Consider the following 57671-nt stretch of genomic DNA (forward strand, 5'->3'; position numbering starts at 1 on the left):
TAAGAGTAGGTGGAAAGTACAATGACAATTGGCATTTTAACCACTTCTGGAATCCACAAAGTATTTCTGCGGGTTCAATTATGCCAGGTTATAAATGGTTGTTTGATAATGAGCCAATGGACATTTCATTAACTCAAAAGAAAATGCAGGTAATGGTTACCCTTGGTGTTCCTTATACGGAATCTGAAGTTGCAAATGCTCAAAAAACATTAAGAGTTCAGGCTATCGCAATTGAAAAAAGCTTAGAAAATGATCCTGACTTTGTCAAAAGTTATGAGCAAAGTAAGAAAAAGGCAGCTGAAAAAGGCGAAAAATTCGTTCCAATGAACGAGAGAGAAATTGTTGCTTTGATTGCTTATATACAAAGACTTGGAACCGATATTAAAGTAAAAGAGACTTCTAAATAACAGCACTATGTTTGAACAAATAAAACACAATATGGAGACTATTTCGGGTATAGAGATTTACCCGATACTTTCTCTCCTGATATTCTTTTTCTTTTTTGTAGGATTAGGTTTTTGGGTATTCTCATATAAGAAAGAAAAAATACAGGAAATGAGTGAAATACCTTTAGATGAAGGATACAGTATAATTTCAAAAGATAATTTAAAATGAAAAAGTTTTTCCCAGCATATATAAGAGTACCGCTGATTTTCTTCATCGTTTTTGGTCTGATGGAGTATTGTATAGATTCAGGCGATAGGCCGGCATTTATAAAATACCCAATGGTATCTGTCTTTTTGTTTGTATTTCTGTTCATTTTAATTGCAATCGAAATTACATTAAGTGCCGTTAATCGAATTATGTACCAATTGATGTCACCGGAAGAAAAGGCAAAACTGGAATATGAAAATAGTTTGAGTTTAACAGAAAGTACTTGGTATAAAGATTTAATGCACAAGCTTACTAAAACGCAGCCTATCGAAAAAGAAGGTGACCTATTAATGGATCATGATTATGATGGCATTAAAGAGTTAGATAATAATTTACCGCCATGGTGGGTATATTTATTCTATATCTGTGTTATTTTTGGAGTTGTTTATTTTGCTCGTTATGAGGTTTTTGGAGGAGATGATCAGGAGATGGAGCTTAAAAAAGAAATGGCTCAGGCAAAAATTGATGTAGACGAATACCTTAAAACTGCGCCGGATTTAATGGATGAGAAAACAGTTGTTTTACTTACAGATCCAGAAAGTTTAGCAGCAGGTAAAGAAATATTTACAACGAACTGCGCCGCTTGTCACCGTGCTGACGCTGGTGGACAAATTGGACCTAACTTAACTGATGATCATTGGATTTTAGGCGGAGGAATAAAAAATCTCTTTCATACTATAACCAATGGAGGTCGTGACGGAAAAGGAATGATTGCCTGGAAAGGAACTTTGAAACCAAAGGAAATTCAAAAAGTAGCAAGTTATATTCTATCCTTACAAGGTAGTAATCCAAAAGATCCAAAAGAACCGGAAGGCGAGATTTGGGTAGATGAAAGTGCTCCAAAGAAAGATACCACAGCAAGTACAGCAGCAGATAGTACCCAAGTTAAAAAATAATTACAATAAATTATGTCAAATTTACCAGACGAAGCTTTTAGAGATACCATTGGAACTATTGATGAAGGAGGTAATCGAAAATTTATTTTTCCTAAAAAACCGTCTGGTAAGTTCTATGAGTATCGAAAAATAGTCAGCTATATTTTATTAGCCATTTTAATTGCCAATCCGTTTATAAAAGTAAACGGAAATCAATTCATGATGTTTAACGTGATGGAGCGGCGTTTTAATATTTTTGGATTTCCATTTTGGCCTCAGGATTTTTATCTCTTTGTGATATCAATGCTGGTTGGTATTGTTTTTATTATCTTGTTTACAGTTGTATTTGGAAGGATTTTTTGTGGATGGATTTGTCCCCAGACTATTTTTTTAGAAATGGTTTTTCGCCGAATCGAATATTGGATTGATGGCGATCGTGGTGCTCAGATGCGATTGGCAAGGCAAGAATGGAATACAGAAAAAATTAGAAAAAGACTGACTAAATGGATTGTCTTTTTTCTGATTTCATTTGGGATTGCTAATGTTTTTCTGGCTTATTTAGTAGGTAGTGATCAATTGTTCTTAATGGTCGAAGAAGGACCAATTAAGCAATCCAGTAACTTCATTGCGTTATTAATTTTTACAGGAGTTTTCTATTTTGTATTTGTATGGTTTCGCGAACAGGTTTGTATTATTGCCTGTCCGTACGGAAGACTGCAGGGAGTTCTTTTAGATAATAAATCTATAAATGTAGCCTATGATTTTGTACGCGGGGAAAAAGAAGCCGGTCGTGCAAAATTCAATAAAAAAGAAGACAGGGCAACAACAGGAAAAGGCGATTGTATTGATTGTCATCAGTGCGTGCATGTTTGCCCAATGGGAATTGATATAAGAAACGGAACACAGTTAGAATGTACTAATTGTACTGCTTGTATCGATGAATGCGACACTATTATGGATAGTGTTGGTTTGCCAAAAGGTCTTATTAGATATGCGTCTGAAGATGAAATCGTTAAGAAAGCACCTTTTAAATTTACAGGAAGAATGAAAGGCTATACAGCTGTTTTATTTATTCTGTTAAGTGTTTTTGTTGGAATGTTGTTTCTTAGAACAGACGTTCAAGCGGTTGTTTTACGTTTACCAGGACAGTTATTTCAGCATAAAGGAGATAAGATCAGTAATGTTTATACCTATAAAATTGTTAATAAAACAATGAAGGATTATCATGATATTCATTTTGAATTAATTGATCAAAAAGGAAGTATTGAAAATGTTGGAAAACAGCATTTCAAAGTTTTAAAAGAGGGTATTTCTCAAGGAACATTGTTTATAGAAATTGACGAAGCTCTTTTGGAAAGTGATAAAACCAAAGTGAAAATTGGAGTTTATAATGGCAAAGAATTGCTGGAAACAACAACAACAAATTTCTTAGGACCGCGAAGTTTTAATTAGTAAAAAAAAAGACCATGAAATCGCCACAAATAAAACTTTTTGAAATAAGAACAAATAAAAAGGCGATGCCATATTTGACCAATAACAAATAAAATTTACAAATATGAAAATCAATTGGGGAACCGGAATTGTCATTGCATTTGCATTGTTTATGACTTTTATATTATATTTTGTTTTTGAAGTACAATCTAATAGTAAATATGATAATGATTTAGTAGTTGAAGAATACTACAAACATGATTCGCATTTTCAGGATGAAATGGCCCGAATTCAAAATGCCCATGACTTGCAGTATAAACCTTCTATTTCTTACAGTGAAAATGGGGTAAAAATAGCTTTTCCTTCTACTTTTGAAAGCAATAAAGTAAAAGGAAATGTTTTGTTATACAGACCATCAAACAAGAAATTTGATTTTGACACACAAATTGCCTTGACCAATTCAGCGTTGCTTATTCCGCAAAAGAAGCTTATAAAAGGACGTTGGGATGTAAATATGGAATGGGAATATAACGGAACAAAATATTTAACTAAAGAAGTTATTTACGTAAACTAGATGAGAATACTTTAAAAGATATTTTCTACCACAGATTATCAAGATTTGAACTTTTGTTTAAAGAGATTTTCAAATCCTTTTGATCTTATTTATCTTTTGCAAAAAGAAAAAAACACATCAAATGTTGTACTCAGCTTTTATATTAGGTTTGATTAGCAGCCTGCACTGTATCGGAATGTGCGGTCCTATTGCTATGATGCTGCCCGTAGATCGCCAAAATGAGGCAAAAAAAGTAACGCAGATTATAACGTATCATTTAGGAAGATTAACTGCGTACGCAACAATTGGATTAATTTTTGGATTGCTGGGAAAAGGTTTTTATCTCGCAGGAGTACAAAAAAATATGTCTGTTTTTATAGGAGTAGCCATGATTCTTGTGGTTTTGATACCTGAAAAAGTTTTTTCTAAATACAATTTTTCAAAACCGGTTTATAGAATTATTTCAAAAATTAAATCAAGCCTGGGGAATCAGTTTAAAAAGAAAACCTACAAATCTCTCTTCACAATAGGATTATTAAACGGTTTTCTGCCCTGCGGAATGGTTTACGTTGCCTTATTTGGTGCAATTGCAATGCAAAGTGCCGGCTTTGGAGTTTTGTATATGATTTTATTCGGAGTAGGAACTGTGCCTCTAATGACGATCGTAGTTTATATAAATTCATTGATAAAACTGCCTTTTAGAAATAAGATCCAAAAGGCAATTCCATATGTAGCGGTACTAATAGGTGTTTTATTTATCCTTAGAGGACTATGTTTAGGAATTCCTTATATCTCTCCATCAAACATAAGTATGAATGTACAAGAAACTCCTAATTGTCATTAAACAGTCATCGAAAACAAGTTTGTTTCCGGTGATTTTCTTTTTAAATGTAAATCAAATGCCATACAAATATTGCGTACAAAAGGTCTTCCGGCTTCTGTAATTTTAATTTTGTTTTCTTCGATTACAATTAATTGATCTTTTTCGATTTCTCTTAGATTTTCCAAAACAGCATGGATTTCTTTAAAATACAATTCATTATCCCATGAAGTTTCAAATTTACATGTTAAGTTTAATATGTGTTTTCTAATGATTAAATCTTCATTGTTCAAAATATGACCTTTTACCACCGGTAGTTTGTTTTCTTCTAACAATTGATAATAGTCTTCTATACTTTTTGTGTTTTGGGTAAAACTATACCAGCTGTCACTAATAGATGAAACGCCCAAACCAATCATAAGTTGTGTTTTTGAAGCACTATAACCCATAAAATTTCTGTGTAATTCCTTATTCTCGGTTGCTTTATATAAACTATCAGATTTTAAGGCAAAATGATCCATTCCAATTTCATGATACCCGTTTTTAGAAAGCATTTGTTTTCCTGTTTCATACAGCATTCTTTTTTCAGCATCTTTAGGAAGATTCTCTTCATTGAATCCGCGTTGTCCGTTTCCTTTTATCCACGGCACATGAGCGTAGCTGTAAAAGGCCAGACGATCCGGTTTTAGAGAATTTGTTTTTTCGACAGTGTCGATTACGTTTTCAATCGTTTGAAATGGAAGTCCAAATATAATATCATGACCAATAGAAGTATAACCAATCTCTTTTGCCCAAAAAGTAACTTTTGCTACATTATGGAAGGGTTGAATTCTATGAATCGCTTTCTGAACCTTTTCGGCATAATCCTGAACACCAAAACTAACACGGCGAAAGCCTAAATCATATAATTTTTTAAGGTGTTCATAAGTGGTGTTATTAGGATGACCTTCAAAACTAAATTCATAGTCTTTTGCTTTATTTGCCTTAGAAAGAATACCGCCTATAAGTAATTCTAGATTTTTTGTAGAGAAAAAGGTTGGAGTTCCTCCGCCTAAATGAATTTCTTTAATAACTGGTTTTTCCTGCAGCAATTGGCAGTACAAATCCCATTCTTTTAAAATGGCTTCTATATACGTTTCTTCGACTGAATGGTTCTTGGTAATGCGTTTATTGCAACCGCAAAAGGTACACATGCTTTCGCAAAATGGTAAGTGTATGTATAAACTGATTCCGTTTTGAAAATTACTTTCTAAAAATGCTTTCTGAAAAGACGCTATCCATTTTTGATCTGTGAAATCACTTTCGTTCCAGTACGGAACTGTTGGATAACTTGTATATCTGGGACCTGGGACATTGTACTTTTGAGTCAGTGAGATTTTCATAAAGTCAGAATTTGTTTCAATCAAAATTAGAATTTATGCTCTGGATGAAAAATGACAAATATCATATAATTCCAAATAAAAAGAGGCTCACTAGGAGCCTCTTTTCTGAATTAAATAACTAACGTGAAATAGAATCTTGGATGATTTTAAGCCATTTTTTTGCAAACTGATGATCTTGATAAGCACTTATTTGTTTGATGCGGTCGTCATCAAAATCATAGAATGGTATTGTAATTTTTTTAGGAGAATCTTTGTCCTGAAATTCAAAGTCAATTTTGACAATTGTATCTGAAGGTCCTTCGGTTGTTAAAACTAATTTAGCAGAAGCAGCACTTTTTAAATCCAGATAGGTCGATTCTTGTTGATTTGGATTGAAATTCATCAGGATAAATCGTCTGTTTTTTTGATCTAACGTAAGCGTTTTATTGCTTTGAGATTCTGTTAAATCGAAATCTTCCGGATGTGTTGGATTGAATTTCTTTTTTATGCCTAAAATTTTTGATTTGTTAGCTGCAGTCGATCGTGCAGAATAATAAATAGGAACGGCTACTATGATCGCAATCACAATACCAATTATGGTTACACTTGTTTCCATTGTGTTTTAAAAATTTGGTAAATTACTATGAAATTTGGCACTATTTTCAAAAGAGAAAATAGCTCAGTTTGTTGGAAAACTACTGTTTTCCTGACGGGAACTTCATAAATTGTCTACCAGAAAAAATGGAAAGGATAGAGCATTAAAAGAACTTTTTTGCTCTGGGTTGCAAATTGATTCGCAAAATTTGATGTTGATTTTACTGCTTTATGCTGAGGAATCACTACCAATAAAGAATCAAACCATTTACCTAATATAGAAGGATTGGTCTTGATATTTGCTGTAAATTGATAACTTGCCTGTGGTTGTATAAATGCTAATGAATCAGAGTGATCTATAGAAAAATTAGTATCCGTTTTTTGACTTTCGGTAATTTGAATAGCAGATTCATTTGCCTGAACAGCAAAAAAAGCAATTATCAAAAGTGATAGAAAAATAACGGTTTTACGAATCCAATTCATGGTGGCGAATTTAACTCATAAAATACAATTAAAGAAATTTTAAAGAATTAATTAACTTTAAAGTTTGGTTATTATTTTATCCCCAACATTCCTGTAATTATTGCTGAGGATAGAATAAAATTATTTTTGCATTTTGAAATAATAATCAGCGGAATGTTTTCCACTTCCATAAAAAAGGAAGAGAATACAAGCTAGTAAAACAACTATTGCCAAAATTAAACTTTCAGAGTGCATATGTCCCATAAAGTTAATAAGGATTGCTCCAAAGAGTATTGGTAACTGAGCTGCAATTGCCCAACGCGTAAGTAGCCCGAAAACGATCATAATGCCACCAATCATGTGGGCTGGCGCAATATAATGTACAAGAAACATACCGCCGCCAAATTGATCAATTGGCGAAATTAAATCATGTAAATACTGAATGTTGGTTATGAACCAAACTCCCTTCATAAATAAAAAAACACCTAAAACAATACGTACTAAATCTACTGGTAAATAAGTGTGCGCATTTGCCCATTTATTTAAACTTTTTACATTTTCCATGATACTACGTGATTAGAAATTACATATAAAGTTACTAATTTTTAATGAAGTATTTGTTTTTAAAGGGTTAAAGATGAGTGATTTGGTAGTTTTTTAACGAATTTAATGTGTTTATGGAAATCAGACCTGAATTACACCCAGATTAAAAGCTTTTTGAATAGGAGCGTGGTTGGCAGCTTCGATACCCAGAGAAATCCAGGTACGAGTATCTAGAGGATCGATGATCGCGTCTGTCCATAATCTTGAAGCGGCATAATAAGGCGAAGTTTGTTCGTCGTAACGTGCTTTTATTTTATTAAATAATTCCGCTTCTTTGGCTTCGTCTACGATTTCTCCTTTTGCTTTAAGCGAAGAAGCTTCAATTTGCGCCAATACTTTTGCAGCCTGAGTTCCGCCCATAACGGCAAGTTCTGCACTTGGCCAGGCAAAAATTAACCTCGGATCATAGGCTTTTCCGCACATGGCATAATTTCCTGCTCCGTATGAGTTACCAACAATAACGGTGAATTTTGGAACAACAGAGTTACTTACAGCGTTAACCATTTTTGCACCGTCTTTTATTATTCCGCCATGTTCAGATTTTGATCCTACCATAAAACCGGTTACATCTTGTACAAATACCAGCGGGATTTTCTTTTGGTTGCAATTGGCAATAAAACGAGTTGCTTTATCAGCACTGTCAGAATATATGACACCACCAAACTGCATTTCGCCTTTTTTGGTTTTTACTACTTTTCTTTGATTCGCAACTATACCTACAGCCCAACCGTCGATTCTGGCATAACCTGTAATGATGGTTTGGCCGTAACCCTCTTTATAAGCTTCAAATTCTGAATTATCAACCAAACGATTGATGATTTCCATCATATCATATTGCTCGTTTCGGGCTTTTGGCAAAATTCCGTAGATATCCTTGGGATCTAAAGCAGGTTTTTCAGCTTTGATTCTGTTATAACCGGCTTTGTCGTAATCACCTATTTTATCAACTATATTTTTTATTTTATCTAAGGCATCTTTATCATCTTTAGCCTTATAATCTGTCACTCCGGAAATTTCGCAATGTGTTGTCGCACCGCCCAGAGTTTCATTATCAATGGTTTCGCCAATGGCTGCTTTTACGAGATAACTTCCTGCAAGGAAAATGCTTCCGGTTTTATCTACAATCAAGGCTTCATCACTCATAATAGGTAAGTATGCGCCACCAGCAACACAACTGCCCATAACGGCAGCAATTTGAGTGATTCCCATACTGCTCATTTGAGCATTGTTTCTAAAGATTCGGCCAAAATGTTCTTTGTCGGGAAAAATTTCATCCTGAAGTGGTAAGTAAACACCTGCACTATCGACTAAATAAATAATTGGTAATCTGTTTTCCATTGCAATTTCCTGCGCACGAAGGTTTTTCTTTCCTGTAATAGGAAACCAGGCGCCGGCCTTTACAGTGGCATCATTGGCAACAACAATACATTGTTTACCTCTTATATATCCTATTTTTATGACTACACCACCAGACGGACAACCGCCGTGTTCAGCATACATTCCGTCTCCGACAAAACCTCCAATTTCAATATTTTTTGCACCTTCATCCAATAGATAAGCGATACGTTCGCGAGCTGTCATTTTACCCTCGGCATGCAGTTTTTCGATACGTTTTTCGCCTCCCCCCAATTTCACCTTGGCAAATCTTTGTTTTAAGTCAGAAAGTAGTAATTTATTGTGATCTTCGTTTTTATTGAAGTTTAAATCCATGATATATTGTTGTTTTTACAAAATAGTGTTGGCTAATTTACAAAATCAATTGAAACCCACACAATAAATAGTATCGACTTATAAAATAAAAGTGTGTTTTTGAAATTATAAATTTTGTAAAAAATAGACCAGACTTTCAAATTGATCTTTAGTGATATTTTTTGCTTTAATTTGTGGTTTCATACCAATTAGTATTTTTTATGTCAAAAGCAGCCAATACACGACTAACAATTCTTCATAAAGCGTTTGAATTAATTTATTCAAAAGGTTATCAAACTACTAGTATTGATGATATCATTGCGACTACACAAGTTACGAAAGGTGCTTTTTATTATCATTTTAAAACAAAAGATGAAATGGGAATCGCTATTATCGAAGAAATTTTAAAACCTACAATGCTTGAAAGTTTTATACAGCCAATTGAAAATTCGCAAAATCCTATTGACGATTTGTATAATATGATTTCATATTTACTGCTTGAGGATCCTTTTTTAGAAGTAAAATACGGTTGCCCGGTTGGAAATTTAACTCAGGAAATGACTCCCTGGAATGCGCAGTTTAGCAAAGCTTTGCTTGAATTGGTAAATCAATGGATGCATACTATTCAAAAAATAATTTTAGAGGCTCAAAATTCCGGCTTGGTTCGAAAGGAAGTTAATGGAGAACAAGTCGCTTTTTTTATTATGTCGGGCTATTGGGGGATACGTAATTTTGGAAAACTTCAAAATAATAATTCATGCTATATTGTTTATTTAAAAGAGTTTAGGGATTATTTGAACGGCTTGAAATAAAATCTAATTCAAAAACATACTAGTTAGTATGTTTTTGAATATATTTGCATTGTCAATAATCAAAAAACAATGTATCAAATACTTTTAATTTGCCATTCTTTTTTAAGATGGTTCGTTTTGATAAGCTTATTATATTCTATTTTTAGAGCTTACAAAGGATGTTTTTATCAATTATCGTTTACTAAGACAGATAATTTAGTCCGGCATTGGACTGCTACAATTGCTCATATTCAATTAATTTTCGGGATACTAATGTATGTGCAAAGCCCAATTGTAAAATATTTTTGGGCTAATTTTTCGACAGCTATTCAAAATATGGATAGTGCTTTCTTCGGAATTCTTCATATTTTATTAATGCTTACTGCAATTGTTTTAATAACCATTGGTTCGGCTTTGGCAAAAAGAAAGCCAACTGATCGTGATAAATTTAAGACAATGCTCATTTGGTTTTCAATAGCCTTATTCATCATTTTTATTGCCATTCCGTGGCCTTTTTCACCTTTAGCAAGCAGACCTTATTTAAGATAAAATTTTATGACACATTTACTACAGACAAATACCGGAAGATTACGAATTATTGGTTTCTTAGAAGGAATTTCATTATTGGTTTTGATTTTTATAGCTGTTCCTTTAAAATACATTTTTGAAACGCCATTTTTAACCAGACCTATTGGGACTATTCATGGGGCTTTATTTTTACTATTTATTTTTAATACTTTAAGCGTAGGTGTAGAGCAAAATTGGAAATTTAGTGATACCACCTGGAAAGTGCTTTTGGCATGTTTAATTCCGTTTGGGACTTTTTATATAGATGCTAAAATTTTAAGCAAGATTGAAGTTAAATAAGCATCAATTCTAAAAACTGTGGAAAGACAGCGGTTTTTACCGCAAAGTAAACCAAGATTTTAAATGTATAGTTCTGTAAAAAACAAACAATACTAGGATGAAATCTTTGCGCAGCTTGCGGTTAAATAATACAATTATATTCACCTAAGTTTAAATCATCAAATTAAAAATCAAAAAAATGGTTTTAGTTTTTAAAACAAATATCGATACCGTTTCTAAGGTGAAACGAATTTCGGCAAAATTGAATAAGCTTTTTCCAAAATCAAAATGGAACTTTGATCTTGAAGATTGTGATAATATCTTAAGATTTGAATCTGATATTGATATCGTAAAAGAAGTTATGATCTTAATGAAAATTACAGGTTTTGAGTGTGAAGCTTTGTAAAGTATTAAGCAAAAAAAAACAGAAGTCACCTTCTGTTTTTTTATATGATATATATTGTTTGTTATTTTTTAGAATCGCAAACCATTCGTTTTAAAATTGCCCATTGTTTTAAGGCATCACGAGCTTCGACAGCAGGATATCCCAACATTGTTTTACCTGCAGCAACATCGCCAACTACACCAGAACCTGCACCAACGATAGCACCATCGCCAATAGTAGTATGATCTTTTATAGAAGCGCTTCCGCCAATAATAACTCCATTTCCTAAAGTCACTGATCCGGCTAAACCGCTATTTCCGGCCATGATACAAAATTTACCTAATTTACTATTGTGTCCAATTTGAACCAAATTGTCGATTTTGCATCCGTCACCAAGAACTGTTGAGCTAAATTTTCCGCGATCAACACAAGAGTTAGCACCTATTTCAACACCGTTTCCGATAATTACATTTCCTATTTGCGGAATTTTTACAAGACCTTTTTCACTACAAGGACGGAACCCAAAACCATCAGCACCAATTGTTGCATTTGGATGAATAATACAATCGCTGCCAATATGACAACGTTCACGAACTACAGTTCCTGACCAGATAATGGTGTTTTTACCAATAGTACATTCGTCTAAAATTGTAACATTTGGATAAATAGTTGCATGTGCTCCAATTTCAACTTTTGGACCAATATAACAGCCTGCACCAATTCGTGCACCTTCGCCAATAATTGCTGTTTCGTCTACATTTGCTGACTTATGAATATTATTGCGAAAGATTGGAGTAGGAGGAGCAAAAAGGGCTAAGATCTGAGACATCGCTAAATCAGCATTCTTTACTTTAATAAAAGCACGATTATTTCCAGGTTCGATCGAAATGTCTTCATTTACAACTGCAATTGAAGCTTTTGATCCTTCCCAGAATTTTTCATACTTTTTATTTCCTATAAATGAAATTTCAGAAGTGGTCGCTTTCTCTAATTGTTCTGTTGCTGATACGCTTTGCGAAGTTGTGCCGTAAATTACGCCATTAATAACTTCATTAATTTCTTGAATTGAATAGGATTTCATCGAATGAATTTAATTGATTTAGGGGTTAATTCGCACCAAATAAAATCAATTAGATTTAAATTACCTAATCTTATTTTGAACTTTTTTAAATAGTATTTTAAATAATAGTTTAAATATTACAAATTTAACATTAAATCTATTAATTTGTTGATGGTTTTTAAATTATTGGTGGTATATGAATTTTTTTAATTCGCCTATTTGTAGGTTTTTGATTGCCTTTTTATAAACTGTTCGATTTGTATAGATAGAGAGATTAATGAAACTGTATCTTGTTTTAAATCAAATTGTTTTGCTTTTTTATGGGCTTCAAATGTCTGTGTAATTGATTCTCTCAGGATGTTGAAATTTTGTAAGTTTCCCGTTTATCTTTTTCTTTTAAGGATTTTCCGAAATTCTTATATTTAATTACTGGCAAATAAGATATAACGGTGTTTTAATTCAATTATTTTGAGACCGTTTTTATAGTTTAACTTTCAGGAATATTTATGTTGTTAAGTTAAAACTTACATGATTTAAAACAGAAGGATTTTTGGAGGGTATTTTGAAATAGTTCTTTCGGTATTTTTATTGCAGTAGAAAAACAAAAAAGCGATCCATTTGATAACAAGGAATCGCTTTTATATTTATTCTTTTATTTTAGACAATGAGATAGCATTAATGCAATAACGTAGACCACTTGGTTCCGGACCATCAGGAAAAACGTGTCCTAAATGTGCATCGCAGGTATTACAAACTACTTCGACACGAATCATTCCGTATGATTTATCAGCATTGTATGCGATTGCATTTTCTTTTAAAGGTTGTGTAAAAGAAGGCCAGCCTGTTCCTGATTCAAATTTTTCGCTTGCATCAAAAAGTAAAGTGCCACAACATTTGCATTCATATATTCCAGGATCGAATAAGCTGCAAAGTTCAGAGCTAAAAGATCGTTCTGTACCTTTTAAACGTGTAACCTGAAATTCTTCAGGAGTTAAAATTTGTTTCCACTCTTCCGGAGTTTTCTCCACTCTTTTATCCGGAGTAGGATTTCCTTTATTCGTAAAATGAATTATATCTGCCCACTTAATCATAACTTTTTTATTTAATTTATAGTCTCAGTTTTCAGTTTATAGTCTCAGTTTTCAATCTCAGTCTCAGTATTTGCGGACTGTAAAGCTGTGACTGAAAACTGCGACTAAAAATTATTCTTCCTCTTTTTGTCCCATCATCATTAAAAATGCTTTCAGGAAAGGATCAATATTTCCGTTCATTACGCCATCAACATCACTTGTTTCATAACCGGTACGAACATCTTTTACTAGTTTATAAGGCTGCATTACATAATTACGTATTTGCGAACCCCATTCGATTTTCATTTTTCCGGCTTCGATATCAGCACGTTGTGCCTGTTGTTTTTTCAATTCGATTTCGTACAATTGAGAACGTAGCATTTGCATGGCGCGTTGTCTGTTATCTTGTTGAGAACGAGTTTCAGAACATTGAATCTGGATTCCGGTTGGTTTGTGAACCAATTGCACTTTTGTTTCAACCTTATTTACATTTTGTCCTCCAGCTCCACTAGAACGAGAAGTTGTAATTTCGATATCAGCAGGATTAATGTCAATTTCGATACTATCATCTACAAGCGGATAGACATAAACAGATGCAAATGAAGTATGACGCTTGGCATTACTATCAAAAGGAGAGATTCGCACTAAGCGATGAACGCCGTTTTCTCCTTTTAAATATCCAAAAGAATAATCGCCTTCAAACTCCAGCGTTACGGTTTTTATTCCTGCAACCTCACCAGCCTGAAAGTTAAGTTCTTTTATCTTGAAGCCATAACTTTCTCCCCACATCATATACATACGCATCAGCATTCCTGCCCAATCACAACTTTCGGTTCCGCCCGCACCGGCAGTAATTTGTACTACGGCACTTAAGCTGTCACCTTCGTCAGAAAGCATGTTTTTGAATTCGATGTTTTCTATATGAGCCTGGGTTGTGTTATAATGCTCGTCTAATTCTTCTGCAGAAAGTTCTCCTTCTTTATAAAAATCGTAGGCAAGTTGCAATTCATCTGTAAGTTCGATTGCTTTATTATAATCTTCGATCCATTTTTTCTTATTTCGAAGGTTTTTTACAATCACTTCAGCTTCTTTTGGATTGTTCCAAAAGTCGGGTGCGAAAGTTTTTTCTTCTTCGTTGGCGATTTCAATTAGTTTGGCATCAACGTCAAAGATACCTCCTCAACGCACCAAGGCGCTCCACAATACCTTTTATTTGTTCGGTAGTTGTCATAAATTAATAGTAGTTTTATAAGTTTTTATAAATAGTACGTCATTAAAATAAACATTCTAAAAACGTAATTTTGTCCTGCAAAAATAGCTATAGTTTTTATATTATAGGAATAAATTTAACAGGAGAAAAAAGAAATTTAAAGTCTATAACTCAAATAATGATATGGATAATTTAAGTACGTACAATTTACATAAAGATGAAACAAAGAATAACAATTTTAGGAGGTGGATTATCGGGATTATTAATTGGTTACAGATTGAAGAAATTAGGATTTAAAATTCAGATTCTGGAAGCAAGAAATCGTTTGGGCGGTAGAATTTCGACGGTTTTAAGTGCGAATGAAACTCCTGTAGAAATGGGGGCAACCTGGTTTGGAGAACAACATATTAATCTTTTGGCTTTGTTAAAAGAACTTGGACTTTCGTATTTTGAACAACATATGAAGGGTACCGCTTATTTTGAAGCTTTTTCTATGACGCCACCGCAAAGTATTGATATTCCGGATGACAATCCGAGTTATAGAATAGCCGGCGGTACATCATCGTTGATAAAAGTGCTGGCAGAATATTTTGATAAAGAGGAGGTTTATTTGAATCAACAGGTAAAAGAGTTAGATTTTAATAATGATGTTGTCATGATAACTACGGATCATAGAAGTTTTGAAACAGATATTGTGATTTCAACTTTACCGCCTGCCTTATTGGTTAATTCAATTAAGTTTTCGCCGTCAATTTCGTCAGAGCTTAGTGATATTGCTAAATCTACTCATACCTGGATGCAGGATGCTATTAAGGTGGCTTTGGTTTATAAAGAGCCATTCTGGAGGAATAAAAATATATCCGGGACTTTGTTTAGTAATGTTGGGCCAGTAACCGAGTTTTACGATCATTCTAATTATGAAGTCACAAAATACGCTTTATGTGGATTTATTAATAGTGGTTATTCTCAATTTTCTAAAGCGGAAAGAAAAGAAAAAATAATCAGTCAGTTGGAACGGCTATTAGGTTCTGAAGTTTTAGGATATGTTGCTTATGAAGAAATTATTTGGTCTGAAGAGTCTTTTACCAAGGATAAAGAACAGGGAAATACTTTTGTTTATCCGCATCAAAACAACGGGAATGCTGTTTTTTCTCAGGACTATTTTAATAATAAATTTTATATCTCCGGCACAGAAACTTCGTCTCACTTTCCGGGGTACATCGAGGGTGCTGTATTTTCAGCCAACAAAATAGTTTCTAAAATTGTAAATTATCTGTAGAATAATGTGGTGGTTTTATATGTTTTTTGCAAATATTACGTTAATTTGGTTCTATAGTAAGTTTCAAGTTAAATTTTAATAAAACTTACCAAGAATAACTCTTAGGAATATGTAATTTTGCTCTACAAAAAAAGATATACTTTTTAGAATATGGAAATAAATTTAATTAGCGATACCATTACCAAGCCTACACACGAAATGTTGCAGTATATGTTTAACGCTCATGTTGGCGATGATGTATACAGGCAAGATCCTACGGTTATAGAGTTAGAGACCAGAGTAGCTGAATTTTTTGGTATGGAAGCCGGGCTTTTTTTTCCGTCAGGAACTATGGCAAATCAAACCGCTATCAAATTACATACACAACCCGGAGAGCAGTTAATTGCAGATAAATATGCACATGTCTACAATTATGAAGGTGGAGGAGTTTCGTTTAACAGCGGTGTTTCATGCTGTCTATTAGATGGGAATCGAGGAATGATTACTGCAAGTCAGGTGGCTGCTGCGATCAATGATCCGGAATTTTATCATGCTCCGCTAACAAGTTTGGTTTGTGTAGAAAACACAACAAACAAAGGTGGTGGCGCTTGTTATGAATTAGAAGATTTAAGAGAAATAAAAAAGGTTTGTGATGCTAATAATTTGAAATTCCATCTTGATGGAGCCAGAATTTGGAATGCATTGGTAGCCAAAAGACAAAATCCGAAAGAATTTGGAGCTATTTTCGATACTATTTCGGTTTGTTTGTCAAAAGGTTTAGGTGCGCCAATTGGTTCAGTATTATTAGGATCTAAAGCTGATATTCACAGAGCGTTGAGAATCAGAAAGATACTTGGCGGAGGAATGCGTCAGGTAGGTTATTTGGCGGCGGCAGGATTGTATGCTTTGGCAAATAATATCGAACGATTAGCGGAGGATCATAGAAGGGCTAAAGAAATTGCAGCAGTAATAAGCACAAAACCTTGGGTAGCGCATATAGAACCGGTAGAAACTAATATTTTGATTTTCTCGCTGACTGAAGGTTACAGTGATCAGCTTTTGATTGAAAAATTAAAAAACAAAAATATATTGATCAGCTCAATGGGACACAATAAACTTAGGGTTGTAACGCATTTAGATTATAAAGAAGTAATGCATACCTATGTGATTGAAACGTTGCAGAAATTCTAAAAAAAGGTGCAAAGTAGCATAGGTGCAAAGGAACAAACGTTTAATAAAAAAAGAGGCAAAATATGCCTCTTTTTTTTGTCCAGAAACTTCAGGTGTGCAAGATAAAAAAACTTTGAACCTTTGCAAATCTGAACCTTTGTGCCTTTTGAAATCTATTTAAACAAATTATCCATTCCCGGAATCATTGGCATATCCATTTTTGCAACAGCATCAAGTTCTTGTTCATTAACACTTGTTGCTTTTTCAATTGCTTTGTTTAGTGTTATAATAAGATAGTCTTCAAGTTGTTCTTTATCTTCAAGCAAAGAGTCGTCAATAGAGATTGATTTTATCTTTCTATTTGCTGTTAATGTTACTTTTAGTAAGCCGTCAGCGCTTTGTTCATCAATCAAAACAGTATCCAGACGCTTTTTTGTATCTTCAATTTTTTGTTGGGTTTCTTTAAGTTTACCCATCATTCCCATTAAATCCATTTTTGTCGATTTTAAATTAATTCATACAAAATTAGTATATTGCTGTATGATAACAATAGAATATTTTATGAAAAAATTAATTCTCTTCTGTTGTCTTTGTAGTATTTTTGCTCCTTCGTATTTAAAAACTAATGCTTAATCAATGCAAAACGATATAATGGCTCCAAAAGCCAAAGAAATTCCTAAATCATTAAAAAAACATAAAGAAACAAGAGTCGATAATTATTTTTGGCTTAACGACCGCGAAAATCCTGAAGTTATCGATTATCTAAATCAGGAAAACTCATATTACCAAAGTATGACTTCGCATACAAAAGATCTTCAGGAGAATTTGTATGAGGAAATGAAAAGCAGAATTAAGGAAGATGATTCATCGGTGCCTTATTTCTATAATGGTTACTATTATATTACCCGTTTCGAGACTGGACAGGATTATCCGATATTTTCAAGAAAAAAGGGAAGCCTTTCTGCAGATGAAGAAATTTTATTCAATTGCAATGAATTGGCAAAAGATCAGGCTTATTTTAAATTAGGAGGTTTAAGTGTGAGTCCGGATAACAAGTTTGCAAGTTTTGGGGTTGATATCGTAGGAAGAAGAATTTATACTATTCAGATCAAAAACTTAGAAACAGGAGAGATTTTATCAGATAAAATCGAAAATGCTACCGGAGGATCAGTTTGGGCAAATGATAATAATACTATTTTTTATACGAGACAAGATGAGGTAACTTTAAGGGCAGATAAGGTTTTTAGACATAAACTAAATACTGATACTGCGGCTGATGTTTTGGTTTTTAATGAAACTGATGATACTTTTAATGTTTCTGTAAGCAAAGAGAAATCAAGAAAATATATTGTTATTGGTTCAGGAAGTACATTGACTACTGAATATAGAATTTTGAATTCTGATACTCCTGATGGTGAATTTGAGGTTTTCCAGCCTCGTGTTCGCGGTTTAGAATATACTATTTCTCATTTTGAGGACTCTTTTTATATTTTAACCAATAAAGACAAGGCGACTAACTTTAAGTTGATGAAAACGCCTGAAAATAAAACAGGCAAGAAAAACTGGGTTGACCTAATTCCGCATCGCGAAGACGTTTTGTTGGAAGATATCGAAATTTTTAAAAACTATTTAGTGGTTGAAGAGCGCTCAAATGGTTTGAATCATATTCGTATTATGCCATGGAATGGTGAAGCTGATTATTATCTTCCATTTGGCAGTGAAACTTACAACGCTTATACTACCACAAATATTGATTTTGATACAGATATTTTGCGTTATAGCTATCAATCGCTTGCAACGCCTTCGTCTGTAATTGATTTTGATATGAAGACTAAAACCAAGGAAATCTTAAAAGAACACCAGGTTTTGGGAGGTAAGTTTGATAAAGAGAATTATATCGAAGAACGTGTCTGGGCAACTGCCAGAGATGGTGTCAAAGTGCCTATTTCGATGATTTACCGTAAAGGATTAAATAAAAACGGTAAAAATCCGTTATTGCTTTATGCTTATGGTTCATACGGAATCACAATGGATACTTATTTCTCATCGACCCGACTTTCTTTGTTAGATCGCGGTTTTGTTTACGCAATCGCCCATATTAGAGGAGGAGAGGATTTAGGAAGACAATGGTATGAAGATGGAAAACTGTTAAAAAAGAAAAATACCTTTACAGATTTCATTGATTGCTCTAAATTTGTAATCAGTGAAAATTACACATCTCCTGAACATTTATATGCTGAAGGAGGATCTGCAGGAGGACTTTTAATGGGTGTTATTATCAATGAAGCTCCGGAATTATACAACGGAGTGATTGCTCAGGTACCTTTTGTAGATGTTATTACAACTATGTTAGACGACAGTATTCCGTTAACAACTGGAGAATACGACGAATGGGGAAACCCGAATAATAAAAAATATTACGATTATATGTTATCGTACTCACCGTATGATAATATAAAAGCGCAAAACTATCCTAATATGTATGTTTCTACGGGACTACACGATTCACAGGTACAGTATTGGGAGCCAGCTAAATGGGTGGCTAAGCTTAGAAATCTAAAAACAAATAAAAATCTTTTATTTTTAGATACCAATATGGATGCGGGACATGGTGGAGCTTCTGGACGTTTTGAGGCTTTAAGAGACTTAGCAAAAGAATTTAGTTTTTTATTAGATTTAGAAAAAATTGAAAGCTAATTAGAAATTTTTTGTTAAATTTGCAACCTATCAAGGGTATTTAAAAATACCTTCGATTAACTATTTTTTTATGAAAGAAGAAATAAACGCTTATAATAATGTTTTAGAGTTAATAGGTAATACCCCACTTATTAAGCTAAATAAAATTACCGAAGAGTTAGAAGGTAATTTCTACGCGAAGGTAGAAGCTTTTAATCCAGGACATTCCTCAAAAGATAGAATAGCGTTATATATTATTGAAGAAGCCGAGAAAAAAGGAATCCTAACGCCAGGTGATACTATCATTGAGACAACATCAGGTAATACAGGTTTTAGTTTAGCAATGGTAAGCATTATAAAAGGTTATAACTGTATATTGGCAGTAAGCTCAAAATCATCGAAAGATAAGATTGACATGTTAAGAAGTCTGGGAGCAAAGGTATATGTATGCCCCGCCCACGTTTCAGCAGATGATGAAAGATCTTATTATAATGTAGCCAAACGTTTGCACGAAGAAACAAAAGGCTCGGTTTACATCAATCAGTATTTTAATCAACTAAATATTGATGCGCACTATAACACTACAGGTCCTGAAATTTGGGAACAGACTAAAGGACAAATCACACATCTTGTGGCTTGTAGCGGAACTGGAGGAACAATTTCCGGAACTGCAAAATTCCTTAAAGAACAAAATCCAAATATTAGAATTTTAGGTGTTGATGCTTTTGGGTCTGTTTTAAAGAAGTACCACGAAACAAGGGAATTTGATAACAAAGAGATTTATCCGTATCGTATAGAAGGTTTAGGTAAAAACCTGATTCCATCTGCTACAGATTTCGATATTATTGATAAGTTTATCAAGGTAACCGATGAAGAAAGTGCTCACTCAGCCAGAGAAATCACCCGAAAAGAAGGATTATTTGTAGGGTATACGTCCGGAGCTGTAATGCAGGCAATCAAACAGTATGCAGAAGAAGGCGAATTTACCAAGGATAGTAATATTATTGCTATTTTTCCTGATCACGGTTCTCGCTATATGAGTAAAGTGTTTAGCGATGACTGGATGAATGAACAAGGTTTCTTTGACAGTGTTAATGAAGAAGAAGTTCAAAAAATTGAATTTGTAAAGTAGTAAAATACTTTTATACATAAATATAAGAGGCTGTCCGAAAAGTAATTTCGGGCAGTTTTTTTTTGTTTTACACATTGATTTTTCTTATATTTAAGTACTAAAATCAATGATTATGCAGCCAGTTTTTAAGCCTCATTCGGTTCACCAGCAAGATCTTTTTCCATTGAATTTAAATGATCTGATCCCAGAGAATCATTCTGCCCGATTAATAGACAGTGTTGTTGAACAGTTGGAAATTTCCGAGATTATATCACAGTTTAAAGGCGGTGGAAGATCCAGCTACCATCCTAAGATGTTATTGAAAATATTGTTTTACGGATATCTCAATAATACCTATTCCAGCCGAAAGCTGGCTAGAGCCGTGAAGGAGAATATATATTTTATGTGGCTCTCGGGAGGACTTCAGCCGGATTTTAGAACTATCAATGACTTTAGAGGAAAAAAATTAAAAGGGAATATCGAAAAACTTTTCAGCCAGGTCGTTCTGATGATGGTAGATTTAGAGCTCATTAGCCTGGAGAGACAATTTATTGATGGTACTAAAATAGAAGCCAACGCACATAAATACAGCTTTGTGTGGAAGAAAGCAGTTGAAAAACATAAAGACAGGCTTCAGGGAAAAATCGATGCTGTTCTGGCAGATATTGGTCAGGCTATCGAGTCAGACATTATGCATACTGATAACCAAACTGATACCAAGGTAGACAGTAAGAAATTAGAAGAAAAAATACACGAGATCAACCAAAGTGAAAAAAAGCAGAAGCTGAGTAAACAGCAGAACAAATCACTTCAAAAACTCGAGAAAGAACAGCTTGTAAAACTTAAAGAATATGAGAAACATCTCGAAATTCTGGGGGATAGAAACAGTTATTCGAAAACCGATACCGATGCTACTTTTATGCGCATGAAAGAAGATCATATGGGCAACGGACAATTAAAAGCGGGTTATAATATTCAGATTTCTACAGAAAATCAAATTATTACACATTACTCCACCCACCAGACTTCTACTGATTTTACCACATTAAAGACTCACTTAGAAGGATTCAAAAGCAACTACGGCAAACAATCTGCAAAAGTTATAGCCGATGCGGGCTATGGAAGTGAGGAAAATTATCAACTCCTTGAAGACAAAGAAATTGATTTTTTTGTTCCCTACAACATGTACCGTATCGAAGAGACCCGTAAGCATAAAAACAATTTATTCCACGCACAAAACCTGTTTCATAATAATGAGCAAGACTTTTTGGTTTGTCCAATGGGGCAGCAAATGCCTCGTATCTTTACTAAGAAATCAAAAACTACAACTGGTTTTGAACAGTATCATTCGGTATATGAGGCTTTAAATTGCGCAGGATGTCCTCTGCGGGGGCAATGCTTTAAAGCTAAGGGGAACAGACGGATAGAAATTAATCACAATCTTCAAAGACTGAAATTCAAGGCAAGAGAGAATTTAGAAAGTGAATTGGGCAGGGAAATTTATAGTAAAAGATGTATTGAACCAGAGCCGGTTTTTGGTAACATCAAGCAAAACAAAGGATTTAAAAGATTTACACTTACCAAAACAGCCAAAGTAAATACTGAATTTGGCCTGATTGCTATTGCTCACAACTTTTCTAAATGGATCGCTAAAATCCGTTTGGGCAATTTTAACCTCATTTTTGATCTCGTAGAAGCTTTAGAAAAGTTTATAGAAGACCATTTTAGCCCAAATTTACATTTTTCAAGAAACACTCTGTAAATCTACTAGTATAATAAAAGAAAGAGGTCGTCTTTTCAGACAACCTCTTTTTTTATGGGGTTATTTTTTTAAGCAGCTGATTGTTACTTAATAAAGCATCAGGACGTACTTTTTCTGAATGTTAATGTTTTGGTTTTAATTGTGAATACCGTATTTCTACGTAAGAATTATTGAATTCTGTTAACGTAAATTTATTATTTTAATAATTTCACTAAGAGTATAAATAAATACAATTGCAGGTATGAAATCATCGATTTTGGTTATTTAAACGATTATTTAGGTTAGTTGTCGAAAAAATTTCCGCTCAAAAACATAATAATCTAGTTTAGCAGTGTTAAAATGACACAAAGTTTTAATCCCCTAAATCTACTACTATGAAAAAATTTCTACTCACTTTGATGTTTGTAAGTTATTTGAATGTTAATGCTCAAAATCCAATTCAGGAGTTTAATTTCAATGGTACTTTAAATAATACCGCTAATACTACTTCTTTTATGGGAACAAATAATTTTGTTACTGACAGAGCCGGAGTAGTAAAGGGAGCACAACGACTTGCCAATAAGGCTCTTGAAGCTGTTATTGATGATCTTCCTCAAGGTGATAATGCGAGATCGGTAAGTATTTGGGTTAAATTTAACGACATTACTTCTGCAAACTATATATGGGGTTACGGAACTGCTTATAATGCTCAATATTGTGGATTATTGCAACAAGGTACTGCTTCTTCGAATTCAGATTTAAGTTTGGCAGGCTGGGGAGCCTCTAATGATGTAATTGTTTCAACTCCTCTTGAAAAAAATGTTTGGTATCAATATACAATAACATACGATGGGAAGGTTTCTAAAATTTACCGGAATGGTCAATTGCTTAAATCTGTTAACGGAATTGCACGTTCTACTAAAGGAAACATTTTCAGACTGGGAGAAATCAATACCACTATAGGTATTAATGCAGATATAGACGATTTAAAGATTTATAATATTGCTTTGACTGATGAACAAGTCATGACATTATATGATAGTTCAAAAGCTGTTATTTCTATTGCTGCTGCTATTGAACCGGCTTCTGCTGTAAAAGCAGTAAAAAAAGTAGAAGTTAAGACAAAAACAATTGCAAAAGCTGCTCTGTCAAATATTATTACAACAGGAGATATTAATGAAATGCCTAAGAACGTTGAGGTATTCTCGCAAGGACAAAAAATTTACGGAAGTAATACTAATACAATGAATATTCATGATTTGCCGGAAGGAACTTATTTGTTGAAAATAACAAATACACCTTCAAAAAAAGTAACTTCAAATTAAAAACAAAATTTAGGTTTATTAAAATAGTTAGTTAATTAATTTTTATTTTTTTTATGTTGTTTGGTAAGCAATTATTTTTTTGAATAGTGAAAAAGCCTTCTGAATTTTTACTTTGGATGGCTTTTTAATTTTACAGGCTGAGTTTTTGTATTCCTTTTTTTTGTAAAAATGTTTTTACAAATGTTAGAAAAGATGTTTTTTTAGTTTCGTTTTTTGTAATAATATCGCAATTATACATGATAAGCATTTTTTAGTTTGAATTAATATTATATTTTTAACAAAAAATAATATTATAATTTAATTTTAATAAAATGCATAAAGCTGTTGAAAGTAGCTGGTTAAGGAATTTAGATGTGCTTTTGAATTTGTTTTTGCTTCTGTTAAATGTTACTATGTTTGGTGCTTTTTTTAAGCACGTTGAATCCCCCTAAATCTATAAATATGAAAAAATTATTACTGACATTAATGTTCGTAAGTTTTTTAAGTACTAATGCTCAAAATCCAGTACAGGAGTTCAATTTTGATGGAACTTTAAGTAATACTGATAATACTATTTCCTTTTTAAGTGCGCCAAATTTTGTAAATGACAGAATGGGAGTTGCCAAAGGTGCTCAAAGGCTTACCAGCAAAGCTTTGCAAGGTGTAGTTGGAGATCTTCCGCAAGGAAATAAACCGAGAACAATATCTATTTGGGTAAAATTTAATGCTATAAATTCAGTAAACTATATTTTGGGTTATGGCACCGCTTTAAGTACTCAGTATTTTGGTCTTGTACAGCAATCTGCATCTTCCGGAAATTCAGATTTAAGTTTGGTAGGTTGGGGCGATGCAAATAATATGATAGTTTCAGTTCCGCTTCAAAAAGAAGTCTGGTATCAATATAGTGTCACTTATGATGGTAATATCTCAAAACTGTATCGTAACGGAGAATTATTAAAAACCGTTGAAGGGATTCCGCGTTCAACAAAAGGTTATATTCTAAGGTTGGGATCAATAAACTCAACAGTTGGCATAAACGCTGATGTAGACGATCTTAGAATCTACAGTGTTGCAATGACAGACGAACAAGTTATGGAATCTTATAATAGTTCGAAACCAACTGCTGCAATTGAAAATGCAGTTACAAATACAGTAAAAAAGAATGCTGCATTAACGGCACCTGCCAAAACTACAATTGCAGCAAAAACAGCAACTTCTGCAGTTTCTGCAATTGAGTCGAATACAGGTTCTAAAAATGTTGAGGTTTTCTCGCAGGGAAAAAAAATAATGGGTAGTAATGCTTCTAATATTGCAGATTTACCGGAAGGGACTTATTTATTGAAAATAACCACTAATCCGTCTAAAAAGTAATTTAAAATTAAGAATAAAATAATAAGCCGTTTAAGAAAAATTAATTTTAGTAAATAGATATTTCTTAATAAAAAAAAGCCTCTTAAAAATTAGACTTTAAGAGGCTTTTGTTTTTATTGTTTTAGTTAATAACACTAAGAACTACAAATAAAATTACCAAAACGATAACGGCGTATTTTGTGTATTTTGATGTTTGCATAAATTTGTTTTTTGAATTGGTTTATAATGTGGTACTGACAAATATAATAGTTTATTTTAATTCTAATACTTTCTGTCAGACTTTTTAGGAATGTTTAAAAAACAAAAAAGCCCTGAATAATTCAGAGCTTTTAAATATTTTATAAAAGAAAAAATTATGCTTCCTGCATCGTATGATAAACGTTCATTACGTCATCATCTTCTTCAATTTTTTCGATTAGTTTTTCAACGTCAGCGATTTGAGCTTCAGTAAGTTCTTTGGTAATTTGCGGAATACGCTCAAAACCAGAAGATAAAATTTCAAGACCTCTGTTTTCTAATTCTTTCTGTAAAGCTCCAAAGCTTCCAAAAGGCGCGTAGATTAAGATTCCGTCTTCGTCTTCGAAAACCTCTTCAGCACCAAAATCAATTAGTTCTAGTTCCAGTTCTTCAGGATCAAGATTACCTTTTGCAATTCTGAAGTTACAAGTATGGTCAAACATAAACTCAACAGAACCCTGAGTTCCCATTGTACCGTTACATTTATTAAAGTAGCTTCGAATGTTTGCTACCGTTCTATTATTGTTGTCAGATGCAGTTTCAATCAAAATGGCAATTCCGTGAGGAGCATATCCTTCAAACAAAATCTCTTTATAGTTGGCAGTATCTTTATTGCTTGCATTTTTTATCGCGCGCTCCACATTTTCCTTAGGCATGTTAGCGGCTTTTGCATTTTGTATTACAGCTCGTAATCTAGAATTGGCATCTGGGTTAGGGCCACCTTCTTTAACAGCCATAACGATGTCTTTACCAATTCGGGTAAATGTTTTAGCCATTGCTGACCAACGTTTCATTTTTCTTCCTTTTCTAAATTCGAACGCTCTTCCCATTACTAATTTTTTATTTTGAGATGCAAAAATACGGTTATTCCTTTTTTTAGCAAAATCAATGATTAAGTTTTTTTGATTTGTTTCAAGTTTCAGGTTTCAGTTTTTTGTTGGAGACATTAGAAAATGATAAATAAAAAGTTCAATTCGTTATGAATTGAACTTTTTATTGAAACCTGAAACCTGAAACCTGAAACCTGAAACCTGAAACCTGAAACCTGAAACCTGAAACCTGAAACCTGAAACCTGAAACCTGAAACCTGAAACCTGAAACGAAACCTGAAACCTGAAACCTGAAACCTGAAACCTGAAACCTGAAACCTACTACTTCGCGGTATTAAAATCATTAATTATATTAACTGCTTCATTCAGGTACGGATTCGTTTTAAGATGATCGATCTGGTACTGATTTATCGTTTTGTCGTTTGGATAAACGCTTAATAAATATTGATTTACGGTAGAGTTATAAACGTCTAACGGATTGTTTTCATCATTAAACGTATTAATTTCTGTCCAGAGCGAGTTTACTGTTTTTTTCTGTTGAAAAATAGCATCCAATGTCATCGGAATTTCGGCTTTTGGTTTGTTTACCAATTCATCGATTTTTTGGTTTATTATATTTATGTTATTAAAAAAGTAATTATCTGCCAGTCTTGTAGTACTGTTTTTTGCCAGCTTATCGATTAGAGCTCGTTTTACGTAAGGTTTGTATTTTAGAAACGGTTCAATACTATCATTTTTAATAGCGGTCGGGAAATCACTTTCTTTTTGGTAAACCCCTTCATAGAATTCAGGAAGCATCACGTCAGGTTTCACTCCTTTATATTGATGGCTTTTTCCGGTAACCCTGTAAAATTTGTTGATAGTTATTTTTAGAAAATCAGTGTTTTTAGTTTCGTCAAGCGAAAGTATAGTTTGCATAGTCGCCTTGCCAAGCGTAGTGCTTCCCAATAATAAAGCACGATTATAATCTTGCAGTATAGAAGCAAAAAATTCACTTGCCGAAGCTGTGTTGCTGTTTACTAAAATTACAATTGGTCCTTTATAAATTAAACCTTTGTAAGGATCATTAATAACAGATTTGACCTGGTTATTATCTACCACAATCGAAAGTGGTCCGTAATCAATAAACATTCCCGCCAATTTTATGGCTTCTTCCATCGATCCGCCGCCGTTATCAGTCAAATCAATAACAAGACCTTTTATATTGTCCCTTTCCAGTTTTATAACTTCTCGTGCCACATCATCGGCACAGCCTTTTCGGCTGTTTCCATCTAAATCAGCATAGAAACTCGGAATTTTAATGTATCCTATTTTGCTATCCTTACCAATAATGAAGCTGAAAACAGAATTTTCCTCATCTTTCATTATTTGCTTTTCGATAAAAACATCAAAGCTTTTCCCTGAATTTCGTTTTAAGGTAAGTGTTATGCTTTTATTAGATTCTGACAAAATCATGGTTGATATCGATTCTAAAGAAGCACACGAAACCTGCAGTGTTTCTTTTTGATTGGATATCGAAACAATCTGATCGCCTTTTTTTATCTGTCCCGTTTGATAGGCGGGGCCATTGGGATCAAGTTCAGCTATAATAATTTCATTTTTTTCATTCAGGTTTACAGTCATTCCCAAAGACAAATGTTCTTTTGATAATGATGCTACGAAACTCGTTTTAGAATCATCACTAAAATAGGCAGTATGAGGATCAAAATAAGTACAGAAATAATTATAGAGCTTTTCTTCCTGTTTGATGTTCGTTTCCAAAAGCGTGTTGATTCGGCAAATTTCATTTGACAAAATCAAGTTTTTAGCTTTTAATTCTATTGATTTAAAATTAGCTTTAATAGAATCCAGATTATCACTTGTTTCCGCTATTTCGTCTAAAATTTGATAACGGATTTTTTTGGACCAAACCTTTTCCAAATCTTCTTTTTTAAGATAAAACGGAAATGATTTTTTATAGAATCGAATCGTATCATTTTTAGTATAATCGATAGGTTCCTTTTGTATTTTTTCCAGAACGGCTTTAGTTCTCAAAAGACCATCTTTATATTTTTGAGTTATATCATCTAAAAAACTGCAGTTATCACTAAGAATAAAATCGTCTAAATTCGTACGATATTTCTCTGACATATCACCATATTCTGACTTGTAAAATATATTTCTCGAAGGATCTAATTCGTTCATCAGATTATCAAAAACAAAAACAGATAAACTATCATCTACCGGTTTTGGCCTGATATGTTCTGCTTGAATAAGGGCATTTATTTTATTTAGTATTTCACAAGTGTTATTGGTGTTCTGACTGAATAAAACACTGGTAGTCAGTAAAAATAATAGGGAGAGCTTTTTCATAGATCGAAAATCATCGTTTACATTAAAATTACGTTTATTTTTTGATTAAGAGTTATAATTTCTATAAAAAATCTTACAGATAAACGATTTGTTTTTTAATATAGAAATAGGCAAAAAGTAAACTTTGAATCTCCGCTAAAAAAAAATGCACTACAGTTGATTGTAGTGCATTTTCTAAGATATTGAATAAAAATCTATTTCTTATAAAAAGGTAATTTTACCACTTTTGCAGGAACATCATTTTTTCTAATTCTGATAAAAATGTCAGTATCTACAGCACTATTGTTAACAGTAACATATCCTAAACCAATTCCTTTGTTCATAGAAGGCGACATCGTTCCAGAAGTTACAACACCAATAACAGCACCAGAAGCATCAACGATTTCATAATCATGTCTTGGTACAGCACGTTCCTGCATTTCAAAAGCCACTAATTTTTTAGTAACACCTTCTTCTTTTTGTTTTTTCAGGTTTTCTGAATTTGTAAATTCTTTAGTGAATTTTGTAATCCATCCCAAACCAGCCTCAAAAGGCGAAGTAGTATCATTAATATCATTACCATACAAACAGAATCCCATTTCTAAACGTAAAGTATCACGGGCAGCCAAGCCAATAGGTTTGATTCCAAAAGCTGCACCAGCCTCAAAAACCTTGTTCCAGATTGTTTCAGCATCAGCATTTTTACAATAGATTTCAAATCCGCCAGAACCCGTATAACCGGTTGCAGAGATAATTACATCACTAAATCCTGCAAAATCAGCCACTTCAAAATGATAATATGGTATAGCCGATAAATCTATAGAAGATAAAGGCTGCATTGCCTCAACCGCTTTTGGTCCCTGAATGGCCAATAATGAATAATCATCCGAAAGGTTTTTCATATCAACACCCAAATCATTGTGCGATGAAATCCAGTTCCAGTCTTTCTCAATATTCGAAGCATTTACAACCAGTAAATACTCTTCCTCTTTCATTTTATATACAATCAAATCATCAACAATTCCGCCATCATTGTTTGGTAGACAAGAATATTGCGCTCTGCCAATCGTCAAAGTCGACGCATCATTTGAAGTTACTTTCTGAATCAAGGCCAAAGCATTTGGACCTGTCAATAAGAATTCACCCATATGCGAAACGTCAAAAACGCCCACACTGTTACGAACCGTCTCATGTTCAGCGTTAATTCCTTCATAAGTAATAGGCATATTATAACCTGCAAAAGGAAGCATTTTCGCTCCCAAACTCTCATGTATGTGCGTAAGCGCAGTATTTTTCATTGTGTTGTTTTATAAAATTGTGTCGCAAATTTATTCAAAAAATATCTAAAAAGAATACAATAAATTATAAAATTCGCAATGATTAGGAGCTATTTCCTGCTATCCGCTATATCTTTTATTTTTTAAAGAAAAAAACAAAAGGATATCGCTCCTATCAGGGCTAGAGATTTTGGGAAACATGAAACACTTTCTTCTTCATTTTTTGCGTAACTTTAATAACCTTAATTAATCCGTTGGGGGTAAATAAATAAAAATTTAATTGAACACATAGAAACATAGCTTGTATGATTTTGAAAAAGTAAATCAAAAAGAAACTCGTTTCTCACACATAGTCCCGATAGCTATCGGGATGTGTTAATGCAAGTGAAACGACTTTTTTAAGCTTTAAAATCTATGTTTCTATGTGTTAAAATAATTATAAACAAAAACGTTTATTATCATAAAATTAAGTTGGAAGATGAAACGTCAGCTAATTAAAAAAATCGTTTTTATCTCCGTTTTTACGAAGTAAATCCGTTTCATCCGCGTCATAAATAAGCATCAACTAGAATCAAAAAGTGATTAAAAAATTAAAACAATTAGATAAATAAGCCAAATGAAAGATCCGCTTTTAATCACCAAAGAAGAAATTCTAAAATTCTACAAGCCCGTAAATCCTCATACACATAAAGGACTTCAGGGTCATGCGGTGATTATTGCCGGAAGTTATGGCAAAATAGGAGCAGCCGTTTTAGCATCAAAATCCTGCTTAAAATCAGGTTGCGGACTCGTAACTACTTATACGCCAAAATGTGGTTATCAAATTCTGCAAATCTCAATTCCTGAGGTTATGGTAGTCACAGATGAAAATGCCAATTTTATTACCAATATTCATCTTCCCATTCAGCCACAAGCCATCGCGATTGGTCCCGGAATAGGGAAGGAGTTAGGCACACAAAAAGCGGTATTCGAATTTTTAAGAGTCAATAAAACACCTCTTGTTCTTGATGCTGATGCGTTGAATATCTTAGCCGAAAATCAATCCTGGTTAGAATTAGTTCCTGACAACACGATTCTGACACCACATCCAAAAGAACTGGAACGTTTAATAGGCAAGTGGAATTCAGAATCTGAAAAGTTTCAGAAAACAATCGCATTCTCTGAAAAGTATAAAGTTATCATCGTCATGAAAGGCGCACCAACTTACATTATCAATAAAAATCAAATCTACGAAAACACCACAGGAAATGCTGCTTTAGCAACCGCAGGAAGCGGCGACACCTTAACCGGAATCATCACTAGTTTTCTGGCGCAAGGTTATGAACCTAAATATGCCGCAAAAATAGGCGTCTTTCTTCACGGATTAACTGCTGATATTGCCTTGCCACAAACCGGTTATCAATCGTTTATCGCATCAGATATTATTGAGAATCTGGGAAAGGCTTTTTTGGAATTGGAGAAATAGAAAGTCTTGCTTCAGGTTTCAGGTTTTCTTTGTTTCAGGTTTGTTGGAGCGTGTTTAACCGAAAGGTTGCAATCCCGATAGCTATCGGGATACGCAAAGGTTCGCAAAGTTTTTTTTTATGTCATGTTGAGCGAAGTCGAAGCCCACGTTCCAATTGGCGCGCCTTCGACTTCGCTCAGGATGACAAAAATGACGACAATTGCAGGTTGGAATTTTCAACAAAAACCTTCAGTTAAAATACCACAGATAAGATAAAAATCCGTATTAATCTGCGTCTTCGCTTTAGCGAATCCGTTTCATCCGCGTACTTTTTTCACAATCTCTTTATAATATTAAGCTTTGCGACCTTAATAAAGCGAAGCCAATTTTAAAATTAACCTTAGCGCTCTTTGCGTAAACCTTTGCGACCTTTGCAGTTAAATAAGCAAAATCCAAGAAATCTAAGAAGTCTAAAAATCTAACAATCTAAATTAGTAAGTTTGTATTTCAGTAAATACTGCTTATGAAAAAAAATTTCGATCTCAGAACGGTAAACGTTACACGATATATAACACCTTTGCGTGAAGGCGGTTCATTACCCGCTTTGGCAGAAGCCGATGACGATTTTAAATATGTCTTAAAATTCAGAGGAGCCGGTCACGGCGTAAAAGCTTTGATAGCCGAATTAGTAGGCGGACAAATCGCTAAAGCATTAAAATTGCAATTACCGGAATTAGTTTTTGCTAATCTCGACGAGGCATTTGGCAGAAACGAAGGCGACGAAGAAATTCAGGATTTACTGCAAGGTAGCCAGGGATTAAATCTCGCACTTCATTTTTTATCCGGAGCTATCACTTTCGATCCTGTCGTAACAACTGCTGATGCAAAATTAGCCTCGCAGATTGTTTGGTTAGACGCTTATATTACCAATGTCGATCGTACATTCAGAAACACCAATATGTTGATCTGGCACAAAGAATTATGGCTTATCGATCATGGCGCATGTTTGTATTTTCACCATTCCTGGAACAATTGGGAGCAACATGCCAAAAGTCCGTTTGCTTTGATAAAAGATCACGTTTTATTGCCACAAGCCTCTCTTTTAAAAGAAGTTGATGCCGAATATAAAACACTTTTAACACCGGAAATTCTGGTAGATATTGTAAATACAATTCCGGAAGAGTGGCTTCAATGGGAGGATATAGACGAAACTCCTGAAACTTTGCGAAATGTATACTTACAGTTTTTGCAAACGAGATTAAACAATTCAGAAATCTTTGTAAACCAAGCGAATAATGCAAGATAGTCACTTATATGAGTATGCCGTAATTCGTGTGGTACCAAGAGTAGAACGCGAAGAATTCCTGAATATCGGAGTCATTTTATTTTGCAAAAGAGCCAAGTTTATAAAAGTATTACACCACATAAACGATGCGAAAGTCGAGGCCTTATCAAACGATTTTGATATCGAACAATTGCATTGCAACATAACAGCATTAGAAAAAATTGTAAACGGAGCCAAAGATGGCGGCCCGATAGGAGCAATGGATATTCCGGAACGTTTTCGCTGGTTAACCGCCATACGCAGTTCAGCCATACAAACTTCAAGACCACATACAGGATTATCCCAGGATTTAGAAAAAACAGTTCAAAGATTGTTTGAAGAATTAGTTCTTTAGAGGAAGGTTCAAAGTTGCAAAGTTGCAAAGGGACAGAGGTTTTTCGTGTAGAGACGCACAGCAGTGCGTCTAACATATTGTAAAATAAAAATCGTGCAAAGACGCAAAGTCGCCAATAATTTAGAAACTTGGCGACTTGGCGTCTTTGCGCGACTATAAAAGACTTGCTATAAAAAAACTTAGCGTCTTAGCGCCTTCGTGGAAAAAACCAAAAAAATAACCATATAAATCATTTAAGAAATCATAAGCCTACTGACTTAAATTTTCTTATATAACTTAGATGGTTATAAAAAAAACTAAAAATTAACGCATTTTACTAAAACGAACCGCAAACATTACCTCCTAAAGTCGCACCAGCTCCGGCACCACCAGTAATATCAGCTTTAACAGCCGAAGCTGCAAGTGTTACAATAGAATACGGAGGAGTAAAAGCGGTATTGCTTCCTGCAGTGTTTCCTGTAGTACTCGTAAATACGTTTCCAACTGCTGTAACAGCTGTATAACCCGTCATTAAATCAATAGGAGTTTTAACGCCTTCAAAAACGTTATTTTCTACCCTAATATTAGCTTCAAAACCAGCAGCAATACATTTGTTGCTTACCGTACTGTTGAAGTAACTATTGATGATATGCACTTTGCCAAAACGTACTCTTGGCATTCTCTCTCTGCAGCCAGGAGCCCACCAGCAACGGGCAAAAGTAATTCTCAATGTTCCGCGATCAGCAGTTGCTCCGTCGCTTGAACCAATTAAGTTCGAATATCTGTGATCATCAGAACCTCCTGAACCTCCTGCTTTAGGTGGTTTCAGGTAATGGAATTTAGAATAAGTAACTGAAATATAATCAGACTTATTTTTGATATCGAAGTTGCCATCAACACCATCTCTAAATTCGCAGTGATCCACCCATACATTTTGACAATCGTCTAAGACAGCATTGTCCCAACCATCAGTGTCATAAGCGCCCGGGCCTTCAAAAATCAAGTTTCTGATGATTAAGTTCGTACATCTTTTGATGTTAATAATACCTGAACCGTCTTTGGTCTGGTCAGTCGAAACTAATTTTGCACCGCTTGCACCATAAATAGTTTTGCCGCTTTGATCCTGCAACGACAATCTTGTGGTAATAGTGATTGTGCCACTAACTTTTACCACTTTTACCGCGCTGTTTTCAATAGCTGATTTTAATTGAGCATAAGTAGTCACAACCGTTTCTGCAGATGTTCCTCCACCGGTTGTTCCTCCGTTTTGAGATGCCCATCCCGGAACCTGAGCACAGTTTCCAACTTTTGCTGTAAAATTACCATCAGTTGGTGTGGTAGTTTCGATAATAGCATTTTGATTGCTTTGGTAAGAAGCAATTTCGTCAGAGTTGCAGCTTGCAAATCCTAATACAAGTGTTAAGGCTAACACTGTCCATGTTGATTTAAATTTCATAATATTTAAGTTTGGTTAAATAGTTAATACTGCAAATCTGACTATAATTAGTATGAAAAAAGTTGAACAAGTTCAATGTTTTGAAAATAATTTACTATTAATTGTGTATTTAACAACTGTTACATTACAAAAAAGTATATTTTTACGTAATCGATTACATTATTTTTCATTCATTAACCTACTTACGCCCCTGAGTAAGAATAAAAAGTAAAACCACATGTATAAAAACCTACGATTAAGCATTGAACACAAAATACCTTTAACAGATGAAGAATGGAAATTAGTTGTTGAAAAAGTCAAGTTTATTAAACTTAAGAAAAATGAATTCCTGCAGATTCAGGATTCAAACAGTTCTTATGAAGGATTTATTTTAAAAGGTGCTTTCAAAACCTACATTTTGAATGATAATGGCACTGAAAGTGTCATTTTTTTCTCGTTCGAAAACGAATGGATGTGTGATCTGGGAAGTTTCTACCATCAAAAGCCCACAACTTACAACATAAAGGCGATAGAAGAAAGCGAGATTTTGGTCATTAGTAAAACCAACAAAGCACTCTTGTTTGAGCAAGTGCCAAAGCTAATTCAGTTTCACATTATTATGGTCGAAAAAGCAAACATCGCTATTCAGCAAAGACTGATCGATGTCTTAAACAAAACCTCCAAACAAAGGTATCTCGATTTTATTGAGAAGTACTCACACAAAGCAGATAAAATCAACAACAGAAATTTATCCTCTTACCTTGGAGTTTCACACGAGTTTTTGTCAAAGATTAAAAAAAGGTGCTAAGGTTCTAAGTTTAAAAAAAAGAGTCGCGCAAAGTCGCAGAGGAGCAAAGAAAAATAAAACTTGGCAGCTTGGCGTCTTTGCGCGATTAAAAAAATATTGCATAAAAACTTAGCGAACCTAGCGTAAACCCTTGCGGCCTTTGCGGTTAAATCTGAAACCTGAAACAAATAAACCAAATTTTAAAAATCCAATATTCCACAGAGGCATTCATTAGAAAAATCAAGCACTATATTTTCCTTTTTTTGATTTTCAATGACTAATAAATCATGAGGTTCGAGATCATATAGCTTCTCATTAATTTTTATAATTGTTGTATGCAAAGAAAATAAGATTATTATTTCAGCATTATAATTCTGATTACCATTCGTTATTTTTAGTTTATGATTGGATACTTTTTCAGAAACCATCCAATTAAAATCAGTACCTTTTGTATAAGAAGTCACTTCATCAGCGGAATTAAATTCTATGATTTCATATTTCTCATATCTTTTTTTCTCTTTGTTTAGCTCAATATCCAGATAGTTATCAAGCATAACCAGGTATCGGTAATAGCCTTTAAACTTGGTAAACTCTGAGGGAACTTTCTCTATAGTAGCACTGCTTATTCTGAATATAAAATCTCTGTCGCTATACTTTGCTGTTTCTGGATATATAATATATTCATATGTCAATCCACCACCCCAAATAGAGGCTGAACTATCTTTTTTAGGCAAAAGGCGTATGTTCATGTATTGAATGTTTTAATTACATCTTTAATCCTGTTTCTAAAGGGATTTATATCAGTTATATAGTGAGAAAACTTTGCGCCTTTGCGCATTTGCGAGATTATAAAAGTCAAGCAATAAAAAGTTTAGCGAACTTAGCGTAAACCCTTGCGGTCTTAGCGGTTAAACTCTCAAAGCCTTTTCTCCAAAAATATAAATTCTAAAGGCTTATCAGAAATATTAATATGAATATCACTTGAAGGAAAAGCTTCTCTTTTATCCGTATCGACATAACCGTGACGTTTGTACCAGGCAATAAGCTCTGCACGAACCGAAACAACGGTCATACTAAGAGTAGACAATCCTAAAGATTTAGCATGAACTTCAGCTTCTGCCAACATCTTTTTTCCGATACCGCTATTTTGTAATTCAGGAGAAACGGTTAACATTCCCACATATAATTGATGCTCTTTCTCGACCAATAAAACCGAACCAATAATTTTGTCATTCTCTGTAAATTTCAGAAATGTATTTTTAGGATCTTGAATAATTTCGGTTAATTCTTCTTCTGTAGTTCTTTTTCCTTCTAGTAAATGAGCTTCTGTAGTCCAGCCTTTTTTAGAAGTTTCGCCTCTGTAGGCTGAGTTTATTAATAGGTTTAACGATGGAATGTCTTGTAATGTTGCTTTTGTAATCATGTTAATTTTTATGCTGTAATTTTTAATTTTTTGAATAGCCTCCTGCTTTAGCTGGAGGAACAAAATTATGATATTTAGAATTGGCTTTAGCCAAAATTTTTAAGGTTTTAATTATTTGTTCTTTTGAGATTCCATCAAACTTAACCGATTTTTAATTCTTTCAGCGATATCTAAATCAGCGTCACCATAAATATCTCTTAAATCATAATTCGGATTTCGCGGATCGGTAATTTCTTTAAATTCATTAATATTGAGATTAAAAAGTGCTTGTCCAAATCTTTGGCTTGGATTTTTTTCCAAATACATTTCTAATAAATCAAGTATAATTTTATGTTCTTTTTTCATTACTCAAATTTTCTAAAAACTATATTGGATCTATAAGAAAAGTATTTGCATTTGAAGCTTTTATACTTTCAATTATATATTCTATTTTTGGTTTATAAATTTCGCCTTTTAAGTCAATCAAAACAAATTGGTTTATTTCGCAAAGTTTCAATATTGATTGAAGAATATTTGTAATATTTGATGCTTTTCTCAAATCAATTCGGAATTGAAATTCCTCTATTCTTGTTTTATCATCACTCAAACAAATGCAAGCATCATTATCTTCTTCATTATTTCCATCGCCTTTCCAATTTATAAAAGTATCATTACCCCAATTAGCTCTTTTTATAATTTGATCCAGTTCAGCAATAATCGAAGGAATGTCGTCATCAAAATTTTTCCAAAAAGATTTTGTTTCAGGTAAAAAACCTGTTTTATTATTTTTAAAAATACATTGATAATTGCTGTCAATAGAATTCTCAGGAACTACCATTAAAAGATATTGCCAAATCGCCATAAGTATTTTAGTTTTTAGAATTGAACTGTCTCTCTGCTTTAGCTGGAGGAACAAAATTATGATATTTAGAATTGGCTTTATCTTAAAAAATAATTGTTGCAAAAACTTATTTAATTTTTTAAACTAGATATTTTTGATTTTCTATTAATTAAATAACAATAAGTAAAGTGAGCAGCTAAAACTAGCGTAATACCAATATTCCAATAGATGTGAAAGTAATCAAAGTAGTAGTAAAATCCACAGTAATTTTGAATGGTTTCTTCTGGTAAACGAAAATAAAGAGGGAAGGCAATTAGAAAAAGTGATAAAAATATTGAAAGCACAATAAAACGTCCATATTTTATTTTAAAATGATCTATTAGCCCGTAAGACAGCATTTGGATAATTAATATGATGAAAAAGAATCTTTCCATAATTTTAGAACTTAGTAAAAAATATGTTTGTTTCCTGGTATTAGCCCTGTATTCATGAATTATTCAATTTGAATTAGCCATTTTTTGAGTTCCCGACTGGAACGCTTGCGCTAGAAAGGGAATATTTATGCTGTAATGTATATTTTTTTTATTGAATTACTTTCTGCTTTTACTGAAAAAACAAAATTACAATATTGAGAATGGATTTATCCTGAATTTGAATTTTTTATCTAAAGGGCGAAATCAAATAGTGGTATTATATGACCACACTTTTCTTATAAGGAATATTTAAATTACAAAAGAAAAAAGGAATCATTTATAGCTTTGAGAGGCTATTGTAAATAATTTGTAAATCTTCATTATTATGAAATTGGCAAAAGAGAAAGATTGGAGAATTGCATCAGAAATTGAACTGTTTTATAAGACGAAGGTAAAACTCTCAGAAAGACCTCAGATTGATTCTTCCGAATCAGTTTACAAACTGGCTTTAAAATTTTGGGATCCCAATAAAATAGAGTTTTTTGAGCAGTTTAAAATTCTTTTGCTAAACCAGTCAAATATAGTACTGGGTTTTTATGAAGTATCCAAAGGGGGAATAACAGGAACTTTTGTAGATCTGAGATTATTGTTTACTGCAGCGCTCAAAGCAAATGCAACCGCGCTTATTATGCTGCACAATCATCCTTCCGGCAAAATACTTCCTTCTCCTTCGGATAGATTGATAACTAAAAAAGTCAAAGAAGCAGGTATTGTCCTTGATATAAAAGTAATAGATCATTTGATCATTACCCCGGAAAGTTATTATTCTTTTGCGGATAATGATTATCTCTAATGGAGTAGAAATAGGAATAACAATTCTTCTTCTTTTTCTATTTCCATTATCAGTTGCTAGCGCGAGCGTCTCGCTCGTGAACGTTTCAATTGGTTTTTGAATTTCTTTGCGTTCACGAGTGGGACACTTGCGCTAGCTGATGATACTGTTGAATTCAATAACTTCTAAAGGGATGTAAGTTTCATTACTATTAGTATAAGCAATTGTACCTCTTTTCGCACTAATCGCAATTGGAAAAGCTTCTTCAATTGAATTGAAATCAACTTTATATGGATTATTTGTTAAGCCACTTATTATAAGGTCTTTCTTTTCTTCAGGTACTGAATTTAAAAATTCAGAAAGTTTCTCTGGTTTAAAATCGAAAGAAGCCCATAATCATTACCAAAGTAAACAACTGAGTATACCGTATACAATTCATCATTAACTTTTGTTATATTGTGAACAAATGCATGAACTATGTGAATTCTAACATTGTAGTCAAGTCCCGATTTAAGTAAATGTACTCCCAAATCAGGATGAAAATCTTTTAAATAAAATTTTTCTAGATGTAAAGGGCTTAATATAGTTGCTATTTCTCTCCAATTTTCATCTATGTTTTCTATGTCAATTTGTAGAATTGGTTGAATTTCCCTTATATTAAATGCGGTTAATTGTCTTCCATTGCATAATGCATATACGTCACATCTAACCTCAGGATTAATTGCATAACTATAGGCTTGCTCGACATTAGCACTTTTAATTATATCTTCATTAGGTCCTTTGGCGTCTAAGATCCATTTGACACCATTTTCAGTTTCAAGAATGTAATCAGGTATGATATTTATTTTTCGCTGAGTTGAACCAATATTAACAAATGGATGTGTTAATGGAATTGCTCTTCTAATTTTATTTTTACCAGATGAGGAATACCCTAGTTTTTTTAAAATAGGCATTACTATATCTTCTCTAACAGAGTCCTCTTTGTATTCAGGATTATTTAAAATTTCGAAATTTAAATCATCAAACATATTTTAAGTTATTTAATTCTTAGTTCTACTTTGTTTAATCTTTAACTGTTTATAGGCAAAACAAACCTTCGCATATACATTTAAATTTGGGTAGATAAGCGAAGCTTTTTTTTGTTTTCTTGTTTTTCATATATATATTATTTCTAGCCAATTTTTACGGATTTCCGTACTTGATATTTTATTTGCTAACTCAAAATAATTTTGGTTTAATGCAATAAAAAAACGACTGAAAATAAATCTCAGTCGTTCGATATATTATTTCATATTAGCTTTATTAACCTAAGAAACTCTTCAATTCCTCATAAGTCCCAATCTTCACACTAACTTTTTCCTCATTAATAACACTTTCAATTTGTTCCGGAATAGGAAGCGTAATTCCCAAAGCAGGCTCAACAACATCCAAAAACTTAATAGGATGTGCCGTTTCTAAGAAAACACCAATGGCGCTCTCATGTTTTTGTAATTCTTTTTTCAAACCAAGATAACCAACAGCGCCATGAGGTTCTGCGATATAACCGTTTATGCTATAAATATTTTTTAGAGCTTCAAGGGTTTCCTCATCAGTATAACTATAAGAAGAGAAATCTTTTTCGAAAGCTTTTAAGTCATTGTTGTACAATTCCTGAATCCTGATAAAGTTACTTGGGTTTCCAACATCCATTGCGTTAGAGATTGTGGCTTTAGAAGGTTTTGGATCGTATTTTCCGTTTTCTAAGAATCTTGGTACCGTATCGTTTACGTTTGTAGACGCTACAAAATGTTCGATTGGCAATCCTAATTTCTTTGCCATAATTCCGGCACAGATATTTCCGAAGTTTCCACTTGGGCAAGAGAAAATCAATGGTTTGTTTTGGCTTTTCAATGCTTTGTAAGCAAAGAAAAAATAGAACATTTGCGGCAACCAACGCGCAATATTTATAGAATTCGCAGATGTCAGGTTTTTATGCGCTAAAGACTCGTCTAAAAATGCTTTTTTTACCATATCCTGGCAATCATCAAAAACACCATCAACTTCAAGGGCTTTTATATTTTGTCCTAAAGTAGTCAATTGTTTTTCCTGAATGTCGCTCACTTTTCCTGATGGATATAAAATCACAACATCTACACCTGCAACGCCAAGGAATCCGCTTGCAACGGCTCCTCCGGTATCTCCGGAAGTGGCAACTAAAACCGTATTTTTACTGTCTTTTTTGTCTTTATTAAAATACGCCAGACAACGTGACATAAATCGCGCTCCAACGTCTTTAAAAGCCATTGTTGGTCCGTGGAATAATTCTAACGAATAAACGCCGTTTTCGACTTCTACAACAGGAAAATCAAAAACCAGAGTATCGGCGATGATTTCTCTTAAGTTTTCTTCCGGAATTTCATCACCCACAAATTGCTGAATCACATCAAAAGCGATGTCGTTGTGGCTTAGATTTTCGATTACATTAAAAAATGCAGGATTTAATGGTGTGATGTTTTTTGGGAAATATAATCCCTTATCACTTGCTAATCCTTGTATTACAGCTTCTTTAAAAGAAACTTCGGGTGCATTATGGTTTAAACTATAGTATTTCATTTCTAAATTTTAGATTTTAGATTTTAGAAAAAAGAGAATAGAGTATAGAAAATAGACTTTCTGTATTATCAAATTCCAATTTTTAAATTCCAATGGTTGTTTTTTTACCGCAAAGACCGCAAGGGATTGGTTTCTTTTGAAAACGCAGAGATCGCAAAGCTTTGTGGTTACTTTTTTTTTATTTTTATAATTGTATTGATTAACGCTTTTTTGTCATTTCGACGGAGGAGAAATCGCATCCAGAGAGCAACGTGCTGTGTGTGAGTTACTAATGTGATTTCTCCTTCGTCGAAATGACAAACTTTATGTTTCATACATTGCGTGGGCTTCGACTTCGCTCAGCCTGACAAACATGGCGTATAATTCGTGTAAATTAGTGTTATATAATTCTTACGCCATCGGGATTAATTTTCGAAACATGAATTTCATAGGGCAAATTCATGTTTTCATACACCTCACTCATGGCTTTTGCAATTTTATCAGCGGTTTCTTTTCCTCTGCTTAAAGCAAAAATCGACGGACCAGAACCTGAAATTCCAGAACCTAAAGCACCGTTTTCAATAGCCGTTTGTTTGATTAAATCAAATCCAGGAATCAAAACGCTTCTTAAAGGTTCTACGATTTCGTCATGAAGTGATCTTCCTATCAAATCGTAATCTTTTGTGTATAATCCGGCAATTAATCCGCCCACATTTCCCCATTGCATAATCGCGCTTTTTAGGGAAACGGTTTGTTTTAATACCGAACGCGCATCAGAAGTTTTCAACTCAATTTGAGGATGAACCACCGTTGCGAACAATTCTTCCGGACTGTTAATTCTGATAATATCCAGCGGAGCGTAACTTCTAACCAAAGTAAAACCTCCCAAAAGGGCAGGGGCAACGTTGTCAGCATGAGCGTTTCCGCTGGCTAATTTCTCGCCTTGCATGGCAAATTGCACCAAATCTTTACGAGAATATGGTTTTCCTAATAATTCATTAATCCCAAAAACGGCTCCGGCAGAACTTGCAGCACTGCTTCCAATTCCGCTTCCGGCTTTGATGTGTTTGTAGATTTCGATTTCGAATCCAAAATTTATCGCTTCAAAATCTTTTTCGTAAGCTTCAAGCATTGCAACGGCTGCAACTCCCGAAACGTTTTTCTCGGTTTCTAAAGGTAGATCAGCACCTACAATTTTAGTAATGCGAATTCCTTTTTGATCTACTTTACGAACAATCATTTCATCACCCGCATTGTCTAAGCAAAGTCCAAGTACGTCAAATCCGCACGAAAGATTCGCGATAGTTGCCGGGCAAAATAGTTTAATTTCTTTCATTTCTGGTTGGTTTTGCCACGAAGGCACAAAGTCACAAAGTTTTTTATTTTCTAGCTTCTAAGTTGCTAAGCTTCTAAGTCTCCAAGTATAAAAAAAACTCAGAACCTTAGCAACTTAGTACCTTTAATTGTTACCTATTCGAATTACATCTGCAAAAATTCCTGATGCTGTAACGGCTGCTCCTGCACCGGCACCTTTGATCAATAAAGGCTGATCTACGTAACGATCTGTGTAGAACAACACGATATTATCTTTTCCTTCTAAGTTGTAAAAAGGATGGTCTTTTGGGATGAATTGTAATCCTACGCTTGCTTTTCCGTCTTCGAATTTTGCTACATATTTCAATCTTGAATCTTTGGCTAAAGCCTCTTCGTAGATTTTTTCGAAATGTGAAGCATGTTTTGTTAACGATGCAAAAAAGTCTTCGTTGTTTGTTGTTGCTAAACATTCGGCTGGCAGGAACGATTCGTTGGCGATGGCATCAATATCCATTTCGTAACCGCTTTCACGAATTAAAATCAGAATTTTACGTGCAACATCGATTCCGCTTAAGTCAATTTTAGGATCTGGCTCTGTGAATCCCTGAACTCCGGCTTCTTTTACAACATCATGAAAAGAATTGTCTTTATCAAAGTTGTTGAAAATAAAGTTTAAACTTCCGGATAAAACCGCCTGGATTTTATGCACTTTATCACCTGAGGCAATTAAGTTTTTTACCGTATCTATAATTGGTAATCCTGCACCAACATTGGTTTCAAACAAAAATGGAGCGTTATATTGACGAGATAAACTTTTTAGTTTTTTATAATTGTCATAAGCAGATGAACAGGCAATTTTATTACAGGTTACAACGGCAATACTTTCTTTTAAGAATTTTTCGTAAGTTTCAGAAACACTTGCATTTGCTGTAATATCTACAAAAATACTGTTGCGTAAATTCAGTTCTTTGGCACGAGCGATAAATTCTGCCGGAATAGCATGTTCTCCTTTATCTAAAGCCGATTGCCAGTCTTTCAGGGAAATTCCGTCTTCATCAAAAAGCATTTTTCTGGAATTCGATAAAGCAATAACGCGAACGTTAATCTTCAGATTTTCTTTCAAGAACTTTCTTTGACTGTGAATTTGTTCGATGAATTTCTCACCCACATTTCCAACTCCCATTACAAATAGATTCAGTTGTTTAGTGTTCTCTTCGAAGAAGTTCTCGTGTAAAGTATTCAGTGCTTTTTTAACGTCTCTTTCGTTGATTACAGTCGAGATATTACGCTCAGAAGCACCTTGGGCAATAGCACGGATGTTTACGTTGTTTTTACCTAAAGTACTAAACATTCTTCCGCTTAAACCCTGATGGTTTTTCATGTTTTCACCCACAAGGGCAATAATACAAAGGTCTTTTTCTACAATGGCAGGATCGATTTTGTTTTGTAAAATCTCAACTTCAAAAGCTTTATTGATTGCTGCTTCGGCATTTTCAGCATCCGAATTTAAAATTCCGATACAAATAGAATGCTCAGAAGAAGCCTGAGTGATAAAAATAACATTGATTTTTTCCTGAGACAATACTTCGAACAAACGTTTTGATGAGCCCGAAACTCCTATCATTCCAGGACCTTCAAGTGTTACTAACGAAATATTATCAATATGACTGATTCCTTTTACAACAGTATCTTTTGATGAAACCTGATTAGAAATTAAAGTTCCAACGGCTTCCGGCTCAAAAGTATTTTTGATTAAAATTGGAATATTTTTTCTTAAAACAGGCTGGATCGTTGGTGGATACAACACTTTGGCACCAAAATGCGACAATTCCATTGCTTCCTGATAAGATATATTTGCAATTGGCTGAGCTTGTTTTACGATTTTTGGGTTTGCAGTAAACATTCCGTTTACATCAGTCCAGATTTCCAGTTGTGATGCGTTAAGTGCTCCGGCAATAATCGCCGCAGTATAATCAGAACCGCCACGACCTAGAGTTGTAGTGATTCCGTCAAGAGTCTGAGAAATAAATCCGGGTAAAATATTGATTTGCGATTGATTTCCGCCAAAATATTCCTGAATCAATTGGTTCGAAACTTCAAAGTTTACGACCGCTTTACTAAAATTATTGTTGGTTTTAATGAGTTCGCGGCTGTCCTTATAAATCACATCTTTATCAATTTGCTGATATGCCTGTGCGATAATGTACGACGAAAGCAATTCGCCAAAACTTAAAATAGTATCTGAAGTTCTTGGAGATAATTCGCCTAATAAGAAACAACCGTCCAGTAAAGTTTCAAGATGATTTATGATTCTTTTTACATGACTTAATAAACCGCTTTGTTCGCTTACCGGAATTAAATCTTTTAAGGTATCAAGGTGTTTTTTTTCAATTTCGGCAACGATATCTCTAAAGCTTTCGTCGTTTGCAGCTGCTTTTGCCGCCGCCGATTGTAATAAATCGGTTACTTTGCTTAAAGCCGAAACAACAACAACTAATTTATCGTGTTTAGAATTCTGGTTTATAATTTCGAGAACGAGTTTTATATTTTGAGCATTGGCAACCGAAGTTCCGCCAAATTTTAATACTTTCATTTTGATGTTTTTTTCTTTTTATGCAAATATTTTTATGTATCCAATGCCTTCCTTCTTTAAGAAAAAAGTATAGATAACCAGGATTATATGTAAAATGTATACCCCTAAGGGGTAGTTGTTGTAGTAGAAATTGTTGTAGCAGCAATTGCAACTCTTTGAGTTGTCATTGTAGATTGATATTTTGCGCTGTTACTTTTCATTTTGGTTTTCCAAAAGTACAGTTTTTTATAAAAGTTAAAAAACGTAATGCCCTTTTTGCGAATATTTTAATATTTCAAATATAAGAATTTTAATATTGAGTAATTGTTAAAATTAAAACCCTAAAGTTGGCTTATTCATATATTTAGTGCTTTTTTTATTAATGCTTTAAAATTAAACAAGACTCTATTTTTTGAATATCAATTGAAAAATCAATCTTTTTATTCTATATATTAAGTAGGGAATGCTTTTTTGAAGTAATATCTTGAAATAATCGTTCATTTTTTTGATAAATTAAGAACTGATTTTTTGTGTGATATAGATTATCAAATAGATAAAAGTGAAGAAGTGAAATGGTGCAAAATTTAATTATTATGAACAAATGTTGCTTTTTAATATTGATTTGCTGAATTTTGATGTCTTAAAATACAAACAACATGAGAGAAATCCATTATATAAGTACTGAAACCTTAAGTTTAGAAGCACTGCAAGAAATCATAGTGAATCAAAAAACACTTGAATTATCAGAGGAGGCTAAAGTAAATATTCAGAAATGCCGTGATTATTTAGATAAAAAAATGGCTTCACATTCTGAACCTATTTACGGAATCAATACAGGTTTTGGATCACTTTGTAATGTGAAAATTTCGAATGAAAATTTATCAAAACTTCAGGAAAACCTTGTAAAGTCGCATGCATGCGGAACAGGAGAGGAAGTTCCTTCTGAGATTGTTAAGTTGATGCTCTTGCTTAAGATTCAATCTTTAAGTTACGGACATTCGGGAATTCAACTGCAAACGGTAGATCGTTTGGTTGATTTTTATAACAATGACGTTTTACCTATTATTTATACTCAGGGTTCTTTAGGAGCATCCGGAGATTTAGCCCCATTGGCACATTTGTCTTTACCATTATTAGGTGAGGGCGAGGTTTTGTTTGAAGGAAAAAAAGTGCATTCAAAAGAAGTTTTAAAACACTTTGGCTGGGAACCAATCGTTTTAAAATCAAAAGAAGGTTTGGCATTATTGAACGGAACTCAATTTATGAGTGCTTACGGAGCTCATATTTTGATAAAAGCCTACAAATATTCGTATCTGGCTGATTTAATTGGAACAATTTCTCTTGAAGGTTTTGATGGAAGAAGCGAACCTTTTAACGAATTGATTCATTATATACGTCCTCATAAAGGGCAAATTATTACAGCACAACGTATTAATGAGTTTCTGGAAGGAAGCGAGATTATTGCTCAGGAGAAAAAACACGTTCAGGATCCGTATTCTTTCCGTTGTATGCCACAGGTTCATGGCGCTTCAAAAGATGCAATCGATTATGTTCGAAAAGTTTTCAAAACCGAGATTAATTCTGTTACCGATAACCCAAATATATTTATAGAAGCAGATCAGATTATATCCGGAGGAAATTTTCACGGACAGCCTTTGGCTCTGGCCTTAGATTTTATGGCAATTGCTTTGGCTGAATTAGGTAGTATTTCTGAAAGAAGAACGTATCAGTTGATTTCAGGATTGCGCAATCTTCCGGCATTTTTGGTAGATAACCCGGGATTGAATTCAGGATTTATGATTCCCCAATATACAGCGGCAAGTATTGCAAGCCAGAACAAACAATTGGCAACGCCATCAAGCGTAGATAGTATTGTATCGAGTAACGGGCAGGAAGATCACGTGAGTATGGGCGCAAACGGAGCAACAAAAGCTTTAAGGGTTTTAGATAATTTAGAACGTATTCTGGCAATAGAGTTGATGAATGCTTCGCAGGCAATTGCGTATAGAGAACCGTTAAAATCGAGTGATTTTATCGAGATGTTTTTGAGTAGTTACAGAGAAGTAGTTCCGCTTGTTAAAGAGGATAGAATCTTACATTATGACATCGAAAATACCGTTGAATTCCTTGACAGTTTCCAAATTGAAAACGATTTGTTAACAATGGCTTAACATTGCAAACTATTAATGAAGTAATTTTGCACTATCAAAAATATAAAAATGTCAATAAACAGTATTTTCCAATTTTTAGTGCCGAAAGACAAGAAATTCTTTCCACTTTTTGAAGAGGCTTCAAGCAATTTAATTGAATTAGCTTCTAATTTACACGAAGCTGTAAATCTTCCATTGAAAGAAAGAGAAGTTCTTTTTCAGAAAATTGACGAATTAGAGCAAAAAGGAGAAGACATTACACGTCAGACCAATCTTGAATTGAGTAGAAATTTTATTACTCCGTTTGATAGAGAGGATATTCACACACTTATTACTTCTATTGACAACGTTGCAGATTATTTGCACGGAGCAGCAAGCAGAATGAGGTTGTATCAGGTTGATAAGATTACAAAATCAATCAGAAAAATGACCGAAATCAATCTTGAAGCTTGTCAAAACATTGATAGTGCGGTAAAAGAATTGAGAAATTTAAAGAATTTTAAAGTCATAAAAGATGCTTGTGCCAGAATTAATAAACTGGAAAACAAGTCAGATAACGTTTATAATAAAGCAGTTTTTGAAATTTTTGAAAACGAAACAGACGCTAAAAATATTATCAAATATAAAGAAGTGTTATCTGTTTTAGAATCAGCAACAGATAAATGTAAGAGTGTTGCGAATATACTGGAATCTATTTCTGTAAAACATTCTTAAATTCAATTTATTTCATTCTGAAGTTATAATTTATGACGCTACTTATAATTATTATAGTATTAGCTTTAATTTTTGATTACATCAATGGTTTTCATGATGCTGCTAATGCTATTGCAACAGTTGTTGCTACAAAGGTTTTGACGCCTTTTCAGGCGGTTCTTTGGGCAGCATTTTTTAACTTTTTGGCTTATTGGGTTTTCGGATTTGGTGTTGCGGATACTGTTGCAAAAACAGCGCACACTATGGAGATTAACCTTGTAGTAATTCTGGCCGGTGTTATTGCAGCAATTTGCTGGAATTTATTGACCTGGTGGTTAGGGATTCCTTCAAGTTCATCACATACATTAATTGGTGGTTTTGCCGGAGCGGCAGTTGCTCATGCGATCGCTGTACATGGTTTTTCAAGTTATGTTGGTGCAGATGGAACTACACATTATTGGTATCAAATAGTAAGTTGGTATAATGCAGGAAAAGATGGGGGAATGCCTTCGGGAGTTCTTATCATTATTGCTTTTATTGTTTTGGCGCCATTATTAGGAGCTTTGGCATCTTATTTAATTTCGATCTGGTTGTTAAATGCTTCCCGTAAAATTATTGGACCAAAAATATTTACTGTAGCTTTAATGATTGCTACCGTTTGGTTGGTGAGTAGTCTTATGGTTCCTTATTCAGCGATTGATAAGCCTAGATTCGAGTCTCATTTTTGGAGTGTAGCTTTTGATCCACACAATATTAAATGGTTTTTAGTTGCCTTTATTATCTTGACAGTTAGCGCATTTTGTTTGATATTTAGTAGTTTAAATCTACATCAGGCAGATGCTGCTTTAAAGAAAATGCAATTATTGTCTTCTGCTGCTTTCAGTTTAGGACATGGAGGAAATGATTCTCAAAAAGTAATGGGTATTATTGCTGCTGCTGTAGCGGTTTATATCAATACAAACCCTGGTGTTCATATGGAAACCTGGTTAGATGTTGTATTGCCAAACGATGATTCAGGAATAAAAGGAGTAATGCCGGGATGGATTCCTTTAGCGTGTTATTCTGCGATTGCTGCAGGAACTTTGAGTGGTGGTTGGAAAATTGTGAAAACAATGGGTTCTAAAATTACAAAAGTAACTTCGTTTGAAGGTGTAGCTGCTGAAACTGCTGGAGCATTGACGCTTTATTTTACTGAGCATTTAAAAATTCCGGTAAGTACAACACATACTATTACAGGTTCTATTATTGGGGTTGGATTAACAAAACGTGTATCTGCTGTTCGTTGGGGAGTTACTGTAAGCTTAATTTGGGCCTGGATATTAACGATCCCTATTTCAGCTTTATTAGCAGGTTTAGTATACTATATTTTAAGTATATTTATTTCTTAGAAAAAAAAGATAAATGTGAGATTTAAAATCGCATTTTTAAATATAAAAAAAGCCAGTTTCAATAAAGAAACTGGCTTTTTTGTTGGATGGTATTCCTTGTTTTAAAATGATAATGTATATATATTTACATTGAAATTAATAAAGAGATTGAGCCTTAAGATGGATAAATTACATCAAATAGAAAGAATTAAAAAGAAGTTGATCATTGCAAAAAATGCTGATAAAGATTTAAAGGTATTTGGTGCAGGAAGTCACCAGTATATTTTAGGAGAACCAGTAAGTAAGGATCAGATTTCAGAATTTGAAAAGGAATACAATTTGATACTTCCCGAATGTTATAAGGCATTTTTATTACACATTGGTAATGGTGGAGTTACATTCGAAAATTCTTCGGCTGGACCAGCTTACGGAATTTATCCTCTGGGAAAAAATACAAATGAATTTATAGATGAGAATGCTGAGCTGTATTTAAAAAAAGATTGTAATATTCATCCAAAAATGTCAGATGAATTTTGGTCTGATCTGAATAAAAATATTGATGATAATGATGATATTTCTGATGAGGGTTTTGATCTTGAATTAGGAAAAATATTTTCAGGATTATTACCCATCGGTACTCAGGGGTGTAATTATTATTATGCTCTTGTTTTGAACGGGAGATATAAGGGAAGCATTGTAAATGTTGACATTGGCAGACAAAAGCCGTATTTTGCTTTTGAATCTGATTTTTTAGATTGGTACGAAAGATGGCTTGATGGAATAATCCCTGAAAATGTAATGTTAATCGAACCTGATTTGTTTCGATATACATTAGGAGGAACGTCGAATCATATTTTAGAAGTATATTTTTCTTCGAATGAAAATGACACTAAAATAGAATGTTTAAATGGAATCTTAAAAAAGCAACAACTTGATTTAGGAACTTTAGATATTCTGGAACAACAATATAAAGTAGCTGTTGGGAAAATTCAAAAATTATTACTTCAAATACTTACTAAGTTTGATTACGAACGTGCAAAACCTCACTTGGTTGATTTTACAAAAGAGAGTTTGTTAGATGTTTTTCAGTTTGTATTTTGGTATGCTAAGGATAAAAGTTCAGATTGGTTAGATACGATCAAATCAAATACTGAAAATATTAATGACGATGAAATTTTTAGTTTTTGTACTTATTTATTAAAAGAAATGAATTTTGATTACGGAGATATTATTGTTCCTTTTACTTTAAATAATAATGAAGGCATAAGAGTTAGTGCTTATTATTCGCTTGGTCAATTAGAGAATAAAAGCAATCATATTGATACATTTATTCTCGGGTTAAGGGATAATTCGAATAGAGTTATTCATACGGTATTACAGGCTTTGGATGGAGTAGAAGATCAAAAACTTTTAGAACATTATAAATTTATAGCCGAAAAATTTCCGAAAGAGCAGGATTATATTTTAGTAAATCTAAATCATAGACTTAAATCTTTTGGTTTGAATAATAAGACTGTAAAAGGAATGAAAATTTGATTAGATCAATAGAAAAATATATCAGTTCAAGAAATGAAAAAAGCTAGTTTCAATTTAGGAACTAGCTTTTTGTCTGACTTGTATTTCTTGATTTATTCTTTAGTAAATGTATATTCTTTTCCGCCTTGTTTTAAGATCATTTCTTTTTTATCAGGGTTGAATTCTAGTGCGATACCTGCCTGATCAAATTTAAAAATGTTGGCGGCAGCTGCTTCTAATGGAAAAGAGGGTTGTCCCGTTGCCTGGGCGATCAATGTTTTATCTTTTTTTGAAATGGCTATTTTTAACGGGATTTGTGGGCTCCCGTAATTGCCTAAATATGGATCCAGTGTTTCAGTCGTAATGGCAATGGTGGTAAAATCCGGCATTGTATAAGGTTTGTGAAAATAAGAACTCAATGCGCAAAGTAAGATACTATTGTTGTCATAATTAATTCCGTTTGAAGTAATGGCTAATGCTAATTTTTCATTTGGGAAATAGCTTAAAACAGATCTGAAACCATCAATTCCTCCGGTATGACCATAACTTTTTAGTTCAAAGTAAGGAAACTCAAAAATTCCCATTCCGTATTTGTCTTTTAGTGTTTTCATCTCATTTAGATGTTCAATAGAAACAATTTTACCTGCAAAAAGATTTTCGATAAATAAGTTTAAATCTGTTGGGTTAGAAACAATTCCGCCGGCTCCAAGCGGAATCGACATATCGGTTTCATTTTCTTTATTCCATTTTCCATCAAATGTATATGAAAAGCATTCGTTATTTTCTATGCTTGTTTTTCCGCCTAAATAAGTGTTTTTTAATTTTAGAGGACTGACAATTTTTAGATTTAAAATTTCTCCAAATTTCTTTTTGTAAACATCTTCAAGTATAAAAGATAATAAAACGTAGTTAGAATTACTGTATTGACCTTTTGTATTAGGCTCAAAAGTACTATCTCCTCCGGCTATTCTTGCGATCATTTTATCTCTGGATTGAAATTCAGTACTCCATTTTAAATAATCCTCATCATTGGTGAAATCATGTATGCCGCTTCTGTGGTTTAGTAAATTGCTAATTGTAATGGTTTTTGCATTTTTTACTGTTGGGAAATATTTATCAATAGTTTGATTCAAGTTGATTTTTTTCTCTTCTACAGCTTTGAAAATCATCGAAGCTGTAAACATTTTAGAAATTGAACCTATTCTGTATTTTGTGTTTATACTTGATTTCTTAGAACTGGCAATATCATCGTAACCAATTGATTTGGCATAAATTGTTTTTCCGTTTTCAGAAATTGAGATGCTTCCCATATATTTATTGTTCTTTTCTAAAAGAAGAAATAAACTATCTAATCTTTGAGGATTGAAATTTTGACTGAAACCAATTGTCGTGATAAGTGTAAATAAACTGGTAATAATAATTTTTTTCATACTAAGGTTTTTTGGTTGATTGATTTTTTGAATTTTAATAACAGGGTAATAAGGAAATAAAATAATACGATTGAAAGCAACATGACAGGAATGAACCAGTTGCCAAGAACTTCTATGGTTTGGGTTTTTAACTGACTTTCGGGATTTACTATTCCGAGTATAAAAACAGAGTAAGAATCGGGTTTAATATGTAATCCCACAAGTGACGGATAGAATATTTTCGCAAAAATCAGGAAGACAAAGCCAAATAGGAAAAGGTATAAAATAAAGAAAAATATATACGAAACGCCATTTGTAAAGTTTAATATCAATGCTTTAAAAACATGAACAGGGTTAAAAGTTTTTGTTGCCTGTTCGAGTTTTTTATCTGCGACAAGTGGTTTTAAAACTTCTTCCGGAATCCCTAATTTCTCAATTATATCCAATAGTGAATCTATTTCATTTGCATTATTTCTATGCTGAATAGATTCAAAAATATGGCTGTTGAATTCCATATAAATATCATCCTGATTGATTTTTGATAATGAAGCCGTTGCTTTTTTAATACGCTTCATGTAATCGTTATAAATTCTCTGTGAAGCTTTTTGTTCGAATTTGATATCTTCTATTCTCATTGAATGATTTTTTTGATTGATTTTTCAAGATTTTCCCAATAGATATTCATCTGACTTAAAGTTTCGATTCCGGCTTCGGTCAAGGAATAATATTTTCGGGGAATACCAGTTTCTTGTTCGACCCATTTTGATGTTACTAATTCTTCTGTTTTCAATCGGTTCATCAAAGGATAAAGAGTTCCTTCGGCGATTTCTATCTCGGTATGTTTTCTTATTTGTTCGATAAGTTCATAACCATAGTACTCATGATTTTTAAGTACGTTCAGGATGATAAAAGTTAAGGTGCCTTTCTTTACCTGCGATTTCCAGTTTGTTACAAATGTTTCGTTCATATTTCAAATGTATAACAAAATACATAGTATAACAAAGTATATGGCTAAGTTTTTTTATTTTATATGTTTAAAGTGTTGATTTTTAAATATTTAAATTTTAAAAAAGATCACTTTTGCAAATTCTTGCGATTGTGTTTTCTTTTGTAATGTGTTTGTTTGAGGTTCTTTTTGTCCTGAGATATGATACTTATGGTGCCGTCAATTTCAAGCATAGCGAGCTTTATATCTGTCAAATGTTCTAAACCGTGCTCACGTGCCGCTTCTTTTAGTTCATCGTGAGAGATGTCTAATTTGCTTAGGGTTTTAAAATCTAACACGCCATTGTGAATCAGAATTTCTGGCTTATCTAGTAATAAATTATTAAGGCCTTTGTATTTATGAGTCAGTTTTTTTATAATAAAATTGATTATAAATAAAGCTAAAGCAGCAATTAAACCTCCGGAAAGACTTGTGTCTGGGCCAACCATTGCATTTTGAACCGAGTTACTGATCAGTAAAATAAGAATAATATCTGCAGTGTTTAATTGCGAAAGTTCCTTTTTTCCAAAGAGTCTAAGTGCAATTGTCATGAAAAAATATACAGCTATACTTCTTGCAATAATATCTAAATAGGGGTATAGCGCCATTTTTTTTGAGTTTAAATTTAAAAAAAGCTTTGTCAAAGTTTTAAACTTTGACAAAGCTAGTCTGCACATTTTTGTCATCCCGAGGAACGAGGGATCACACTAGAAGCTCCGCAAAGTAAATCGATAATCGTTGTCGAGTTTCGAGTGTGATCCCTCGTTCCTCGGGATGACAATATTGCGATTATTTTGTTGCTAAAAGCTAAATGAACTTATATTAGTTTAAAATTCTTTTCAATCGCTTTGATCATTTCGCCTGCAATATCTTTATTGGTAGCACCTTCGATTCCTTCAAGACCAGGAGAAGAGTTGACTTCCAGTAATAACGGTCCTTTTGAAGAACGAATAATATCGACCCCGGCGACTTTTAAGTCCATAGCTTTTGCAGCTTTTATGGCAATCTTTTTCTCTTCGGCAGTTACTTTTATTACAGAGGCTGTTCCTCCAAGATGAATGTTTGCTCTAAATTCTCCCGGCATTGCTTCACGCTGAATTGCTGCAACAACTTTTCCGTCGATTACAAAACAACGAATATCTTTTCCGTTTGCTTCTTTGATGAATTCCTGAACAAGGATGTTTGCATTCAAACTCTTAAAGGCATTGATAACACTTTCTGCCGCTTTTTTGGTTTCGGCCAAAACAACCCCTTTTCCTTGTGTTCCTTCCAATAATTTTACAATTAAAGGTGAACCTCCTACCATTTTGATTAAATTGTCTGTATCCAAAGGAGAATTAGCAAAACCAGTTGTTGGAATATCAATTCCGCTATTCAAAAGCAACTGCAATGAATATAATTTATCCCGGGATTGTGTTATGGCTGAAGCCGAATTTAAAACAAAAACCTTCAATGCTTCAAATTGACGTGTAAGAGCGCAACCGTAGAAAGTAATGCTTGGTCGGATTCTTGGAATAATAGCATCAAATTGGTTTAATATCTTTCCACCGCGATAATGAATTTCAGGTGTTTTTGCGTCCAGCTTCATGTAACATTCCTTGATATTCAAAAAATGCATTTCATGACCGCGCATTTCACCCGCTTCCATGATTCTTTTATTGCTGTATAATTCAGGATTACTCGCCAAAAGTCCGATTCGTAGACCAGAAGTCGCTTTTTCTGAATTTTGATATAGTTCTTTTAATGTTTCAGGAGTAGGTTGTCCTAACATGTATTTTTCTTCAGGATCAACCAATACACGTCCGCTCATGGCTTCACGGCCTAAAAGCATTCGAAAACCCATCGAGTCACGATTGGTCAAAGTCATTTCGATTGGCCATTTTACATCACCAAGCTTAATGCTGGTTTGAATCACGTAACGATGTTCTCTGAAGCCACTTGAACTTTTTACGATTCTTTTGTCAACCAACGGAGCTTCGCAATGTATGACGGTTTTAATGTTATTCTGAATTGGATTAATGTCAAATTTTACCCAATTGGCATCATTTTTTATAAAAGGAGCTATGTTTATCGCGTGCATTGCCGAAGTTTTAGCACCAGAATCGACGCGAGCTTTGATTGTCGGGATTCCTAGTTCTGGAAATGCGCACCATTCTTCGCTACCTAAAATGACTTTATTTTGAAGCATACGTTATTATTTATTTATAGAATATAATAGCCAAAAATAGCTATTTGCTTTTACTAAAGGTAGTAATTTATCTAAAAAAAATACCCGTTATGTTATGAAAACGTAACGGGTAAATTAAATTTGTTATGAGTTTGAAATAATCTATTGATTAGTTGGCTCTTCGGCTTTGTGTATTTCTACAGAAAGCTCTTGGGAATCATCTTTTAAATCCATTAAGATCTCATCGCCTGAATGTATTTTTGAAGTGATGATTTCTTCTGCTAACAAATCTTCAACATATTTCTGAATTGCTCTTTTTAGAGGACGTGCTCCAAATTGTCTGTCAAAACCTTTCTCAGCAATAAAAGCTTTTGCTTTATCTGTAAGATTCAATTTGTATCCTAGTTCAGAAACGCGTGAATATAGTTTTGCAAGTTCAATTTCGATAATCAAATCAATATCATGTTTCTCTAATGCGTTGAATACGATTACATCATCAATTCTGTTTAAGAATTCAGGAGCAAAAGTTTTTTTCAATGCATTTTCTATAATGCTTTTTGAGTTTTCATCAGCCTGAGCTACTTTCGCAGCAGTTCCAAATCCTACACCTTGTCCAAAATCTTTTAACTGACGCGCACCAACATTCGATGTCATTATAATGATAGTGTTTTTAAAGTCGATTTTGCGACCTAAACTATCTGTTAAATATCCGTCATCAAGAACCTGAAGCATCATATTGAATACATCCGGATGCGCTTTTTCGATCTCGTCTAATAACACAACACAATATGGTTTTCTACGAACTTTTTCAGTCAATTGACCACCTTCTTCGTATCCTACGTATCCCGGAGGCGCTCCAACTAAACGAGAGATCGCAAATTTCTCCATGTATTCACTCATGTCAATACGAACTAATGCATCTTCAGAATCGAATAACTCTTTTGCTAAAACTTTCGCTAATTGTGTTTTACCAACTCCAGTCTGACCTAAGAAAATAAACGAACCAATTGGTTTGTTAGGATCTTTAAGTCCGGCTCTGTTACGCTGAATAGAACGGGCAATTTTTAAAACTGCTTCATTTTGACCAATTACTTTGTTTTGAATTAATTCAGGTAATTTGGCTAACTTATTGCTTTCTGTTTGTGCAATTCTGTTTACAGGAATTCCGGTCATCATAGAAACAACATCGGCTACATTGTCTTCTGTAACTTCAATTCTGTTGTTCTTAGAATCTTCTTCCCATTGTTCTTGTGCAACAGCAAGATCTTTTTCAATGCGTTTTTCATCATCGCGAAGTTTGGCAGCCTCTTCGTATTTTTGTTTTTTGACTACCATGTTTTTCATTTCACGAACTTCTTCTAACTGACGTTCCAAATCAAGAATTTGTTTAGGAACATCAATATTAGTAATGTGTACGCGAGATCCGGCTTCGTCAAGAGCATCAATAGCCTTGTCTGGTAAGAAACGCTCAGACATATATCTGTTCGTTAATTTAACACAAGCTTCAATTGCTTCCTGAGTATAAGTTACATTGTGGTGATCTTCATATTTATCTTTAATGTTGTTTAAGATTGCAATAGTTTCTTCAACAGATGTTGGTTCAACGATTACTTTCTGAAAACGTCTTTCAAGAGCACCATCTTTCTCAATATATTGTCTGTATTCATCAAGAGTTGTAGCGCCAATACATTGGATTTCACCTCTTGCTAAAGCAGGTTTAAACATGTTTGAAGCATCAAGAGAACCTGTTGCTCCACCAGCGCCTACGATAGTGTGAATTTCATCAATAAAAAGAATGATATCGTCATTTTTCTCCAGCTCGTTCATCACGGCTTTCATTCTTTCTTCAAACTGACCGCGGTATTTTGTTCCTGCTACTAAACTGGCAAGATCAAGGGTAACCACACGTTTGTTGAAAAGGATACGAGATACTTTCTTTTGGATAATACGTAAAGCAAGTCCTTCTGCAATAGCAGATTTACCAACTCCAGGCTCTCCAATAAGTAGCGGGTTGTTCTTTTTTCTACGGCTTAGAATTTGAGAAACACGTTCAATTTCTTTCTCGCGTCCTACAACCGGATCCAGTTTTCCTTCTTCTGCCATTTCTGTTAAATCTCTCCCAAAATTATCTAAAACCGGAGTCTTTGATTTTTTGTTTGACTTATTGGCGGGATTATTAAAACTACTTTCTTTTAGACTGTCATCTTGTCCTGAATCGTCATTATACGATTCGTTTCTTGGCAAGTTTTCTAAGAATTCTTCTTCGTTTGGAGTCATATTTAAATATTGTTCTTTAGCTATGTCATAATCTATTTTTAGTTTATTCAATAGTTTGGTTGTGGGATCGTTTTCGTTTCGTAAGATACACAAAAGCAAGTGCGCCGTGCTAATCGACGAGCTCTGAAA

At 33.7% G+C, this 57671-nt stretch carries 54 protein-coding genes (2 of these 54 cut by a window edge); 26 read left to right on the plus strand and 28 right to left on the minus strand.

All coding sequences use genetic code 11. The features are described 5' to 3' along the window. From ccoN to QLQ94_RS13145, 6 genes are all read left to right on the plus strand, one after another. Window positions 1-407: the 3' portion of a cytochrome-c oxidase, cbb3-type subunit I gene (ccoN, locus tag QLQ94_RS13120; RefSeq protein ID WP_271335609.1), read on the plus strand. The gene continues 1780 nt to the left of window position 1, outside the view; the window shows 407 of its 2187 coding nt (coding positions 1781-2187); its start codon lies off the left edge, out of view; its stop codon occupies window positions 405-407. Between the two features lie 7 nt (window positions 408-414). Continuing rightward, entirely contained in the window at window positions 415-615 is a 201-nt protein-coding gene (locus tag QLQ94_RS13125; protein WP_271335610.1) for a CcoQ/FixQ family Cbb3-type cytochrome c oxidase assembly chaperone, read from the plus strand. Continuing rightward, complete coding sequence (locus QLQ94_RS13130) at window positions 612-1550, plus strand: cbb3-type cytochrome c oxidase N-terminal domain-containing protein (protein WP_271335611.1); 939 nt, start codon at window positions 612-614, stop codon at window positions 1548-1550. The genes QLQ94_RS13125 and QLQ94_RS13130 overlap by 4 nt, the downstream gene beginning before the upstream one ends. A gap of 12 nt (window positions 1551-1562) precedes the next feature. Beyond that, a complete protein-coding gene (gene ccoG / locus QLQ94_RS13135; RefSeq protein ID WP_271335612.1) occupies window positions 1563-2981 on the plus strand; it encodes a cytochrome c oxidase accessory protein CcoG in 1419 nt (472 codons plus the stop codon). 103 nt (window positions 2982-3084) lie between these two features. Next, window positions 3085-3534: a FixH family protein gene (locus tag QLQ94_RS13140; RefSeq protein ID WP_271335613.1), complete on the plus strand. Its 450-nt coding sequence runs from the start codon at window positions 3085-3087 to the stop codon at window positions 3532-3534. Window positions 3535-3655: 121 nt separating this feature from the next. Further along, complete coding sequence (locus tag QLQ94_RS13145; RefSeq protein WP_271335614.1) at window positions 3656-4357, plus strand: sulfite exporter TauE/SafE family protein; 702 nt, start codon at window positions 3656-3658, stop codon at window positions 4355-4357. Here QLQ94_RS13145 and hemN read toward each other — a convergent pair. The 5 genes from hemN to QLQ94_RS13170 all read right to left on the minus strand — a co-directional run bounded on the left by hemN (window position 4354) and on the right by QLQ94_RS13170 (window position 9063). Continuing rightward, window positions 4354-5715, minus strand: a complete 1362-nt coding sequence (hemN, locus tag QLQ94_RS13150) for an oxygen-independent coproporphyrinogen III oxidase (protein WP_427402577.1) — start codon at window positions 5713-5715, stop codon at window positions 4354-4356. The genes QLQ94_RS13145 and hemN overlap by 4 nt on opposite strands. Window positions 5716-5833: 118 nt before the next feature. Continuing rightward, on the minus strand, window positions 5834-6310 hold the full coding sequence (locus tag QLQ94_RS13155) for a hypothetical protein (RefSeq protein WP_427402578.1): 477 nt from the start codon (window positions 6308-6310) through the stop codon (window positions 5834-5836). A 113-nt stretch (window positions 6311-6423) separates the two neighbouring features. After that, complete coding sequence (locus QLQ94_RS13160; protein WP_427402579.1) at window positions 6424-6771, minus strand: hypothetical protein; 348 nt, start codon at window positions 6769-6771, stop codon at window positions 6424-6426. Between the two features lie 120 nt (window positions 6772-6891). Next, window positions 6892-7314, minus strand: coding sequence for a DoxX family protein (locus QLQ94_RS13165; RefSeq protein ID WP_482497399.1), 423 nt, complete (start codon window positions 7312-7314; stop codon window positions 6892-6894). Window positions 7315-7434: 120 nt separating this feature from the next. Then, complete coding sequence (locus tag QLQ94_RS13170) at window positions 7435-9063, minus strand: acyl-CoA carboxylase subunit beta (protein ID WP_427402580.1); 1629 nt, start codon at window positions 9061-9063, stop codon at window positions 7435-7437. 200 nt (window positions 9064-9263) lie between these two features. Here QLQ94_RS13170 and QLQ94_RS13175 point away from each other — a divergent pair, with 200 nt between their 5' ends. The 4 genes from QLQ94_RS13175 to QLQ94_RS13190 all read left to right on the plus strand — a co-directional run bounded on the left by QLQ94_RS13175 (window position 9264) and on the right by QLQ94_RS13190 (window position 11085). Continuing rightward, complete coding sequence (locus QLQ94_RS13175; protein ID WP_427402581.1) at window positions 9264-9854, plus strand: TetR/AcrR family transcriptional regulator; 591 nt, start codon at window positions 9264-9266, stop codon at window positions 9852-9854. 69 nt (window positions 9855-9923) lie between these two features. Then, on the plus strand, window positions 9924-10382 hold the full coding sequence (locus QLQ94_RS13180; protein ID WP_427402582.1) for a hypothetical protein: 459 nt from the start codon (window positions 9924-9926) through the stop codon (window positions 10380-10382). Between the two features lie 6 nt (window positions 10383-10388). Further along, entirely contained in the window at window positions 10389-10700 is a 312-nt protein-coding gene (locus tag QLQ94_RS13185; RefSeq protein ID WP_427402583.1) for a DUF3817 domain-containing protein, read from the plus strand. 178 nt (window positions 10701-10878) lie between these two features. Next, entirely contained in the window at window positions 10879-11085 is a 207-nt protein-coding gene (locus tag QLQ94_RS13190; protein WP_271335624.1) for a hypothetical protein, read from the plus strand. 61 nt (window positions 11086-11146) lie between these two features. Here the strand turns inward: QLQ94_RS13190 and lpxD are convergent, their stop codons facing one another. From lpxD to prfB, 3 genes are all read right to left on the minus strand, one after another. Beyond that, window positions 11147-12145 carry a UDP-3-O-(3-hydroxymyristoyl)glucosamine N-acyltransferase gene (lpxD, locus tag QLQ94_RS13195; protein ID WP_271335625.1) on the minus strand — a complete coding sequence of 333 codons (999 nt, stop codon included), beginning with the start codon at window positions 12143-12145 and terminating at the stop codon, window positions 11147-11149. 623 nt (window positions 12146-12768) lie between these two features. After that, the gene (msrB, locus tag QLQ94_RS13200) at window positions 12769-13215 is read right to left on the minus strand and encodes a peptide-methionine (R)-S-oxide reductase MsrB (protein ID WP_271335626.1); all 447 of its coding nucleotides are present in this window, start codon (window positions 13213-13215) and stop codon (window positions 12769-12771) included. A gap of 111 nt (window positions 13216-13326) precedes the next feature. Further along, window positions 13327-14425 (minus strand): peptide chain release factor 2 gene (prfB, locus tag QLQ94_RS13205; RefSeq protein ID WP_271335627.1). Its coding sequence is split into 2 segments (ribosomal slippage): window positions 13327-14361 and window positions 14363-14425, totalling 1098 coding nucleotides; the frame shifts between segments, so codons are not numbered across the junction. 196 nt (window positions 14426-14621) lie between these two features. On the opposite strand from prfB, the gene QLQ94_RS13210 reads away from it, so the two are divergent. Together QLQ94_RS13210 and QLQ94_RS13215 are read left to right on the plus strand one after the other, a co-directional pair. Next, entirely contained in the window at window positions 14622-15683 is a 1062-nt protein-coding gene (locus QLQ94_RS13210) for a flavin monoamine oxidase family protein (protein WP_427402584.1), read from the plus strand. Between the two features lie 150 nt (window positions 15684-15833). Beyond that, a complete protein-coding gene (locus QLQ94_RS13215; RefSeq protein ID WP_427402585.1) occupies window positions 15834-16853 on the plus strand; it encodes a threonine aldolase family protein in 1020 nt (339 codons plus the stop codon). Between the two features lie 152 nt (window positions 16854-17005). On the opposite strand, the gene QLQ94_RS13220 is transcribed toward QLQ94_RS13215, so the two are convergent. Next, window positions 17006-17326, minus strand: a complete 321-nt coding sequence (locus QLQ94_RS13220; protein WP_072955651.1) for a YbaB/EbfC family nucleoid-associated protein — start codon at window positions 17324-17326, stop codon at window positions 17006-17008. A gap of 142 nt (window positions 17327-17468) precedes the next feature. Here QLQ94_RS13220 and QLQ94_RS13225 point away from each other — a divergent pair, with 142 nt between their 5' ends. The 5 genes from QLQ94_RS13225 (at window position 17469) to QLQ94_RS13245 (ending at window position 25035) form a co-directional block, all read left to right on the plus strand. Continuing rightward, on the plus strand, window positions 17469-19529 hold the full coding sequence (locus QLQ94_RS13225) for a S9 family peptidase (RefSeq protein WP_482497402.1): 2061 nt from the start codon (window positions 17469-17471) through the stop codon (window positions 19527-19529). 70 nt (window positions 19530-19599) lie between these two features. Continuing rightward, window positions 19600-20640, plus strand: a complete 1041-nt coding sequence (capA, locus tag QLQ94_RS13230) for a cysteate synthase (RefSeq protein WP_065447924.1) — start codon at window positions 19600-19602, stop codon at window positions 20638-20640. 106 nt (window positions 20641-20746) lie between these two features. Next, entirely contained in the window at window positions 20747-22381 is a 1635-nt protein-coding gene (locus QLQ94_RS13235; RefSeq protein WP_072959494.1) for an IS1182 family transposase, read from the plus strand. A 374-nt stretch (window positions 22382-22755) separates the two neighbouring features. Further along, the gene (locus QLQ94_RS13240; protein ID WP_427403129.1) at window positions 22756-23685 is read left to right on the plus strand and encodes a LamG domain-containing protein; all 930 of its coding nucleotides are present in this window, start codon (window positions 22756-22758) and stop codon (window positions 23683-23685) included. Window positions 23686-24126: 441 nt separating this feature from the next. Then, window positions 24127-25035, plus strand: a complete 909-nt coding sequence (locus tag QLQ94_RS13245) for a LamG-like jellyroll fold domain-containing protein (protein WP_427403128.1) — start codon at window positions 24127-24129, stop codon at window positions 25033-25035. 353 nt (window positions 25036-25388) lie between these two features. Here QLQ94_RS13245 and QLQ94_RS13250 read toward each other — a convergent pair whose 3' ends face one another. The 4 genes from QLQ94_RS13250 to gcvT form a co-directional block, all read right to left on the minus strand. Beyond that, entirely contained in the window at window positions 25389-26102 is a 714-nt protein-coding gene (locus QLQ94_RS13250) for a YebC/PmpR family DNA-binding transcriptional regulator (protein WP_271335634.1), read from the minus strand. A gap of 116 nt (window positions 26103-26218) precedes the next feature. Further along, window positions 26219-26446 (minus strand): hypothetical protein, encoded by a 228-nt coding sequence (locus QLQ94_RS13255; RefSeq protein WP_482497405.1) that lies wholly within the window; start codon window positions 26444-26446, stop codon window positions 26219-26221. Then, complete coding sequence (locus tag QLQ94_RS13260) at window positions 26424-28454, minus strand: carboxy terminal-processing peptidase (protein WP_271335636.1); 2031 nt, start codon at window positions 28452-28454, stop codon at window positions 26424-26426. Before QLQ94_RS13260 ends, QLQ94_RS13255 begins: the two co-directional genes overlap by 23 nt. A 194-nt stretch (window positions 28455-28648) precedes the next feature. Next, window positions 28649-29731, minus strand: a complete 1083-nt coding sequence (gene gcvT, locus QLQ94_RS13265; protein ID WP_271335637.1) for a glycine cleavage system aminomethyltransferase GcvT — start codon at window positions 29729-29731, stop codon at window positions 28649-28651. Window positions 29732-30326: 595 nt separating this feature from the next. On the opposite strand from gcvT, the gene QLQ94_RS13270 reads away from it, so the two are divergent. The 3 genes from QLQ94_RS13270 (at window position 30327) to QLQ94_RS13280 (ending at window position 32833) form a co-directional block, all read left to right on the plus strand. Beyond that, window positions 30327-31175: an NAD(P)H-hydrate dehydratase gene (locus tag QLQ94_RS13270; RefSeq protein ID WP_427403104.1), complete on the plus strand. Its 849-nt coding sequence runs from the start codon at window positions 30327-30329 to the stop codon at window positions 31173-31175. A gap of 502 nt (window positions 31176-31677) precedes the next feature. Beyond that, window positions 31678-32460, plus strand: coding sequence for a HipA family kinase (locus tag QLQ94_RS13275; RefSeq protein WP_482497408.1), 783 nt, complete (start codon window positions 31678-31680; stop codon window positions 32458-32460). Beyond that, window positions 32450-32833, plus strand: a complete 384-nt coding sequence (locus tag QLQ94_RS13280; protein ID WP_271335640.1) for a DUF3037 domain-containing protein — start codon at window positions 32450-32452, stop codon at window positions 32831-32833. The genes QLQ94_RS13275 and QLQ94_RS13280 overlap by 11 nt, the downstream gene beginning before the upstream one ends. A 316-nt stretch (window positions 32834-33149) precedes the next feature. On the opposite strand, the gene QLQ94_RS13285 is transcribed toward QLQ94_RS13280, so the two are convergent. Then, the gene (locus QLQ94_RS13285) at window positions 33150-34268 is read right to left on the minus strand and encodes a pectate lyase family protein (protein WP_271335641.1); all 1119 of its coding nucleotides are present in this window, start codon (window positions 34266-34268) and stop codon (window positions 33150-33152) included. A gap of 217 nt (window positions 34269-34485) precedes the next feature. Here QLQ94_RS13285 and QLQ94_RS13290 point away from each other — a divergent pair, with 217 nt between their 5' ends. Continuing rightward, on the plus strand, window positions 34486-35055 hold the full coding sequence (locus QLQ94_RS13290) for a Crp/Fnr family transcriptional regulator (RefSeq protein ID WP_271335642.1): 570 nt from the start codon (window positions 34486-34488) through the stop codon (window positions 35053-35055). A gap of 179 nt (window positions 35056-35234) precedes the next feature. On the opposite strand, the gene QLQ94_RS13295 is transcribed toward QLQ94_RS13290, so the two are convergent. The 4 genes from QLQ94_RS13295 to QLQ94_RS13310 form a co-directional block, all read right to left on the minus strand. Next, window positions 35235-35783 (minus strand): HutD family protein, encoded by a 549-nt coding sequence (locus tag QLQ94_RS13295; protein WP_271335643.1) that lies wholly within the window; start codon window positions 35781-35783, stop codon window positions 35235-35237. A 167-nt stretch (window positions 35784-35950) separates the two neighbouring features. Next, the gene (locus QLQ94_RS13300; protein ID WP_271335644.1) at window positions 35951-36457 is read right to left on the minus strand and encodes a GNAT family N-acetyltransferase; all 507 of its coding nucleotides are present in this window, start codon (window positions 36455-36457) and stop codon (window positions 35951-35953) included. 111 nt (window positions 36458-36568) lie between these two features. Further along, entirely contained in the window at window positions 36569-36802 is a 234-nt protein-coding gene (locus QLQ94_RS13305; RefSeq protein ID WP_271335645.1) for a hypothetical protein, read from the minus strand. 19 nt (window positions 36803-36821) lie between these two features. After that, the gene (locus QLQ94_RS13310) at window positions 36822-37298 is read right to left on the minus strand and encodes a hypothetical protein (RefSeq protein ID WP_427403102.1); all 477 of its coding nucleotides are present in this window, start codon (window positions 37296-37298) and stop codon (window positions 36822-36824) included. A 777-nt stretch (window positions 37299-38075) separates the two neighbouring features. Here QLQ94_RS13310 and QLQ94_RS13315 point away from each other — a divergent pair. Then, on the plus strand, window positions 38076-38543 hold the full coding sequence (locus tag QLQ94_RS13315) for a JAB domain-containing protein (RefSeq protein ID WP_427403101.1): 468 nt from the start codon (window positions 38076-38078) through the stop codon (window positions 38541-38543). A gap of 326 nt (window positions 38544-38869) precedes the next feature. Here the strand turns inward: QLQ94_RS13315 and QLQ94_RS13320 are convergent, their stop codons facing one another. The 4 genes from QLQ94_RS13320 to thrA form a co-directional block, all read right to left on the minus strand. Next, complete coding sequence (locus QLQ94_RS13320; protein ID WP_271335647.1) at window positions 38870-39550, minus strand: type I restriction enzyme HsdR N-terminal domain-containing protein; 681 nt, start codon at window positions 39548-39550, stop codon at window positions 38870-38872. Between the two features lie 274 nt (window positions 39551-39824). Next, entirely contained in the window at window positions 39825-41114 is a 1290-nt protein-coding gene (thrC, locus tag QLQ94_RS13325; RefSeq protein WP_271335648.1) for a threonine synthase, read from the minus strand. A gap of 379 nt (window positions 41115-41493) precedes the next feature. Next, window positions 41494-42429, minus strand: a complete 936-nt coding sequence (locus QLQ94_RS13330) for a homoserine kinase (protein WP_271335649.1) — start codon at window positions 42427-42429, stop codon at window positions 41494-41496. A 123-nt stretch (window positions 42430-42552) separates the two neighbouring features. Then, window positions 42553-45000, minus strand: a complete 2448-nt coding sequence (gene thrA, locus QLQ94_RS13335) for a bifunctional aspartate kinase/homoserine dehydrogenase I (RefSeq protein ID WP_427403057.1) — start codon at window positions 44998-45000, stop codon at window positions 42553-42555. A gap of 635 nt (window positions 45001-45635) precedes the next feature. Here thrA and hutH point away from each other — a divergent pair. From hutH to QLQ94_RS13355, 4 genes are all read left to right on the plus strand, one after another. Then, window positions 45636-47150, plus strand: coding sequence for a histidine ammonia-lyase (hutH, locus tag QLQ94_RS13340; RefSeq protein WP_427403056.1), 1515 nt, complete (start codon window positions 45636-45638; stop codon window positions 47148-47150). A gap of 48 nt (window positions 47151-47198) precedes the next feature. Next, the gene (locus QLQ94_RS13345) at window positions 47199-47843 is read left to right on the plus strand and encodes a DUF47 domain-containing protein (protein ID WP_007810732.1); all 645 of its coding nucleotides are present in this window, start codon (window positions 47199-47201) and stop codon (window positions 47841-47843) included. A gap of 32 nt (window positions 47844-47875) precedes the next feature. Further along, window positions 47876-49210, plus strand: coding sequence for an inorganic phosphate transporter (locus QLQ94_RS13350; protein WP_271335653.1), 1335 nt, complete (start codon window positions 47876-47878; stop codon window positions 49208-49210). Window positions 49211-49369: 159 nt separating this feature from the next. Next, window positions 49370-50725 (plus strand): SMI1/KNR4 family protein, encoded by a 1356-nt coding sequence (locus QLQ94_RS13355; RefSeq protein WP_482497413.1) that lies wholly within the window; start codon window positions 49370-49372, stop codon window positions 50723-50725. A 92-nt stretch (window positions 50726-50817) separates the two neighbouring features. Here QLQ94_RS13355 and QLQ94_RS13360 read toward each other — a convergent pair whose 3' ends face one another. The 6 genes from QLQ94_RS13360 to QLQ94_RS13385 all read right to left on the minus strand — a co-directional run. Then, complete coding sequence (locus tag QLQ94_RS13360; RefSeq protein WP_482497414.1) at window positions 50818-52134, minus strand: serine hydrolase domain-containing protein; 1317 nt, start codon at window positions 52132-52134, stop codon at window positions 50818-50820. Then, entirely contained in the window at window positions 52131-52748 is a 618-nt protein-coding gene (locus QLQ94_RS13365) for a hypothetical protein (protein WP_271335656.1), read from the minus strand. The genes QLQ94_RS13360 and QLQ94_RS13365 overlap by 4 nt, the downstream gene beginning before the upstream one ends. Further along, window positions 52745-53080 carry a PadR family transcriptional regulator gene (locus QLQ94_RS13370; protein WP_271335657.1) on the minus strand — a complete coding sequence of 112 codons (336 nt, stop codon included), beginning with the start codon at window positions 53078-53080 and terminating at the stop codon, window positions 52745-52747. The genes QLQ94_RS13365 and QLQ94_RS13370 overlap by 4 nt, the downstream gene beginning before the upstream one ends. 107 nt (window positions 53081-53187) lie before the next feature. Further along, entirely contained in the window at window positions 53188-53706 is a 519-nt protein-coding gene (locus tag QLQ94_RS13375; protein ID WP_271335658.1) for a DUF421 domain-containing protein, read from the minus strand. 209 nt (window positions 53707-53915) lie between these two features. Continuing rightward, window positions 53916-55286: a 30S ribosomal protein S6--L-glutamate ligase gene (gene rimK / locus QLQ94_RS13380; protein ID WP_271335659.1), complete on the minus strand. Its 1371-nt coding sequence runs from the start codon at window positions 55284-55286 to the stop codon at window positions 53916-53918. Between the two features lie 141 nt (window positions 55287-55427). Next, on the minus strand, window positions 55428-57671 hold the 3' portion of the coding sequence (locus tag QLQ94_RS13385) for an ATP-dependent Clp protease ATP-binding subunit (protein ID WP_271335660.1). It continues 303 nt past the right edge of the window; the window shows 2244 of its 2547 coding nt (coding positions 304-2547); its start codon lies beyond the right edge, outside the window; its stop codon occupies window positions 55428-55430.

Source organism: Flavobacterium sp. B114r, from assembly GCF_056824125.1.

Bases quoted from the DNA above. Each gene is read 5' to 3' on its own strand.
- QLQ94_RS13275 (WP_482497408.1), top strand. From the start codon at position 31,678: ATGAAAAAAAATTTCGATCTCAGAACGGTAAACGTTACACGATATATA.
- QLQ94_RS13270 (WP_427403104.1), top strand. From the start codon at position 30,327: ATGAAAGATCCGCTTTTAATCACCAAAGAAGAAATTCTAAAATTCTAC.
- QLQ94_RS13165 (WP_482497399.1), bottom strand. From the start codon at position 7,314: ATGGAAAATGTAAAAAGTTTAAATAAATGGGCAAATGCGCACACTTAT.
- QLQ94_RS13240 (WP_427403129.1), top strand. From the start codon at position 22,756: ATGAAAAAATTTCTACTCACTTTGATGTTTGTAAGTTATTTGAATGTT.
- QLQ94_RS13185 (WP_427402583.1), top strand. From the start codon at position 10,389: ATGACACATTTACTACAGACAAATACCGGAAGATTACGAATTATTGGT.
- QLQ94_RS13280 (WP_271335640.1), top strand. From the start codon at position 32,450: ATGCAAGATAGTCACTTATATGAGTATGCCGTAATTCGTGTGGTACCA.
- QLQ94_RS13155 (WP_427402578.1), bottom strand. From the start codon at position 6,310: ATGGAAACAAGTGTAACCATAATTGGTATTGTGATTGCGATCATAGTA.
- QLQ94_RS13360 (WP_482497414.1), bottom strand. From the start codon at position 52,134: ATGAAAAAAATTATTATTACCAGTTTATTTACACTTATCACGACAATT.
- QLQ94_RS13285 (WP_271335641.1), bottom strand. From the start codon at position 34,268: ATGAAATTTAAATCAACATGGACAGTGTTAGCCTTAACACTTGTATTA.
- QLQ94_RS13140 (WP_271335613.1), top strand. From the start codon at position 3,085: ATGAAAATCAATTGGGGAACCGGAATTGTCATTGCATTTGCATTGTTT.
- QLQ94_RS13130 (WP_271335611.1), top strand. From the start codon at position 612: ATGAAAAAGTTTTTCCCAGCATATATAAGAGTACCGCTGATTTTCTTC.
- QLQ94_RS13225 (WP_482497402.1), top strand. From the start codon at position 17,469: ATGCAAAACGATATAATGGCTCCAAAAGCCAAAGAAATTCCTAAATCA.
- QLQ94_RS13255 (WP_482497405.1), bottom strand. From the start codon at position 26,446: ATGATTTTAATACCGCGAAGTAGTAGGTTTCAGGTTTCAGGTTTCAGG.
- QLQ94_RS13345 (WP_007810732.1), top strand. From the start codon at position 47,199: ATGTCAATAAACAGTATTTTCCAATTTTTAGTGCCGAAAGACAAGAAA.
- QLQ94_RS13290 (WP_271335642.1), top strand. From the start codon at position 34,486: ATGTATAAAAACCTACGATTAAGCATTGAACACAAAATACCTTTAACA.
- QLQ94_RS13365 (WP_271335656.1), bottom strand. From the start codon at position 52,748: ATGAGAATAGAAGATATCAAATTCGAACAAAAAGCTTCACAGAGAATT.
- msrB (WP_271335626.1), bottom strand. From the start codon at position 13,215: ATGATTAAGTGGGCAGATATAATTCATTTTACGAATAAAGGAAATCCT.
- QLQ94_RS13315 (WP_427403101.1), top strand. From the start codon at position 38,076: ATGAAATTGGCAAAAGAGAAAGATTGGAGAATTGCATCAGAAATTGAA.
- QLQ94_RS13145 (WP_271335614.1), top strand. From the start codon at position 3,656: ATGTTGTACTCAGCTTTTATATTAGGTTTGATTAGCAGCCTGCACTGT.
- QLQ94_RS13375 (WP_271335658.1), bottom strand. From the start codon at position 53,706: ATGGCGCTATACCCCTATTTAGATATTATTGCAAGAAGTATAGCTGTA.
- QLQ94_RS13190 (WP_271335624.1), top strand. From the start codon at position 10,879: ATGGTTTTAGTTTTTAAAACAAATATCGATACCGTTTCTAAGGTGAAA.
- QLQ94_RS13330 (WP_271335649.1), bottom strand. From the start codon at position 42,429: ATGAAAGAAATTAAACTATTTTGCCCGGCAACTATCGCGAATCTTTCG.
- QLQ94_RS13160 (WP_427402579.1), bottom strand. From the start codon at position 6,771: ATGAATTGGATTCGTAAAACCGTTATTTTTCTATCACTTTTGATAATT.
- QLQ94_RS13245 (WP_427403128.1), top strand. From the start codon at position 24,127: ATGAAAAAATTATTACTGACATTAATGTTCGTAAGTTTTTTAAGTACT.
- QLQ94_RS13210 (WP_427402584.1), top strand. From the start codon at position 14,622: ATGAAACAAAGAATAACAATTTTAGGAGGTGGATTATCGGGATTATTA.
- QLQ94_RS13125 (WP_271335610.1), top strand. From the start codon at position 415: ATGTTTGAACAAATAAAACACAATATGGAGACTATTTCGGGTATAGAG.
- QLQ94_RS13180 (WP_427402582.1), top strand. From the start codon at position 9,924: ATGTATCAAATACTTTTAATTTGCCATTCTTTTTTAAGATGGTTCGTT.
- QLQ94_RS13300 (WP_271335644.1), bottom strand. From the start codon at position 36,457: ATGATTACAAAAGCAACATTACAAGACATTCCATCGTTAAACCTATTA.
- QLQ94_RS13235 (WP_072959494.1), top strand. From the start codon at position 20,747: ATGATTATGCAGCCAGTTTTTAAGCCTCATTCGGTTCACCAGCAAGAT.
- QLQ94_RS13175 (WP_427402581.1), top strand. From the start codon at position 9,264: ATGTCAAAAGCAGCCAATACACGACTAACAATTCTTCATAAAGCGTTT.
- QLQ94_RS13220 (WP_072955651.1), bottom strand. From the start codon at position 17,326: ATGGATTTAATGGGAATGATGGGTAAACTTAAAGAAACCCAACAAAAA.
- gcvT (WP_271335637.1), bottom strand. From the start codon at position 29,731: ATGAAAAATACTGCGCTTACGCACATACATGAGAGTTTGGGAGCGAAA.
- QLQ94_RS13215 (WP_427402585.1), top strand. From the start codon at position 15,834: ATGGAAATAAATTTAATTAGCGATACCATTACCAAGCCTACACACGAA.
- hutH (WP_427403056.1), top strand. From the start codon at position 45,636: ATGAGAGAAATCCATTATATAAGTACTGAAACCTTAAGTTTAGAAGCA.
- QLQ94_RS13310 (WP_427403102.1), bottom strand. From the start codon at position 37,298: ATGGCGATTTGGCAATATCTTTTAATGGTAGTTCCTGAGAATTCTATT.
- lpxD (WP_271335625.1), bottom strand. From the start codon at position 12,145: ATGAAATCCTATTCAATTCAAGAAATTAATGAAGTTATTAATGGCGTA.
- QLQ94_RS13320 (WP_271335647.1), bottom strand. From the start codon at position 39,550: ATGTTTGATGATTTAAATTTCGAAATTTTAAATAATCCTGAATACAAA.
- thrA (WP_427403057.1), bottom strand. From the start codon at position 45,000: ATGAAAGTATTAAAATTTGGCGGAACTTCGGTTGCCAATGCTCAAAAT.
- capA (WP_065447924.1), top strand. From the start codon at position 19,600: ATGAAAGAAGAAATAAACGCTTATAATAATGTTTTAGAGTTAATAGGT.
- QLQ94_RS13370 (WP_271335657.1), bottom strand. From the start codon at position 53,080: ATGAACGAAACATTTGTAACAAACTGGAAATCGCAGGTAAAGAAAGGC.
- QLQ94_RS13295 (WP_271335643.1), bottom strand. From the start codon at position 35,783: ATGAACATACGCCTTTTGCCTAAAAAAGATAGTTCAGCCTCTATTTGG.
- rimK (WP_271335659.1), bottom strand. From the start codon at position 55,286: ATGCTTCAAAATAAAGTCATTTTAGGTAGCGAAGAATGGTGCGCATTT.
- QLQ94_RS13305 (WP_271335645.1), bottom strand. From the start codon at position 36,802: ATGAAAAAAGAACATAAAATTATACTTGATTTATTAGAAATGTATTTG.
- QLQ94_RS13355 (WP_482497413.1), top strand. From the start codon at position 49,370: ATGGATAAATTACATCAAATAGAAAGAATTAAAAAGAAGTTGATCATT.
- QLQ94_RS13170 (WP_427402580.1), bottom strand. From the start codon at position 9,063: ATGGATTTAAACTTCAATAAAAACGAAGATCACAATAAATTACTACTT.
- thrC (WP_271335648.1), bottom strand. From the start codon at position 41,114: ATGAAATACTATAGTTTAAACCATAATGCACCCGAAGTTTCTTTTAAA.
- ccoG (WP_271335612.1), top strand. From the start codon at position 1,563: ATGTCAAATTTACCAGACGAAGCTTTTAGAGATACCATTGGAACTATT.
- QLQ94_RS13260 (WP_271335636.1), bottom strand. From the start codon at position 28,454: ATGAAAAAGCTCTCCCTATTATTTTTACTGACTACCAGTGTTTTATTC.
- QLQ94_RS13250 (WP_271335634.1), bottom strand. From the start codon at position 26,102: ATGGGAAGAGCGTTCGAATTTAGAAAAGGAAGAAAAATGAAACGTTGG.
- QLQ94_RS13350 (WP_271335653.1), top strand. From the start codon at position 47,876: ATGACGCTACTTATAATTATTATAGTATTAGCTTTAATTTTTGATTAC.
- hemN (WP_427402577.1), bottom strand. From the start codon at position 5,715: ATGAAAATCTCACTGACTCAAAAGTACAATGTCCCAGGTCCCAGATAT.